Source organism: Kitasatospora sp. NPDC057198 (genome assembly GCF_042670125.1).
GTDB lineage: Bacteria > Actinomycetota > Actinomycetes > Streptomycetales > Streptomycetaceae > Kitasatospora.
In genome coordinates this window covers 1-46,656 of the sequence record NZ_JBHUWH010000010.1, presented here as the reverse complement: position 1 = coordinate 46,656, position 46,656 = coordinate 1, and the positions used below count along the sequence as shown (strand labels likewise).

35 protein-coding genes and 2 pseudogenes are annotated in these 46,656 nt (G+C 73.7%); 31 read left to right on the top strand and 6 right to left on the bottom strand.

Annotated features, from left to right (window positions below):
* Positions 1–212: 212 nt before the first annotated feature.
* The gene (locus ACFUEL_RS02620) at positions 213–1,007 is read left to right on the top strand and encodes a ferritin-like domain-containing protein (protein WP_380234076.1); all 795 of its coding nucleotides are present in this window, start codon (positions 213–215) and stop codon (positions 1,005–1,007) included.
* Positions 1,008–1,052: 45 nt separating this feature from the next.
* Entirely contained in the window at positions 1,053–1,712 is a 660-nt protein-coding gene (locus ACFUEL_RS02615; RefSeq protein ID WP_380234075.1) for a trimeric intracellular cation channel family protein, read from the top strand.
* Here the strand turns inward: ACFUEL_RS02615 and ACFUEL_RS02610 are convergent.
* Positions 1,648–2,469 (bottom strand): IclR family transcriptional regulator, encoded by an 822-nt coding sequence (locus ACFUEL_RS02610; RefSeq protein ID WP_380234074.1) that lies wholly within the window; start codon positions 2,467–2,469, stop codon positions 1,648–1,650. The two genes, ACFUEL_RS02615 and ACFUEL_RS02610, sit on opposite strands and share 65 nt — an antisense overlap.
* Before the next feature lie 104 nt (positions 2,470–2,573).
* Here ACFUEL_RS02610 and ACFUEL_RS02605 point away from each other — a divergent pair, with 104 nt between their 5' ends.
* The 4 genes from ACFUEL_RS02605 (at position 2,574) to mnmA (ending at position 6,990) form a co-directional block, all read left to right on the top strand.
* The gene (locus ACFUEL_RS02605; protein WP_380234073.1) at positions 2,574–3,755 is read left to right on the top strand and encodes a cysteine desulfurase family protein; all 1,182 of its coding nucleotides are present in this window, start codon (positions 2,574–2,576) and stop codon (positions 3,753–3,755) included.
* 54 nt (positions 3,756–3,809) lie between these two features.
* On the top strand, positions 3,810–4,301 hold the full coding sequence (locus ACFUEL_RS02600; RefSeq protein ID WP_380234072.1) for a MarR family winged helix-turn-helix transcriptional regulator: 492 nt from the start codon (positions 3,810–3,812) through the stop codon (positions 4,299–4,301).
* Positions 4,302–4,408: 107 nt separating this feature from the next.
* Positions 4,409–5,815, top strand: a complete 1,407-nt coding sequence (locus tag ACFUEL_RS02595; RefSeq protein ID WP_380234071.1) for an MFS transporter — start codon at positions 4,409–4,411, stop codon at positions 5,813–5,815.
* 41 nt (positions 5,816–5,856) lie between these two features.
* Positions 5,857–6,990 carry a tRNA 2-thiouridine(34) synthase MnmA gene (mnmA, locus tag ACFUEL_RS02590; RefSeq protein WP_380234070.1) on the top strand — a complete coding sequence of 378 codons (1,134 nt, stop codon included), beginning with the start codon at positions 5,857–5,859 and terminating at the stop codon, positions 6,988–6,990.
* Here mnmA and ACFUEL_RS02585 read toward each other — a convergent pair.
* Positions 6,987–8,618, bottom strand: coding sequence for a hypothetical protein (locus ACFUEL_RS02585; protein ID WP_380234069.1), 1,632 nt, complete (start codon positions 8,616–8,618; stop codon positions 6,987–6,989). The two genes, mnmA and ACFUEL_RS02585, sit on opposite strands and share 4 nt — an antisense overlap.
* 127 nt (positions 8,619–8,745) lie before the next feature.
* On the opposite strand from ACFUEL_RS02585, the gene ACFUEL_RS02580 reads away from it, so the two are divergent.
* From ACFUEL_RS02580 to ACFUEL_RS02525, 12 genes and pseudogenes are all read left to right on the top strand, one after another.
* Positions 8,746–9,093, top strand: coding sequence for a hypothetical protein (locus tag ACFUEL_RS02580; protein WP_380234068.1), 348 nt, complete (start codon positions 8,746–8,748; stop codon positions 9,091–9,093).
* Between the two features lie 46 nt (positions 9,094–9,139).
* Positions 9,140–9,676, top strand: a complete 537-nt coding sequence (locus ACFUEL_RS02575) for a TIGR00730 family Rossman fold protein (RefSeq protein ID WP_380234067.1) — start codon at positions 9,140–9,142, stop codon at positions 9,674–9,676.
* An 11-nt stretch (positions 9,677–9,687) separates the two neighbouring features.
* Positions 9,688–10,377: an SDR family oxidoreductase gene (locus tag ACFUEL_RS02570; protein ID WP_033254061.1), complete on the top strand. Its 690-nt coding sequence runs from the start codon at positions 9,688–9,690 to the stop codon at positions 10,375–10,377.
* A 70-nt stretch (positions 10,378–10,447) separates the two neighbouring features.
* Positions 10,448–11,449, top strand: a complete 1,002-nt coding sequence (locus tag ACFUEL_RS02565; RefSeq protein ID WP_380234079.1) for a methionine synthase — start codon at positions 10,448–10,450, stop codon at positions 11,447–11,449.
* 30 nt (positions 11,450–11,479) lie between these two features.
* A complete protein-coding gene (gene ligA, locus ACFUEL_RS02560; protein ID WP_380234078.1) occupies positions 11,480–13,789 on the top strand; it encodes an NAD-dependent DNA ligase LigA in 2,310 nt (769 codons plus the stop codon).
* A gap of 364 nt (positions 13,790–14,153) precedes the next feature.
* A pseudogene (locus tag ACFUEL_RS02555) lies at positions 14,154–15,680 on the top strand (putative bifunctional diguanylate cyclase/phosphodiesterase); the annotation flags it as partial.
* Between the two features lie 172 nt (positions 15,681–15,852).
* Complete coding sequence (gene gatC / locus ACFUEL_RS02550; protein ID WP_030460841.1) at positions 15,853–16,149, top strand: Asp-tRNA(Asn)/Glu-tRNA(Gln) amidotransferase subunit GatC; 297 nt, start codon at positions 15,853–15,855, stop codon at positions 16,147–16,149.
* Positions 16,150–16,154: 5 nt separating this feature from the next.
* Positions 16,155–17,648, top strand: coding sequence for an Asp-tRNA(Asn)/Glu-tRNA(Gln) amidotransferase subunit GatA (gatA, locus tag ACFUEL_RS02545; protein ID WP_380234066.1), 1,494 nt, complete (start codon positions 16,155–16,157; stop codon positions 17,646–17,648).
* Complete coding sequence (locus tag ACFUEL_RS02540; RefSeq protein WP_033214849.1) at positions 17,645–17,884, top strand: hypothetical protein; 240 nt, start codon at positions 17,645–17,647, stop codon at positions 17,882–17,884. The genes gatA and ACFUEL_RS02540 overlap by 4 nt, the downstream gene beginning before the upstream one ends.
* A 26-nt stretch (positions 17,885–17,910) precedes the next feature.
* Positions 17,911–19,410: an Asp-tRNA(Asn)/Glu-tRNA(Gln) amidotransferase subunit GatB gene (gene gatB / locus ACFUEL_RS02535; RefSeq protein ID WP_380234065.1), complete on the top strand. Its 1,500-nt coding sequence runs from the start codon at positions 17,911–17,913 to the stop codon at positions 19,408–19,410.
* Between the two features lie 191 nt (positions 19,411–19,601).
* Positions 19,602–19,805 (top strand): hypothetical protein, encoded by a 204-nt coding sequence (locus ACFUEL_RS02530; protein WP_380234064.1) that lies wholly within the window; start codon positions 19,602–19,604, stop codon positions 19,803–19,805.
* A 74-nt stretch (positions 19,806–19,879) separates the two neighbouring features.
* Positions 19,880–22,894 carry an AAA family ATPase gene (locus ACFUEL_RS02525; RefSeq protein ID WP_380234063.1) on the top strand — a complete coding sequence of 1,005 codons (3,015 nt, stop codon included), beginning with the start codon at positions 19,880–19,882 and terminating at the stop codon, positions 22,892–22,894.
* 203 nt (positions 22,895–23,097) lie between these two features.
* Here ACFUEL_RS02525 and ACFUEL_RS02520 read toward each other — a convergent pair whose 3' ends face one another.
* Positions 23,098–24,570 carry a DHA2 family efflux MFS transporter permease subunit gene (locus tag ACFUEL_RS02520; protein ID WP_380234062.1) on the bottom strand — a complete coding sequence of 491 codons (1,473 nt, stop codon included), beginning with the start codon at positions 24,568–24,570 and terminating at the stop codon, positions 23,098–23,100.
* Positions 24,571–24,723: 153 nt separating this feature from the next.
* On the opposite strand from ACFUEL_RS02520, the gene ACFUEL_RS02515 reads away from it, so the two are divergent.
* A complete protein-coding gene (locus tag ACFUEL_RS02515; protein ID WP_380234061.1) occupies positions 24,724–25,368 on the top strand; it encodes a TetR/AcrR family transcriptional regulator C-terminal domain-containing protein in 645 nt (214 codons plus the stop codon).
* Positions 25,369–25,760: 392 nt separating this feature from the next.
* Here the strand turns inward: ACFUEL_RS02515 and ACFUEL_RS02510 are convergent, their stop codons facing one another.
* Both ACFUEL_RS02510 and ACFUEL_RS02505 read right to left on the bottom strand, forming a co-directional pair.
* Complete coding sequence (locus ACFUEL_RS02510; RefSeq protein WP_380234060.1) at positions 25,761–26,453, bottom strand: TetR/AcrR family transcriptional regulator C-terminal domain-containing protein; 693 nt, start codon at positions 26,451–26,453, stop codon at positions 25,761–25,763.
* Positions 26,454–26,591: 138 nt separating this feature from the next.
* Entirely contained in the window at positions 26,592–28,307 is a 1,716-nt protein-coding gene (locus ACFUEL_RS02505; RefSeq protein ID WP_380234059.1) for an MDR family MFS transporter, read from the bottom strand.
* Between the two features lie 259 nt (positions 28,308–28,566).
* Between ACFUEL_RS02505 and ACFUEL_RS02500 the strand changes: the two genes are divergently transcribed.
* The 12 genes from ACFUEL_RS02500 to cimA all read left to right on the top strand — a co-directional run bounded on the left by ACFUEL_RS02500 (position 28,567) and on the right by cimA (position 46,471).
* A complete protein-coding gene (locus ACFUEL_RS02500) occupies positions 28,567–31,569 on the top strand; it encodes a putative bifunctional diguanylate cyclase/phosphodiesterase (protein ID WP_380234058.1) in 3,003 nt (1,000 codons plus the stop codon).
* Between the two features lie 273 nt (positions 31,570–31,842).
* Entirely contained in the window at positions 31,843–33,693 is a 1,851-nt protein-coding gene (locus ACFUEL_RS02495) for an acetolactate synthase large subunit (RefSeq protein WP_380234057.1), read from the top strand.
* Between the two features lie 31 nt (positions 33,694–33,724).
* Positions 33,725–34,249 carry an acetolactate synthase small subunit gene (gene ilvN / locus ACFUEL_RS02490; RefSeq protein WP_033259134.1) on the top strand — a complete coding sequence of 175 codons (525 nt, stop codon included), beginning with the start codon at positions 33,725–33,727 and terminating at the stop codon, positions 34,247–34,249.
* Between the two features lie 152 nt (positions 34,250–34,401).
* On the top strand, positions 34,402–35,400 hold the full coding sequence (gene ilvC / locus ACFUEL_RS02485) for a ketol-acid reductoisomerase (RefSeq protein WP_014138197.1): 999 nt from the start codon (positions 34,402–34,404) through the stop codon (positions 35,398–35,400).
* A gap of 221 nt (positions 35,401–35,621) precedes the next feature.
* On the top strand, positions 35,622–37,208 hold the full coding sequence (serA, locus tag ACFUEL_RS02480; RefSeq protein WP_380234077.1) for a phosphoglycerate dehydrogenase: 1,587 nt from the start codon (positions 35,622–35,624) through the stop codon (positions 37,206–37,208).
* Between the two features lie 280 nt (positions 37,209–37,488).
* Positions 37,489–37,659 (top strand): hypothetical protein, encoded by a 171-nt coding sequence (locus ACFUEL_RS02475; protein ID WP_380234056.1) that lies wholly within the window; start codon positions 37,489–37,491, stop codon positions 37,657–37,659.
* A 95-nt stretch (positions 37,660–37,754) separates the two neighbouring features.
* A complete protein-coding gene (locus ACFUEL_RS02470; protein ID WP_380234055.1) occupies positions 37,755–40,877 on the top strand; it encodes a S8 family serine peptidase in 3,123 nt (1,040 codons plus the stop codon).
* A 28-nt stretch (positions 40,878–40,905) separates the two neighbouring features.
* Positions 40,906–41,487, top strand: a complete 582-nt coding sequence (locus ACFUEL_RS02465; RefSeq protein WP_380234054.1) for a Uma2 family endonuclease — start codon at positions 40,906–40,908, stop codon at positions 41,485–41,487.
* Positions 41,488–41,548: 61 nt separating this feature from the next.
* Complete coding sequence (locus tag ACFUEL_RS02460) at positions 41,549–42,586, top strand: 3-isopropylmalate dehydrogenase (protein WP_380234053.1); 1,038 nt, start codon at positions 41,549–41,551, stop codon at positions 42,584–42,586.
* A gap of 172 nt (positions 42,587–42,758) precedes the next feature.
* Positions 42,759–43,871 carry a branched-chain amino acid aminotransferase gene (locus ACFUEL_RS02455; protein ID WP_380234052.1) on the top strand — a complete coding sequence of 371 codons (1,113 nt, stop codon included), beginning with the start codon at positions 42,759–42,761 and terminating at the stop codon, positions 43,869–43,871.
* Between the two features lie 99 nt (positions 43,872–43,970).
* Positions 43,971–44,534 carry a Uma2 family endonuclease gene (locus tag ACFUEL_RS02450; protein WP_380234051.1) on the top strand — a complete coding sequence of 188 codons (564 nt, stop codon included), beginning with the start codon at positions 43,971–43,973 and terminating at the stop codon, positions 44,532–44,534.
* A gap of 332 nt (positions 44,535–44,866) precedes the next feature.
* Positions 44,867–46,471: a citramalate synthase gene (gene cimA / locus ACFUEL_RS02445; RefSeq protein WP_380234050.1), complete on the top strand. Its 1,605-nt coding sequence runs from the start codon at positions 44,867–44,869 to the stop codon at positions 46,469–46,471.
* Positions 46,472–46,561: 90 nt separating this feature from the next.
* Here cimA and ACFUEL_RS02440 read toward each other — a convergent pair.
* Positions 46,562–46,656, bottom strand: a pseudogene (locus tag ACFUEL_RS02440) (ATP-binding protein); the annotation flags it as partial.

The following is a 46,656-nucleotide window of genomic DNA, read 5'->3' as shown; positions in this document are numbered from 1 at the left end:
GTCTCACGGTCAGCTGGGGCGGCGACCCGTCGCGGGCCGTCGAGGTGGTCGGCCTGGACTGGCGGCGCCGCCTGGTCGGCTAGGGCGGGCCCTTCCGCAGGCCAGGCTGTCCTTCGTACGGCGCAGCCCCGCGTCCGAGCTGTTGCCGGAGGCGGGGGCGGTGCCTTGACTGGAGCGGAATGTCCCGGCTCCCGCGCGAGGGGTAGGTCACCATGCTGTCGGCCCGCAGTCTGTTCCAGGAGATCCACGACGACGACCAGGCGTTCCGGCTGTTCTGCTCGATCGCCGCGAAGGGCGAGGACCAGGGCGGCTGGGAGAACGGCCGGATCGCCCGACTGGTGCCCGACCCGGTGCTGGCGCCGAAGGTGGCCCGGCACGGGGCGGACGAGGACAAGCACGGCCGGATCTTCAAGGCGCTGCTGCACAAGCGCGGCCTGGCCGAGCGGGACGTCCCGGACGACACCGACTACACGATGATCCTGGAGCGGCAGGGCATCGGCCTGGCGCACGCCCGGCTGCGCCGCGACGAGCCGCTGACCGAGCGGGACGTGATCACGTACCTGGCGCACAGCCGGGTCACCGAGCAGCGGGCGTCCGAGCAGATGCTGATGCTGAAGAAGGTCTTCGGCGACCACCCGGAGCTGGGGCGGGCGGTGCGGATGATCTCCAACGACGAGGACAACCACCTGGCGTTCTGCCACGAGGAGCTGCTGCGGCTGGCGTACCACGGGCACGGCCGGGCGATCCTGGACACCCTGCAGGCCACCGCCCGGGCGGAGATCCGCACCTACCGGGACGTCAGCCTGGCCGTGATGGCGCACCTGGGGGAGCTGCTGCGCTGGCCGAGGGCGAAGTCGGCGGCGCTGGCGGCGGGCATCCACGCGGTGTACGCGTACGAGCGGGCGGGCGGCTGGCGGCGGATGACCACGCTGAGGATGCCGGCCCGGCTGAACGCGCTGGGCGGGCCCGCGCCGCACGAGCCCGCGCCGCACGAGCAGTTCGCCTGACCGCCCGGCGGCGGGGCGCGGGGGGCCGGTGTGCACACTGACCAGGTGACCTCCGAGATCTTCCCGCACAACGTCCAGCAGGTCCTCGACCTGGTCGGCATCTTCGTGTTCGCGCTGTCCGGCGGGCTGATGGCCGTCCGCAAGAACATGGACATCTTCGGCATCTGCGTGCTGGCCGAGGCCACCGCGCTGGGCGGCGGCGTGCTGCGGGACCTGGTGATCGGGGCGCTGCCGGTGGCCGCGTTCACCAGCTTCGGGTACTTCCCGACCCCGCTGGTGGCCGGGGTGGTGGTGTTCTTCCTGCACCCCGAGGTGGAGCGGATCACCCGGGCGGTGATGGTGCTGGACGCGGCGGGCCTGGGCCTGTTCTGCGTCACCGGCACCATCAAGGCGCACACCTACGGGCTGGGGGCCGTCCCCTCGGTGGCCTGCGGCATGCTGACCGCGGCGGGCGGCGGCGTGATCCGCGACCTGCTGGCGATGGAGCCGCCCTCGCTGCTGCGCTGGGACCGCGAGATATACGCCGTCCCGGCGCTGGTCGGCTCGGCCGTGGTGGCGGTCCTGATCGGCACCGGGCAGCTGACCCCGCTGAACGCCTCGCTGGCCGCGGTGGTCGCCTTCACCATGCGGATGCTGGCGCTCAGGTACGGCTGGCGCGCACCTCGTGCTTGGCACCGCAACGGTTCTCGCACCAGCGAGGAGTAGGGGAGCCGCCGTACGCCAGCGAGATCGCCTCGACCGTGCAGAGCAGTTCCGGCAGCAGCTTGCTCAGCTCGGTCACCGAGGCGATCCGGACCGGGGCGGAGATCGAGCAGGCGGCGATGGCGGTGCCCTCGGTGCCGGCGATCGGGGCGGCGATGCAGTTCACCGACTCCTGGTACTCGGCCTGGTCCACCGCCCAGCCGCGGCGGCGCACCTCGGCCAGCTCGGCCCGCAGCGCCTCCGGGCCGCGGATCGACTGCGGGGTGCGGGCCGGGAAGTCGGCCCCCTCGAGGAAGGCGGCCAGCTTGTCGGCGGGCAGGTCCGCGAGCAGCACCTTGCCCGCCGCGGTCGCCACCGCGGGGGCGCGCTTGCCGATCCGGCTGGCCTCGCCGAGCCAGCTGCGGCCGTGGTCCGGGTACTTCGCCTCGACCTTGTCGAGGTACAGCACCTCGTCCTCCTCCAGCACGGACAGGTGCACGGTGTGCCCGTAGCGCTCGTTGAGCACCGCCAGGTACGGGGCGGCGACCTGCCGGATGTCGATGCCCTCCAGCGCCTGGTGGGCGAGCGCGAACAGCCGGCCGCCGAGCCGGTAGCGCTGGTCGGACTGCCGGTGGACGAAGCCGTGCTCCTGCAGCGTGCGCAGCAGCCGCAGCGCGGTGGACTTGTGCACGCCGATCCTCGCGGCGGCCTGCTCCAGCGACGCCGGGCCCTCGCCGAGCGACGCCAGGATGGTCAGCGCGCGGTCGACCGTCTGGGACACGGCCCCTCCCCTCTCACAGCAGCGTGGCCGGAAGGCTAACGGCGCGTTGCAGAGGGTGCAATGGCCAAATCGTGACTCTTCGGCCGCCTACACTGGTTCCCGCTATGGCTTACCTCGACCACGCCGCCACCACTCCGATGCTGCCCGAGGCGATCGCCGCGATGACGGCGCGGTTCGGGGCCGTCGGCAACGCCTCCTCGCTGCACGCCGCCGGGCGGCGGGCCCGCCGGGTCGTCGAGGAGTCCCGGGAGTCGCTCGGCGAGTCGCTGGGCGCCCGCCCCAGCGAGATCGTGCTCACCGGCGGCGGCACCGAGTCCGACAACCTGGCGGTCAAGGGCCTGTACTGGGCCCGGCACGACGCCGACCCGGCCCGCCGCCGGGTGCTGAGCAGCCCGATCGAGCACCACGCGGTGCTGGACGCGGTGCACTGGCTGGCCGAGCACGAGGGCGCCGAGGTCGAGTACCTGCCGGTGGACGGGCTGGGCCGGGTGCACCCCGAGGCGCTGCGCGAGGCGATCGAGCGGGCCCCGGAGACGGTCGCGCTGGTCACCGTGATGTGGGCCAACAACGAGGTCGGCACGATTCAGCCGATCCGCGAACTCGCCGCCGTGGCCGCCGAGTTCGACGTGCCGATGCACTCCGACGCGGTGCAGGCGCTGGGCCAGGTGCCGGTCTCCTTCGCCGACTCCGGGCTGACCGCGCTGACCGTCACCGGCCACAAGGTCGGCGGCCCGTACGGGGTCGGCGCGCTGCTGCTCGCCCGCTCGGCCAAGCCCGTCCCGCTGCTGCACGGCGGCGGCCAGGAGCGCGACGTGCGCTCCGGCACGCTGGACGTGCCGGGAGCGGCCGGGTTCGCGGTGGCCGCCGCGCTGGCCGTCGAGCGGCAGGGCGGCTACGCGGGCGCGGTCGGCGCGCTGCGCGACGAGCTGCTGGCCGTGGTCCGCGCGGCCGCGCCGGACGCGGTGCTCAACGGGGACCCGGGCGCGGACGGGCGGCTGCCCGCCAACGCGCACTTCTCCTTCCCCGGCTGCGAGGGCGACGCGCTGCTGATGCTGCTGGACGCGGCGGGCGTGGAGTGCTCCACCGGCTCGGCCTGCTCGGCCGGCGTCCCGCAGCCCAGCCACGTGCTGCTGGCGATGGGCGTCGACCCGGAGCTGGCCCGCGCCTCGCTGCGCTTCTCGCTTGGCCACACCTCCACCGCCGCCGACGTGGCGGCGCTGGCCGCCGCGCTGCCCGGCGCGGTGGAGCGGGCCCGGCGGGCCGGGCTGGTGCGCGCCGCCCGCTGAGGCCGGGTTTCCCTCCCGGGCGGAACCTTCTGCTACCGGACGTATTCTGGGGGCATGAACGCACCCCTGCCCGAGCGCACCGTCCGCGACCTCACCGGGATGCTGGTCCAGGCCGCGCACGCGATGAACACCCGGCTGTCGCTGGCCCTGGCCGGGATCGACAGCTCCCCGCGCAAGCACTGCGTGCTGCTGCACGCCATGGAGGCCGAGCGCACCCAGTCGCAGCTGGCCGCGATCGCCGGCCTGGACAAGACCACCATGGTGGTCACCGCCGACGAGCTGGAGCGGGACGGCCTGGCCGAGCGCCACCCGTCCGCGACCGACCGGCGGGTGAAGGTGATCCGGGTGACGCCCGCGGGCGAGGAGCTGGTGCGGCGCGGCGAGGTGATCGTCGATCGGGTGCACGGCGAGGCGCTGGGCGAGCTGTCGGCGGGGGAGCGGCAGGTGTTCGTGGACGCGCTGGAGCGGCTGCAGCGGGCGGCGGAGTTCCCGGTGGCCGACGAGGGCGGCGTGGTGCGCAGGCCGCGGCGGGCCCGGCAGGGATAGCCCGCGACCGGGAGGCCGTCCGCTTTTAAATCGTCTACTACAAAACCATCTGCTACGGTCTCTCTTGTCGGGGGCGCACGTCCGCGCGCCCCGGGAGGGAGAGAACCGTGTCCGAGAACCCGTCCCGCACCCGCTGGCCGGCCCTCGCGGTGGTGTGCGCCGGAATGCTGATGGTGATCCTGGACGGCTCCATCACCACCGTCGCGCTGCCCGCCATCCAGGCCGACCTGCACACCGGCACGGCCGGACTGGCCTGGGTGGTGGACGCCTACGTGGTCGCCTTCGGCGGACTGCTGCTGCTCGCCGGACGCCTCGGCGACCTGCTCGGCCGCCGCCGGGTCTACCTCGCCGGAATCGCCGCCTTCACCGCCGCCTCCGTGCTCTGCGGCCTCGCGGTGAACTCCGGGACGCTGATCGCCGCCCGCTTCCTCCAGGGCGCCGGCGGGGCGATGGCCTCCGCCGTCGGCCTCGGCATGGTCGTCGCGCTGTTCCCCGACCCCGCCGAGCGGGCCAGGGCGTTCGGCGCCGTCGGCTTCACCGGCGCCGCGGGCGCCTCGCTCGGCCAGGTGCTCGGCGGCGTCCTCACCCAGGGCCTCGGCTGGCACTGGATCTTCTTCATCAACCTGCCGATCGGCGCCGCCGCCCTGCTCGCCGGACGCCGCCTGCTCGCCGACGACCGCGGCCCCGGCCTGAAGGCGGGCGCCGATGCCCCCGGCGCCGCCCTGGTCACCGCCGGACTGATGCTCGGCGTCTACACCATCGTCGAGGGCGGCCCGGCCGGCTGGACCTCCGCCCGCACCCTGGTCACCGGCGCCGCCGCCCTCGTCCTGCTCGCCGCCTTCCAACTCCGGCAGACCCGCACCGCCACCCCGCTGCTGCCGCCGCGGATCCTCGCCCGGCGCACCACCGCGCTCGCCAACCTGATCCAACTCCTCATGCTGGCCGCGCTGTTCGGCTTCCAGATCCTGCTCGCCCTGTACCTCCAGCAAGTCCAGCACTACAGCGCCCTGGCCACCGGCCTGGCCATGCTGCCCGCCGCCCTCGCCATCGCCGCCGTCTCCCTGCTGCTCGCCGCCCGCGCCATCGCCCGGTTCGGCGAACGCCGCACCCTGCTGCTCGGCCTGGCCCTGCTCACCGCCGGCATCGCCCTGCTCACCCGGCTCCCCGCCGGGCCCCTCGACTACGCCGCCGACGTGCTGCCCACCACGCTCAGCGCCGCCGGGTTCGGCCTCGCCGCCACCGCCCTCACCGCGCTCGGCATGGCCGACGCCCGCCCCGAGGACGCCGGACTGCTCTCCGGCCTGCTCAACACCACCCAGCAGGTCGGCGCCGCACTCGGCGTCGCCGTCCTCACCGCACTGGCCGCCGGACGCGGCACCGGCGGCTTCCACCTCGCCTTCGGCACCGGAGCCGCCCTGCTGGCCGCCGCCTTCCTGCTGGCCCTCGCCCTGCCCCGCCCCGACCGCCCGGCCGCGCCCGCCGACGCCGAACCGCCCGCCCTGGTGCACGGCTGACCGCCGGGGCGCCGGCCGCCCCCGTTACGCTTGGAGGCACCATGACTGACTTCCCCGGCGCCCCGACCACCCCGTCCACCGGCCGCCTGCGCGTGCTCGCCGCGATGTCCGGCGGCGTCGACTCCGCCGTCGCCGCCGCCCGGGCCGTCGAGGCCGGCCACGAGGTGACCGGCGTCCACCTGGCGCTCGCCAGCAACCCGCAGTCCTTCCGCACCGGCGCCCGCGGCTGCTGCACCCTGGAGGACTCCCGGGACGCCCGCCGCGCCGCCGACGTGATCGGCATCCCGTTCTACGTCTGGGACTTGGCCGAACGCTTCCGCGAGGACGTGATCGACGACTTCGTCGCCGAGTACGCCGCCGGGCGCACCCCCAACCCGTGCCTGCGCTGCAACGAGAAGATCAAGTTCGCCGCGCTGCTCGACAAGGCCGTCGCCCTCGGCTTCGACGCGGTCTGCACCGGCCACTACGCCCGGATCGTCGACCACGCCGACGGCACCCGCGAACTGCACCGCGCCGTCGACGCCGCCAAGGACCAGTCGTACGTCCTCGGCGTGCTCGACGCCGAACAGCTCGCCCACTCGCTGTTCCCGCTCGGCGACACCACCAAGGACGTCATCCGCGAGGAGGCCGAACGGCGCGGCCTGGCCGTCGCCAAGAAGCCCGACAGCCACGACATCTGCTTCATCACCGACGGCGACACCCAGGGCTTCCTGGCCGAGCGCCTCGGCACCGCCCCCGGCGACATCCTCGACACCGACGGCACCAAGCTCGGCGAGCACGACGGCGCGTACGGCTTCACCATCGGCCAGCGCAAGGGCCTGCGGCTCGGCCGCCCCGCCGCCGACGGCAAGCCCCGCTACGTGCTCGACATCTCCCCGGTCAACAACACCGTCACCGTCGGCCCGGTCGAGGGCCTCGACGTGCACGCCCTGACCGCCATCCGCCCCCGCTGGTGCGGCACCCCCGCCGCCGGCGAGGGCCGCTACACCGCCCAGCTGCGGGCGCACGGCGAGGAGGTCCCGGTCACCGCGGTGCTGGGCGAGGACGAACTGCACGTCCGGCTCGACAGCCCGGCCCGCGGCATCGCCCCCGGGCAGGCCGTGGTGCTGTACGACGGCACCCGGGTGGTCGGCTCGGCGACCATCGCGAGCACCGAGCGGGCCGTCGGGGTCTAGTGCCCCAGTTCGCAGTCGAGTTCGTCCAGGTGTGACAGCGGCGGCACCGTGACCGCCTCGCCGCGCAGGGCCCGGTGCAGGGTGTCGCGCAGCCGCTCGTCGTCCAGGACCGTCCGGTAGTCGCCGAGCCAGGACAGCCGGCGGTCCAGGGACAGCACGTGCTCCACGGCGGCCCGGACGCCGGGGGAGAGCGGGCCGCGCCGGGACAGCTCGGCGACGGCCCGGGTGCCGCGCAGGTACGGGGCCGGGCTCTCGTGGACCAGGCGGACCGGTGGCACCCGGAGCAGTCCGAGCGCCGCCGCCTCCGGGTCGGAGGGCGGCTCCGTGCCGTCCGCCGGGCCGTCCCAGGCCGCCAGCAGCCGGACGCCCGGGTGGCGGTCCGGCCGGGCGTGCGACGCGCCCTCCCGGGCCCACTGCGCGACCTGCGGGCGCAGTGCCGCCGCGTGCCCGTGCAGCGGGAGCAGCGCGTCGTACGGTTCGGGGCGGCGCGGGTCGCCGCGCACGAAGCCCCGGCCGTTCTCCCGCTCCACCGCCGTCAACTGCCGTACCAGGCCGGGCAGGACGCGCGGGTCGCCGATCCGGGCCAGCGCCCAGCGGGCCTGGTCGGCGGTGGTGCCGTCGAGGAACTCGTCACCGTCGGTGTCGTCCAGCCGGGCGTGCAGGGCGTCGGCGTACGGGGCGGCCGCGCGGCCCAGCACCGCGAGGAAGGCCGCGGCCCGGTGCCGGACCCGGGGATCGGGGTGGTCGAGCAGTCCACCGGCGGTGGCGGGCCAGAGCGGGCCGGTGGACGGCAGGTCCAGCAGCGGGCGCCAGCCGGCCTCCAGGGCGGCCGCGCACAGCTCGGGCCGGTCGGCGTCCCGCGCGGCTCGGGCCAGTCGGACGGAGAGGTGCGCGGTGAGGCGCGGCGGCAGCGCCCGGGCGGTCGAGGCGACCTCGCGCGCCGGCTCGGCCCGGTAGTCGCCGTCGGGCCGGGTCCACAGCCGGTCGACCGCCGCGGGCGCCGCCGGGTCGAGGACGGCCGCCACCCACCGGTCGGCCCAGCGTTCCGGTTCGGCGGCGTCCAGCGCGGCCAGCCCCCACAGCGCGGCCAGCCGGTGGGCGGCGGCGTCGGGGCCGTCGGCGCCGTGCAGGGCGTCGGTGAGCAGGGCGCGGGCCGCGTCGTCGGCCGGGTCGGCGACCTCGCCCAGGCGTTGCAACTGCCGGACCCGGAGCCAGGGTTCGGTCTCCAGCGGGATCCGCGCCAGCAGCGGTGCGGCCCGCTCCACCAGGTGCCCGGCCGTGTTGCGCACCTCCGGGGCCGGGTCGGCCAGCAGCGGCTCCAGGGCCGTGCGGTGCTTCCGCCAGGCGGCGGCCCAGCCGTGCGCGCGGCGCTCGGCGGCCTCCTGCCGGCCGGCGTTGACCAGCAGCAGCAGGAAGCCCAGCAACTGCTCCCGGTTCGGCAGGCCCGGATCGCGGACCAGGGCGGCCAGGAAGGGCAGCGCGGCGGGCGCGGCCGGGTCCATGCCCTTGTCCCAGCGGTACAGCGCCGGAACGACCGGCTCGCCCCGGGCGGCCCGCCGCAACTGCTCCAGCACCGGTTCGCGGGCCCGCACCGTCAACCGCCGCCATGCTTCGTCCACCGTCGTCACGCGCGGCATGGTGGCAGGCCGAGAGCCCGGTGGGCCAAGGGTTTTCCGGGGGCGCCGGAGGACTGCCGGGAGGGCGGGGCTCCGCTTAGAATCGGCGTCCCGGGGCGGCGACGGACAGGGGGCCTCGATGAAGGACAGGTACGTTCGCAAGCTGGACGACGGGTCGTACGTCATCAGCGACAGCCCGGGGCCGATGCCGGGCGGGGGGTACGGCAGGAACGAGGGCGGGTCCGACGACGTCTTCGAGTCGGTGTGGTCGATCGCCATCGCCTCGACCATCCTGATGTGGCTGCTGCGGGTGGGGGTCTTCCCGGGCATGCCCGCGGTGGTGTGCTGGGGCCTGTCGGTGCTGCCGGCGGCGGCGATCGCCGTCCGGCTGGCGCTGACGTTCACCAACCTGTGGGGCCGGTTCCTGTCCTGGGCGAGCGCCGCCGTGCTGCTGGCCGCATTCGTCTACTGGGGACTGCTGCTCTGATCGGTTTGACCTGGGCACACGGGCCGGTGGTAGGACTGGGGGCACTATGAACATCACGGTCTTCTGCTCCGCCAACTCCCTCGACGCCAAGTACACCGCCCCGGCGGCCGAGTTCGCCCGGCTGCTCGGCGAGGCCGGGCACACGCTGGTGTGGGGCGGCTCGCACGCCGGGCTGATGGGCGAGCTCGCCGACGGGGTCAGGGCCGCCGGCGGGCGGCTGGTGGGGATCTCGGTGGAGTTCCTGCGGCACAAGGCGTACGAGGGTGCGGACGAGCTGGTGACCATGCCGGACCTGCCGACCCGGAAGGCCGAGCTGCTGGCGCACGGGGACGCGCTGGTGGTGCTGGTCGGCGGGGTGGGCACGCTGGACGAGATCACCGAGGTGCTGGAGCTGAAGAAGCACGGCCTGCACGACAAGCCGGTGGTCGTCCTGGACAGCGAGGGCTTCTACACCGGCCTGCGCCTCCAGCTGGAGCGGATGGACGCCGAGGGCTTCCTGCCCCGCCCGCTCGCCGAGCTGGTGGCCTTCGCGCAGACCCCGGCCGAGGCGCTCGCCCACCTGTCCGCACACCAGCCCCAGTAAGGAAGACCACCGTGGGTGTCCACCTGATCACCGGCGCCGGCTCCGGCATCGGCGCCGTCGTCGCCGACAAGCTCACCGCCCGCGGCGAGGAGCTCTGGCTGCTCGTCCGCGACGCGCGCCGCGCCGCCCAGCTGCGCGAGCGCTACCCCGACGCGAGGACCCTGGTCGGCGACCTGGACGACCCGGCCAAGCTGTCCTGGGCCTTCGGGCACCAGGCGCTGCCGGTCGAACTCGACTCGCTGCTGCACGTTGCCGGGGTGGTCGAGCTCGGCACGGTCGCCGAGACCCCGGTCAAGGCGTGGCAGCACCAGCTCAACGTCAACGCCGTCGCGCCCGCCGAGCTGACCCGGCTGCTGCTGCCCTCGCTGCGGCTGGCCCGCGGCCACGTGGTGTTCGTCAACTCCGGCGCCGGGCTGCGCGCCGACCCGACCTGGGGCTCGTACGCGGCCAGCAAGTTCGCGGTGCGCGCGCTGGCCGACGCGCTGCGGCAGGAGGAGCACGCCAACGGCGTCCGGGTGACCAGCGTCTACCCGGGGCGGACGGCCACCCCGATGCAGCAGAAGGTCCACCAGCAGGAGGGCGCGGAGTACGACCCGGAGCGCTGGATCGCGCCGGAGTCGGTGGCCACCGCCGTCCTCACCGCGCTCGACCTGCCCAGGGACGCCGAGATCACCGAGATCACCGTCCGCCCCGGCAGGTAGCACGACCGGCGGGGGCGCGGGCCGTTTCCCGCGCCCCGCCCCGGGCTCGTAGGCTCTCCCCGTGACTGACGTGGACGTTTTCGCGGAACTGTCCGGTGCGGCGACCGGAGTCGGGTCGATGCCCGGCGGGGACGTGCGGGAGATGGCCCGCGGCGTGGTGGCCGAGCTGGAGCAGCTCCCGCACCTGCCCGAACTGCCCGCGCGCGGGCCGGGCGCCGACATGATCGGGCGCGGCGCCGGGCTGCTGACCGAACTGTTCGTGCAGACCGAGCCCAGCGGGTGGCGCTTCACCGACCACCCCGGGCGCGACACCAAGCGGGCGGTGTCCTGGCTCGGCGAGGACCTCGACGCCCTGGAGGAGTACACCCAGGGCTACGCCGGCCCGCTCAAGGTGCAGGCCGTCGGCCCGTGGACGCTGGCCGGCTCGATCGAACTGCGGCACGGCGAGAAGGCGCTCAGCGACCCCGGCGCCTGCCGCGACATCGCCGGCTCGCTCACCGAGGGCCTGCGCCGCCACCTCGCCGACGTCCGCCGCCGCGTCCCCGGCGCCACCGTCGTCCTGCAACTGGACGAGCCGCTGCTGCCCGCCGTCCTGGCCGGATCGGTGAAGACCGCCAGCGGCTTCCAGCGGCTGCGCGCGGTCGACCGCCAACTTGCCGAGTACGCCCTGCGCGAGCTGATCGGCGGCCTCGACGCGCCCGTCCTGGTGCACAGTTGCGCGCCGAAGGTGCCGATCGGACTGCTGCGCCGGGCCGGGGCGGCCGGGATCAGCCTGGACTTCGGCCTGCTGACCGAGCGCGACGACGACGACCTGGGCGAGGCGGTCGAGGGCGGCACGCTGGTCCTCGCCGGTGTGGTGCCGTCCACCGACGTCGAAACGTCGGACCCGGCCGGTAGTGTCCAGGGTGTCAGGACGCTGTGGCGCCGGCTCGGTCTGGCCCCCGAACTGCTGGGCCGCCGGGTCGTGGTGACGCCCACGTGCGGGCTGGCGGGGGCCTCCCCGGCGTACGCGCGGCGGGCGCTGGCCACCGCGGTCCGCGCCGCCCGCAGCCTGGTGGACAACCCGGAGTAGCGAGACGAGGAGGACGGCGCGGTGGCGGCTGTGGAGGGCTGGGAGGAGATCCCGGCGGAGGTGCGGACGCGGCACGCCGAGCTGGCGACCGAGATCGAGGAGCACCGCGCCCGGTACTACGACCAGGACGCCCCGACCATCAGCGACGGCGAGTTCGACGCCCTGATGCGGGAGCTGGAGGCGCTGGAGGCCGCGCACCCGGCACTGGTGACGCCCGACTCGCCGACCCAGAAGGTCGGCGGCGGGACGAGCGAGCAGTTCGCCGCCGTGGTCCACCGGGAGCGGCTGCTCAGCCTGGACAACGCGATGGACGACGAGGAGCTGGCCGCCTGGGCCGAGCGGGTCGCCACCGAGCTGTCCGGCATCGACTACCACTACCTGTGCGAGCTGAAGGTGGACGGCCTGGCCGTCAACCTGACGTACCGGCGCGGCGAGCTGGTGCTGGCCGCCACCCGCGGCACCGGTGTGGTCGGCGACGACATCACCGCCAACGTCCGCACCATCGAGGGCATCCCGCACCGGCTGCACGGCGAGGACCTGCCGGAGCTGGTCGAGGTCCGCGGCGAGGTCTACCTCTCCAACGACGCCTTCGACGCGCTGAACGCCGCCATCGCGGAGGAGAACGAGCGCCGCCGCCTGGAGAACGTCGAGCGCGCCGCGGCGGGCAAGCGGCTGCTGGCGATGGCCAAGCTGTACATGAACCCGCGCAACGCCGCCGCCGGCTCGCTGCGCCAGAAGGACCCGCTGATCACCAAGGCCCGCGGGCTGCGGATGGTCGTGCACGGCATCGGCGCCCGGGAGGGCTTCGACATCGACTGCCAGTCGCACGCGTACCGGCTGCTGCACGGCTGGGGCCTGCCCACCGCCAAGCACAACCAGGTGGTCGGCACGCTGGACGAGGTGCGGGCGTTCATCAAGCGCTTCGGCGAGCAGCGGCACTCGGTCGAGCACGAGATCGACGGCGTGGTGGTCAAGGTCGACGAGATCCCCCTCCAGGGCCGGCTCGGCTCCACCTCCAAGTCGCCGCGCTGGGCGATCGCCTGGAAGTACCCGCCGGAGGAGGTCACCGGCAAGCTCGCCGACATCAAGATCGGCATCGGCCGCACCGGCCGGGCCACCCCGTACGCGGTGCTGGCCGAGCCGGTGAAGGTGGCCGGCTCGATGGTGCAGTACGCGACGCTGCACAACCAGCAGGTGGTGAAGGCCAAGGACGTGCTGCTCGGCGACACCGTCGTGCTGCGCAAGGCGGGGGACGTCATCCCGGAGATCCTCGGCCCGGTCTACGACCTGCGGGACGGCGGCGAGCGGGAGTTCGTGATGCCCGCGCAGTGCCCGGAGTGCGGCAGCGGGCTGCGCCCGATGTCCGAGGGCGACATCGACCTGCGCTGCCCCAACGCCCGGTACTGCCCGGCGCAGATCCGCGAGCGGATCGCCTTCCTCGGCGGCCGCAGCAGCCTGGACGTCGAGGGCCTCGGCTACGTCGCCGCCACCGCGCTCACCCAGCCGCTGCCGCCGGTCGAGCCGCCGGTGCGCAACGAGGGCGACATCTTCGACCTGACCGAGGAGCGGTTGCTCCCGATCAAGGTGCTGCTGCGCGACCCGAAGACCGGCATGCCCAAGCTGGACGACGAGACCGGCGAGGAGAAGGAGGTGTTCTTCTTCGCCAACAACGCGGGCACGGCCAAGAAGACCACCTCCGCGCTGCTCGACAACCTGCGGGCCGCCCGGACCAGCCAGCTGTGGCGCTTCCTGAACGGCCTGTCGATCCGGCACGTCGGCCCGGTCGCCGCCCAGGCGCTGGCCCGCGAGTTCCGCGACCTCGACCGGGTCTTCGCCGCCGACGAGGCCGAACTCGCCGCCGTCGAGGGCATCGGTCCGACCATCGCCCGCGCCGTCAAGGAGTGGTACGCCGAGGACTGGCACCGGGAGATCGTCGAGAAGTGGCGGGCGGCCGGGGTCTCGTTCACCGAGGTCGAGGGCGACGAGGACGCCGAGCGCCCGCTGGAGGGCCTGACCGTGGTGGTCACCGGCACCCTCGCCGGGCACACCCGGGACGGCGCCAAGGAGGCGCTGACCTCGCGCGGCGCCAAGGTCACCGGTTCGGTGTCGAAGAAGACGCACTTCGTGGTGGTCGGCGACAACCCCGGATCCAAGCACGACAAGGCGCTGCAACTGGGCGTCCCGGTGCTCGACGACGAGGGTTTCGCCGTCCTGCTGGAGCAGGGCGCGGACGCCGCGCGGGCGCACCTCGGGCTGGAACCGACAGACGCCCCCGGTACGAACGAAGCGGAAGCGGCGGGGGAAAATGTCGGAGAAGAGGCGGTGAAGAAGGTTTCCTGACGCGTCGTTACCGTCCTGATGCCGCGTCAGTCGGGTGTTCGAGAAGGAAATCGGGCATTGTGTCACTGAACAACGCGCGGATATGACGTTGCGCTCAGAGCTGGCCCGAAAGTGTGCCCAGGTGGGCCACCCCGGCTTACCCTGGGCGCTACGAACTGTCAGCAGGAGTGTGTGGCGACGGTCTTCCGCCGGAGCCCCGGGGACACGCCCTCGTCTGACGTCCACCGGCACCTCTGCGGAGAGGGGTGCCTCACCGTGAGGCGGCCCCGCCGGGGGGCGGGCCCGACGGAGGACTGGGCTTATGGATCGTACGACCGGCGGCGCGCCCACACGCCCGCCGCAGGGGGTGGCAGGGGCGGTCCTGCTGCTCGGCGTGCTGCTGGCCGGGGCCGCGCCGCTCATCCCGCTGGCCGTTCTGGTGTACCGCCACGAACCCGAACTGCTTCCGCTGTTCTCGGTTCCCCTGGCCGTGCTGGTCGCCGCCTGGCGGATCGCCCGGGACCGGGCGCGCGACCAGCTCACCGACCCGCTCACCGACCTGCCCAACCGGCAGGCCCTGCTGATCGCCACCCAGGAGGCGCTGGCCAAGCACCGGGACGAACCCGGCTACGGGGTCGGCCTGATCCTGCTCGACCTGGACCGCTTCCGCTCCCTCAACGACGCCCTCGGCCACACCGCCGGGGACCGGCTGCTGGTGCACATCGCCCGCCGCCTGCACCGCGCCCTGCGCACCGGCACCGGCCACCCCAGGGACGGCGAGGACGGCACCGCGCTGCCCCCGCCGGTCCGGCGCGGCGAGCGCCCGGTGGTGGCCCGGATGGGCGGCGACGAGTTCGCCGTGCTGCTGCCGGGGGTGGGCAGCACCGAGGTGCTGGAGCGCACCGCGAAGGCGCTGATCGCCGAGCTCGCCGCGCCGATCCGGCTGGACGGCTTACTCCTCGTCCTGGAGGCCAGCGCCGGGGTGTGCGCCTACCCCGCCAACGCCCAGGATGCAGAATCGCTTCTGCGCCGCGCCGACGTGGCGATGGGCCACGCCCAGCACGGCCGCAGCGGCGTCGAGCGCTACGACGAGGCCCGCGACCTCGACACCCCGTACCGGATCGGCCTGCTCGGCGACCTGCGGCGGGCCATCGAGATGAACGAGGTCCAGCTGCACTACCAGCCCAAGGTCGCCTTCGACGGCAGCGTCGTCGGCCTGGAGGCGCTGGTCCGCTGGGACCGGCCCGGACAGGGGCGGGTGGCGCCGGACGAGTTCATCGCGCTCGCCGAGTCCTCCGGGCTGATGCCCCGGCTCACCGACTACGTGCTGGAGAGCGCCGTCGGACAGATCGCCCGCTGGCGCCACCAGGGCCTGATGGTGCCCGTCGCCGTCAACGTCTCGCCCCGCGACGTCCTCAACCCCGGCTTCGCCGCCCGGGTCGCCGGACACCTCACCCGGCACCAGGTGCCCGCCGCCGCCCTCCAGTTGGAGATCACCGAACGGCTGCTGCTCGACGACAGCCGGCGGGCCGCCGACACCCTCGCCGAACTGCGCCGCTACGGCGTGCGGATGTCCCTGGACGACTTCGGCACCGGCCACTCCTCGCTGGTGCGGCTGCGCAGCCTGCCGGTCGGCGAACTCAAGATCGACCGCTCCTTCGTCTCCCGGATGGTCGCCGACGACCACGACGCCGCCGTGGTCCGCTGCTCCGTCGAACTCGCCCACTCGCTGGGCCTGACCGTGGTCGCCGAGGGCGTCGAGGACGACGAGACCTGGGAGCGGCTGCACGACATGGGCGTCGACGCCGTCCAGGGCTGGCTGGTCTCCGCGGCGCTGCCCGCCGACCAGGCCACCGCCTGGCTGCTGGTGCGGCGCAACGAGGCGCCGCCGGTGGAGTCGCTGCCGCGCTGAGTGTCCTCGCTCGACGGGGGACCACCCGGGAACGTTCCGGGGCGGTCCCCTTTAGCGCGCCCGGACGGCCGTTCCCCGTCTGCCCATAGGATGGCCCCTTAGGACCGAAAGGACCGGCGCGCCCCGCGGGGCGCCGCCCGGCCCACCAGAACTCACCCTTGAGGATCGCTGCATGCCTGGCATCACGCGCGAGGAGGTCGCCCACCTCGCCCGGCTGTCGCGTCTGGAGTTGCAGGCGGAGGAGTTGGACCACTTCGCCGAGCAGCTCGACGTGATCATCGGCGCGGTCGCCCGCGTTTCCGAGGTCGCGGGGCAGGACGTCCCGCCGACCTCCCACCCGCTCCCGCTCACCAACGTGATGCGCGCGGACGAGGTGCGACAGTCGCTGACCCCGGAGCAGGCGCTCTCCGGCGCCCCGGCGAGTGAGGACCAGCGTTTCCGCGTGCCGCAGATCCTCGGGGAGGACTGACCGAGATGACCGAGCTCATCAAGTACACGGCGGCCGAGACGGCCGGCGCCATCGCCAGGGGCGAGGTCTCGGCGGTCGAGGTCGCCCAGGCCCACCTGGACCGGATCGACGCCGTCGACAAGAAGGTCAACGCCTTCCTGCACGTCGACCACGAGGGCGCGCTCGCCGCCGCCCGCGCCGTCGACGCCAAGCGCGCCTCCGGCGCCGGGTTGGGCCCGCTCGCCGGCGTGCCGCTCGCGCTCAAGGACGTCTTCACCACCGAGGGCATGCCGACCACCTGCGGGTCGAAGATCCTGGAGGGCTGGGTCCCGCCGTACGACGCGACCCTGACGAAGCGCCTGAAGGACGCCGACGTCGTCATCCTCGGCAAGACCAACATGGACGAGTTCGCGATGGGCTCCTCCACCGAGAACTCCGCCTACGGCCCGACCGGCAACCCGTGGGACCTCACCCGCATCCCCGGCGGCTCCGGCGGCGGCTCGGCGGCCGCGCTGGCCGCCTTCGAGGCCCCGCTGGCGATCGGCACCGACACCGGCGGCTCGATCCGCCAGCCCGGCGCCGTCACCGGCACCGTCGGCGTCAAGCCCACCTACGGCTCGGTGTCCCGCTACGGCCTGGTCGCCTTCTCCTCCTCGCTCGACCAGGGCGGCCCGTGCGCCCGCACCGTGCTCGACACGGCGCTGCTGCACGAGGCCATCGCCGGGCACGACCCGCTGGACTCCACCTCGATCGACGCCCCCGTCCCCGACGTGGTCGCCGCCGCGCGGATGCGCGACGTGCGCGGCATGCGGATCGGCGTGGTCAAGGAGTTCGCCGGCGAGGGCTACCAGGCCGGCGTCATGCAGCGCTTCGAGGAGTCCGTCGAGCTGCTGCGCGAGCTGGGCGCCGAGGTCGTCGAGGTCTCCTGCCCGTCCTTCACGCTGGCGCTGCCCGCCTACTACCTGATCGCCCCGTCCGAGGCGTCCTCGAACCTCGCCCGGTTCGACGCCATGCGCTACGGCCTGCGGGTCGGCGACGACGGCACCCGCTCCGCCGAGCAGGTCACCGCGCTCACCCGCGAGGCCGGCTTCGGCCCCGAGGTCAAGCGCCGCATCATCCTCGGCACCTACGCGCTGTCGTCCGGCTACTACGACGCCTACTACGGCTCGGCGCAGAAGGTCCGCACCCTGATCTCGCGGGACTTCGACGCCGCCTTCGCGGGCGTGGACGTGCTGGTCTCCCCGACCACCCCGACCACGGCATTCCCGATCGGCGAGCGGGCAGACGACCCGATGGCGATGTACCTCGCCGACCTGTGCACCATTCCCTCGAACCTGGCGGGCAACGCGGCCATGTCGCTGCCCTGCGGGCTCGCCCCGGAGGACAATCTCCCGGTCGGCCTGCAGATCATCGCCCCCGCGATGGCGGACGACCGCCTCTACCGCGTGGGCGGCGCCGTCGAGGCCGCGCTCAACGACAAGTGGGGCCACGCCCTGCTGGAGGAGGCACCGGCACTATGAGCAAGATCGAGAAGGCCAAGGGCTGGAAGCACTCGAAGCCCGGTCTGTGGCTGTCCATCGGCACCAGCGCCTTCGGCGCGATCTCCATCGTCAAGGAGGCCCGCACCGCGCGCGCCGACAACGACACCCTCAAGCTGGTCAACGCCCTGGTCGGCGCCGCCGCCCTGGTCACCGGCACCGCGCTCCTCGTCCGCGAGCTCAAGCGTCTCGGCGACGACGACGTCCTGCTCGGCTGAACACCCATGATGGAAGAAGGGACGCTGTGAGCGTCATGAGCCTGGTCTCCTACGAGGAGGCTCTCGCCTCGTACGACCCGGTGATGGGCCTTGAGGTCCACGTCGAGCTGGGTACCAAGACCAAGATGTTCTGCGGCTGCTCCACCGAGCTGGGCGCGGAGCCGAACTCGCAGACCTGCCCGACCTGCCTGGGCCTGCCCGGGTCGCTGCCGGTGGTCAACGCGGTCGGCGTGGAGTCGGCGGTGCGGATCGGCCTCGCGCTGAACTGCGAGATCGCCGAGTGGTGCCGGTTCGCCCGGAAGAACTACTTCTACCCGGACATGCCGAAGAACTTCCAGACCAGCCAGTACGACGAGCCGATCGCCTTCAACGGCTACCTCGACGTGCAGCTGGAGGACGGCGAGGTCTTCCGGGTGGAGATCGAGCGCGCCCACATGGAGGAGGACACCGGCAAGTCCACCCACGTCGGCGGCGCCACCGGCCGCATCCACGGCGCGGAGTACTCGCTGCTGGACTACAACCGGGCCGGCATCCCGCTGATCGAGATCGTCACCAAGCCGATCGAGGGCGCCGGCCACCGCGCCCCCGAGGTCGCCAAGGCGTACGTCGCCGAACTGCGCGAGCTGATCCGGGCGCTGGGCGTCTCCGAGGCCCGGATGGACAAGGGCCAGATGCGCTGCGACGTCAACCTGTCGCTGCGTCCCAACGGCACCTCGACGTTCGGCACCCGCAGCGAGACCAAGAACGTCAACTCGCTGCGCAGCGTCGAGCGGGCCGCCCGGTTCGAGATCCAGCGGCACGCCACCGTCCTCACCGACGGCGGCACCATCGTCCAGGAGACCCGGCACTTCCACGAGGAGGACGGCTCCACCACGGCCGGCCGGATCAAGGACAACGCCGAGGACTACCGGTACTTCCCCGAGCCCGACCTGGTGCCGGTCGCCCCGGCCCGGGAGTGGGTCGAGGAGCTGCGGGCCTCGCTGCCCGAGCTGCCCCGGGTCCGCCGGGCCCGGCTGCAGGCCGAGTGGGGCCTGACCGACAAGGACATGCAGTCGGTGCTCAACGCCGGTGCGGTGGAGCCGATCTCGGAGACCATCGCGGCCGGCGCCCCCGCCGACCAGGCCCGCAAGTGGTGGATGGGCGAGCTGGCGCGCCGCGCCAACGAGACCGGCACCGAACTCTCCGAGCAGCCGATCACCCCGGCCCAGGTGGCCCGGGTGTGCGCGCTGGTCGCCGATGGCAAGCTCAACGACAAGCTGGCCCGCCAGGTCATCGAGGGCGTCCTCGCCGGCGAGGGCGAGCCGGACGACGTGGTCGCCGGGCGCGGCCTCGCCGTGGTCTCGGACGACTCCGCGCTCGGCGCGGCCGTCGACCAGGCCATCGCCGACAACCCGGACGTCGCCGCGAAGATCCGCGACGGCAAGGTCCAGGCGGTGGGCGCGCTGGTCGGCGCGGTCATGAAGGCCACCCGCGGGCAGGCCGACGCGGCGAAGGTCAAGGACCTCATCTTGGGGAAGCTCGCCTGAGGTCCCTAAGGCGGTACGGAGGCGTCTAAGGAGGCTGCTTAGGCCCGCCGGGAGCGGTGCCCGTCCCCTGTCGGGGGCGGGCACCGCCGTTTTCGCGGGCGGCGGCCCGCCGGGATCGGGCAGGCTCCCGATGTGGCGCACCCCCCTGGGGGCGGAGGCTGGACACCAGCACGCAACGAGGGGAAGACACCGTGTACGAGTACGAGTTGTTCAAGGTACGGGAACGCGAACTGCACAGCCGGGCCGCCGCCGAGCGGCTGGTCCGGGAGGCGGCCGGCGGGCACCCCGGGCTGGTCGGACGGCTGGCGCGGCTGGTCCGCCGAGAGGCCGCGCCGCGCACCAAGTCGCTTGCGGGGAAGGGCCGTTCGGGGGCCGCGGCGGGCTGCGCCGGGTGACCGGCGGGGCCGGGCCGTCCGCCGGTCGGGATAACCGTTCGGCGAGCTCCTGGGCCTGTGGCATGCTCACGGACATGGAGCAGACAGTCAGCCCGGTGTTCGTCGGACGCGGCCGGGAGACCGGCCTGCTCGCCGCCGGACTGGAGCGGGCGGGGGCGGGGGAGCCGCAGGCCGTACTGGTCGGCGGCGAGGCCGGGGTCGGCAAGACCCGGCTGGTCGAGGAGTTCCTGGTGCGGGCCGAGGCCGCCGGGGCGGTGACCGCGCTCGGCGCCTGCCTGGAGGTCGGCGCCGAGGGCCTCCCGTACGGGCCGCTGTCGGCCGCGCTGCGCCGCCTGCACCGGCGGCTCGGGCCCGAACTGGACGACGCCGCCGCCGGGTTGGAGGGCAACCTGGCCCGGCTGCTGCCGGACTTCGGGGAGGCCGACGGGGAGGGCAACGACGAGTACGGCCGGGCCCGGCTGTTCGAGCACACCGCCCGGCTGTTCGAGCGGCTGGCCGAGGGCCGGACGCTGGTCCTCGTCGTCGAGGACCTGCACTGGTCCGACCGCTCCACCCGGGAACTGCTCGCCTACCTGGTCCGCACCCTGCACCGCTCCCGGGTGCTGATCGTCGCCACCTACCGCACCGACGACCTGCACCGCCGCCACCCGCTGCGCCCCTTCCTGGCCGAACTGGAACGGCTGCGCACCGTCCAGCGGCTCGAACTCGAACGGCTCGACCGGCCCGAGGTGGCCGCCCAACTGGCCGGCATCCTCGGCCCCGAGACCCCCGGACGGGACGTGGTGGACCGCATCCACCGCCGCTCCGAGGGCAACCCGTTCTTCGTCGAGGAACTCGCCACCGCCTACCGCAGCGGCTGCCTGGCCTGCGTCACCGAATCCCTGCGCGACATCCTGCTGGTCCGGGTCGAGGCGCTCCCCGAGGAGACCCAGCGGATCGTCCGGATCGCCGCCGAGGGCGGCTCCCGGATCGAGCACGCCCTGCTCGCCGCCGTCGTCGCCGAGAGCGGCGCCGGCGGCGAGGACGCGCTGATCTCCGCGCTGCGCACCGCCGTCGGCGCCAACATCCTGCGCCCCGACACCGACGGCGAGGGCTACCGGTTCCGGCACGCCCTCGTCCGCGAGGCCGTCTCCGACGACCTGCTGCCCGGCGAACGGCAGGGCATCAACCGGCGGTTCGCCACCGTCCTGGAGGCCGACCCCGAACTCGTCCGGGCCGAACAGCGCACCGCCCGGCTCGCCGACTACTGGTACCGCGCCCACCAGCCCGCCCGCGCCCTGCCCGCCGCCCTCGACGCCGCCCGGGTCGCCCGCCGCCGCAACGCCTTCGCCGAACAGCTCAAGATGCTCGAACGCGCCCTCGAACTCTGGGACGCCGTCTCCGAGCAGACCCTCGCCACCACCCTGCGCCCCTACGACTGGGCCGACACCTACCCGCCCTGCGCCTGCGAGGACGACGGCCACGACGGCTGCGAACGCCTCCAGCTCGTCGACGTGCTCGCCGAAGCCGTCGTCGCCGCCCGCCGGGCCGGCGACCGCGACCGCGGCCAGAGCCTCGCCCGCCGCGCCCTCGGCCTGGTCGACGAGACCCGCAACCCGCTGCGCGCCGCCTGGTTCCGGCTCCAGCGCGCCAAGATGCTCGACCAGCTCAAGCGCAGCGGCGGCCTCGAGGAGATCCAGTACGCGCACCGGCTGGTGCAGGACCTCGGCCCGTCCGCCGTCCAGGCCGAGGCGCTCGCCCTCGAAGCCGCGCACGGCCTGCTGCGAAACCCCGGCCCCGCCGCCGTCGCCACCGCCGAACGCGCCGTCGCCGTCGCCCGCCAGGCCGACGCCCCCTCCGTCGAGGTGCACGCCCGGGTCACCCTCGCCGGCCTCCTCGGCGACTTCGACGACGGCGAACGCGCCCTCGCCCTGCTCGCCGAAGCCGTCGAACAGGCCCTCCCGCTCGGCAACGACGACGTCCACACCCGCGGCCTCAACAACCTCGCCAGCCTGCTGCTCTCCTACGGCCGCGCCGAAGAAGCCGTCACCGCCGCCCGCACCGGCCTCGACGCCGCCCGCCGCAGCGGACTGCTGCTCAACACCGGCCCCATCCTCACCGGCAACCTCGCCGAGGCCCTGCTCGCCGCCGGCCGCACCGAGGAGGCCGCCGCCGTCCTCGCCGACTGGGACGACAAGCCCGAGGCCGACACCCACGGCGAGTTCATGGACCGCCTGCGCGGCGAACTCGCCCTGCTGCGCGGCGACACCGCCGAGGCCGAGACCCACTGGGCCGCCGCCCACGCCAGCGGCGGCGGCGGCGCCCAACCCCAGCACGTGCTGCCCACCGCAGCCCTCGGCATCCGGCTCGCCGTCCGCCTCGGCCGCCCCGACCAGGCCCGCGCCCGGCTCGCCGAAGCACTCGACGGCACCGTCCTCACCGGCCAGGACGGCCACCTCCTCCCGCTGCTCACCCACGCTGCCGAAGCCGAGGCCGACCAGCACCCCCGCACCCCCGACGGCGAAGCCGCCCTCGCCCGGATCGGCCGCCTCGCCGAACGACTCGCCCCCCGCTGCGCCCTCCAACGCGGCTGGGCCGCCCTGCTGGCCGGCGAACTCGCCCGCGCCGCCGGCCGCCCCACCACCGAGCACCGCCGCACCGCCGTCGCCGAACTGCGCGCCGCCGCCCTGCCCGGACCGCTCTCGTACGCCCTGCTGCGCGCCGCGGAGGACGCCGCCGCGACCGGAGCACGCGACGAAGCCGCCGCCCACCTCCACGAAGCCGCCGAACTCGCCCGCCGCCGCGGCGACCTGACCACCCGCCGGGACGCCGAACTGCTCGCCGGACGACTCGGCCTCGGCCACCGGGCCGCCCCCGCGAACGGTTCCGGCGACGGCCTCGGCCTCACCCCGCGCGAACGGGACGTACTGCGCCAGCTCGCCCTCGGCCGCAGCAACCGCCAGATCGCCGAACAGCTCTTCATCTCGCCCAAGACCGCCAGCGTGCACGTCTCCAACATCCTCGCCAAGCTCGCCGTCAGCGGCCGGGGGGAGGCTGCTGCGTTGGCCCATCGGTTGCGGTTGTTCCCGGAGGGGGAGGCGGTCGGGTAGGGGAGTTGACGGTGCTGGGGGGCGCTGCGCGCGGCTTGGGGTGGGGGCTGCGGTGGGGGTGGCCGGGGCGAGGCTGCTGCGCTGGCCCATCGGCTGCGGTTGTTTCCGGAGGGGGAGGCGGTCGGGTAGGGAGGCTGAGGGTGTGCCGGGGTTGCGCTGCGCGCGGCTTGGGGTGGCCGGGGCGGCCGGGGCCGCCGTGGGGGTCATGCGGGGGTGGTGGTGCGGTGCTTGCGGTGGGCCAGGGTGAGGAGGGCGGTCGGGATTGCGGCGATCGCGGTCACGGCGACCACCCACCAGTGGGTGTAGCCGAAGGCGTCGGCGAGGTGGGCGGGGGTCGGGGCGCCGAGCCCGGCGGCGTGGTGCTGGAAGACCACGGTGAGGATCGCAGTGCCGAACGAACCGCCCACCCGCTGGAGCATGTTGAGCAGCGGGGTGGCGTGCTGGATCTGCTGCCGCTCGATCACCGAGTACGCGGTGGACATCGCGGGCATGGTGGCCAGCCCGATGCCGAAGCCGCGCACCACCAGGACGACGGAGAGGTACCGGAGGTCGTCACCGCTGCCGAGCAGGGCCAGCGGGACGGTGCCCAGCAGGGCGACCGCGAGGCCGCCCAGGATCACCGGGCCGCCGCCGATCCGGTCGGTCAGCCGGCCGGAGAGCGGTAGCGCCAGCACCGTTCCCAGACCCTGCGGGGCCATCAGCAGGCCGGCCGTGACGATGCCCTCGTGCCGGACCCGCAGGTAGTAGAGCGGCAGCACGATGAGCGCGCCGAAGAGCGCGGCGCCCAGGCAGAAGGTGCTGACGCAGGCGGAGGTGAACGCGGTGTTCCGGAACAGCCGCAGGTCGAGCAGTGGGCGGGGGCTGCGCAGCGCGTGCCGGGTGAAGAGGGCGAGCAGCAGGACGCCGGCGAGGGTCGGCAGCAGGCCGGCCGGGTCGGTGAAGCTGCCCAGGTGGGCGGTCTCGGCCACGCCGTAGGTGACCAGCGGCAGGCCGGCCGCGACCAGCAGGGTGCCCAGCACGTCGAGCCGACCGGCGTCCTGCGCGCCGGAGCGCGGCAGCAGCTTGAGGCCGGCGAGCAGTCCGACCAGGCCGAACGGGACGTTGACCAGGAAGAGCCACTGCCAGCCGAGGTGCTCCAGCAGCAGCGCGCCCAGCGAGGGGCCGAGCACGGGGGCCAGCACCACCGGGATGCCGACGATGCTCATCACCCGGCCCATCCGCTTCGGACCGGCCACGGCGGCCAGCATCATCTGCCCGGTCGGCACCAGCAGTCCGCCGGCCAGGCCCTGGAGCAGCCGCAGCCCGATGAGCAGGTGGATCGAGCCCGCCGCTGCGCACGCCACCGAGCTGAGGGAGAAGACCACCAGAGCGCCGAGCCAGAGCCGGTTGGCACCGAACCGCTTGGCCGCCCAGCCGCTGAGCGGGATCGCGGCGGCCAGCGCGATCAGGTAGCCGGTGGCCACCCACTGAACGGTGTTCATCGCTGCGCCCAGCTTGACGCTCAGCGTGCCGAGGGCCGTGTTGACGATCGTCGTGGTCAGGGTCGACATGAAGGCGCCGACCACGATCACCCCTGCGACCAGCCAAATGTCCAGGGTGACCCGGCTGTCGTCGGCGGCTGCGGCGGCCCTGCCGGACGACCCGGCGGCGACCGCGCCTGCGGAGATGCTTCCCATTCCTGTCTCCTTAACGGCGTTCAATTTAACGGTGTTCAGTGTTGCTCGGCCCTCTCCTCTGCGTCAAGCAGGCAAAGGAGATTCGGAGTGCCCGATATCCGTTGAACGGCGTTAGACTGGGGTCCCCCTGGTTCCCGGAAGGAAGGCCCGCCGATGGCCCTGCGACAGGACACCGTGGTGCGCACGGCACTGCGCCTACTGGAAGAGGTCGGCCTGGACGGGCTCAGCCTGCGGCGCCTGGCCAAGGTGCTCGGCGTCCAGCCCGCCGCGCTGTACTGGCACATCAAGGACAAGCAGGAACTGCTCGACCTGATGGCCGAGGAGATGCTGGCGGGCGAGTTCGCCGCCCTGCGGCCCCCGGCCCCGGAGGAGCCGTGGCAGGACTGGCTGCGCGACCTGGCCTGGCGGCTGCGCCGGTCGCTGCGCACCCACCGCGACGGCGCCCGGATCTTCGCCGGCGCCCGCCCGGTGCGCGGCACCCTCCAGGTGATGGACCAGCTCGTCGTCGTGCTGCTGCGGGCCGGCTTCGGTCCGCAGGACGCGCTGCGCAACGGCGGTGTGGTGGTCAGCTACACCCTCGGCTTCGTGCTCGACGAACAGGCTGCCGCCGCGGCGTTCGCCGCCGACGGCACGGCACCCGAGAACGTCGGCGCGGCCCTCGCCTCCGGCGACTACCCGGTGCTGGGCGAGGTGCTCGCCACCGTCGGCCGCCCCAACCCGGACGCCGACTTCCGGCACGGCACCGAACTGATGGTGGCCGGCATGTCCGCCCTGGCCACCGCCGCGACCGGACGCTGAAGCGCCCGCGACGCGCACGGGGCGCGCCCGCCCGGCGGTGCCGGCGGCCGGAGCGTTCGTCCTGCCCCTCGCCGCGATCGGGTCGGGGGGACGCGCGTCGACGGCTTCTCGTGCCGGGGCCCGGCGGGTCGGTCTCCGGCGCCGCCCGCCGGGCCTCGGGTCACCGTCGGAATCCCGCTGCGCCGCGCCCTCCGCGCCCCCGGCGCCCACGGACGGATCGGCGGCCTCGCAGGGGTGTTGGCGGATCGTGCGGCCCCGTCGACGGATCACCGGGGCGTGCTTGCCCGGCCCGTTCCGCCCCGCTGCGGGCGGTGCGCACGTGGGGCTCACGGTCCTGCCGCGCCCGGACGAGGTGTCGGGTCGCAGGGCGCCCGGGTCGGTCGGATGGGGCGTCAGGCCGTCGCCGCTGCCTTCCGGAGGTAGACCGTCAGGCCCTCGACCAGGATCTCCAGACCCGCGGCGAAGGTCTGCTGCGGGGTGTCCGACGACCACTGGGACAGCCAGGCCGCCAGGAGCGGGAACTGCCCGGCGTCGAACGGTGCCGCTGCGGGCCCCTCCGCCCCCTCCGCCCCCTCCGACCCCTTCGCCCCCTCCAGCCCCTCCGGCCGCTCCGCCCCGTCCGGGCCGCTCCGCGGGCTGCTCTGCTCCTGGAGGACGAAGCCCGTGACGTAGCTCATCACGGCGTCCCCGGCGGCGGCCGTCGCCGCCAGCGGGGCGCCCGACTGCCCCAGCACCCCCATCAGCCGTTCCGCGAAGCCGAGCCGGTTAGGGCCCAGCGCGGCGGCCCCGGCCAGCAGTCGGGCGCCGTCCCGGTGGGCCAGCATGGCCTCCCGCATCGACCGGGCCAGTGCCGCGGTCCGCTCGGTCCAGTGCGCGTCCGCCGGGCCGACCTGCTCCGGCACCTCGCCGAGGATCCGTTCGGCCAGCGCGTCCAGCAGGTCCTGCTTGCTGGCCACGTGCCAGTACAGCGCACCCGGGCGGACCCCCAGTTCGGTGGCCAGCCGCCGGGTGCTCAGGGCGTCCAGCCCGGTGTCGTCCAGCAGCCTCATCGCGGCGTCGACCACGTCGGTCCGTTGCAGCGGCATCGGGTGTCACCTCGTTCTCTCCGCCGCGCCGCAGTGCGGGCGCGGCCAGGGGTCCCATCGTAGGGAAGCCGTACTCCACGGGGCTTCGAGCCCGTTGCCGCAGCGGGCGGACGCAATCGCCCGACTCCGCACCCCCGTTCACCGCGGCGGGCTCGGCACCCCGCCGTCCGCCGATTCGCGCGGCCCGGCCACCGCCGCGCCCCCGCTCCGCGCCGTCCCCGGTTCCGCGTTCCCGCTCCGCGCGGTCTCCGCGGCCGGCCCCCCGGCCAGCGTCTCGTCGCCCAACTCGCTGGCCAGCGCCTCGAAGTCGTCGATCTCGCGCAACTGCATCTCCTTGAGCAGGAAGGAGAGCAGGAAGGCCAGCAGCATCACCACGGCGGCGACCAGGAACACCACATCCAGCGAGTCGGTGAAGGCGTCCACCGCGGCGTCCCGGGCCGACCCGGCCAGGTGTGCCAGGCCCTCCGGCTCGAGGCCGGCGGGAAGTTCGGGGTGCAGCGCCACCCGGGCGTCGAACCGGTTGGCCAGGATCGCGCCGAACACCGCCGCGCCGCAGGACTGGCCGAGGGTGCGCAGGAAGACCGCCGAGGTGGTGGCCGAGCCCAGTTCGGCGTTGGGCACCGAGTTCTGCACCGCCTGCACCAGCACCTGCATCAGCAGGCCCAGGCCGGTGCCCAGCAGCAGCAGGCCGCCCGCCAGCAGCCAGTACGAGCTGCCGCCGGAGAGCATGGCGAGCAGGCCCAGGCCGGCCGCGGACACCGCCGCGCCGATGATCGGGAAGATCTTGTAGCGCCCGTCGCGGGCCGAGATCACGATGCCGGAGCCGATCGAGGAGACCAGGATGCCCAGGATCATCGGCATCATCCGCAGGCCGGTCCCGGTCGGGTCGAGGCCGTCCACCAGTTGCAGGTACAGCGCCACGTAGGTGATCGCGCCCATCATCGCGAAGCCCACCACGAACAGCATCGGACCGGAGACCGCGACCGTCCGCACCCGGAACAGGCCGAGCGGGACCAGCGGTTCGGCGGCCTTGGCCTGCCGCCACACGAACAGCGCCAGCAGCACCGCGCCGCCCGCGCCCAGCGCCCACAGCAGCGGGTCCGACCAGGGGTACTCGGTGCCGCCCCAGGTGGTCATCAGCAGCAGCAGGGCGGTGCCGGCGGAGGCGAGCAGCGCGCCGAGGTAGTCGACCCGGTGCGAGCGCTGCTCGTGCGGCAGCTTCAGCAGGGTGACGACCATGGTGATGCCGACGGCGCCGATCGGCAGGTTGACGTAGAAGATCCAGCGCCACGAGGTGTGCAGGCCGAGCACCGTGTGGTCGCCGGTCAGGAAGCCGCCGATCAGCGGGCCGGCGATGGTGGCGAGCAGGATCACGATGCCCGCGATGCCCTGGAACTTCGCCCGGTCCTTGGGCGCCACCGAACGGGCCATCAGGATCAGCGACACGCTGTACAGGCCGCCCGCGCCGATGCCCTGCAGGGCCCGGAAGGCGATCAGCTGCCCCATGCTCTGCGCGGCGCCGCACAGCCCGGAGGCGATCAGGAAGGCGAAGGCGGAGGCCAGGAAGACCCGCTTGGCGCCGTAGATGTCGGCGATCCGGCCGTACAGCGGCTGGGTCGCGGTGGAGCCCAGCATGTAGGCCCCGATCACCCAGGACATCAGGCCGACGCCGTTCACCGGGTCCAGGTCGTGGGCGATCGGGAACACCGAGACCGCGGTGACGGTCTGGTCGAGGGCGCTCAGGAAGGAGGTGAGGACCACGCCGACCAGGGCCCAGACCATGCGCCGGCCCGGCCGGGCGGCGGTGGTCGGCGGGCCCGAGGGCCCGGGTGCGGTGTTCCGTGCGACGGCCATGGCGATGACTCCCCCGAAAATTGAACGGTGACCAATTGGTCAGTGTTCAATTTAGCCGCGGGCCCCGCGCCGCACAAGGCCCGCCGGGCGGCGCCGCACTCCGGCCTGAGCCGAACGGGCGATCCCGCCGGCAACCCGCTTCGCGCCACCTGCGGTTCATTACTCTAAGTTGAGAGAGCGTGCCAGTGCGTGACGGCATTGGTGTAGGGTCCGAAGCGGGAAGACCGGTACGGCCGCTGGCCGGAGGGGGAGATGTCGATTGAACTCCACCGAGTCGGTGCCGCCTGCCCGAGCCCCGTTCCGCCGGGCCGCCGCCGTCCTGCTCGCGGTGCTCTGCGCCGGGTACGCCGCGGGCGCCGCCGTCGGCTGGGGGTCCAGTGAACTCGCGCTGGTGATGGGGGACTTCGGTCTCGCCGGGGCGGCCCTCGCGGCCGCCCTGTCCTGTCTGGCGCACGGCATCGCGGTGGGCGGCCACACCCGCCCGGCCTGGCTGCTGTTCGGCCTCTCCTCGGCCATGGTCGCCTTCGGCAACGGCGCCTGGGGCTGGTACGAGGTGGTGCTCCGGCAGCCGCTGCCCCCGGACTCCTTCGCCGACTACGCCTTCCTGCTGTTCGCCCCGCTGGCCATCACCGGCCTGCTGGTGCTGGCCCAGCGCCCGCACACCCCGGCGGGCTGGCTCTGCCTGCTGCTGGACGGCTGGCTGGTGGCCGGCTCGCTCTTCACGCTCAGCTGGAGCCTGGCGCTGGGCCGGGTCGCGGCCGGCGACGGCGACGACCCGCTGAAGCTGGCCCTCGCCCTCGGCTACCCGGTGCTGGACATCCTGCTGGTCAGCCTGGTGGTCGGGCTGCGCTTCCGCGGCCGGGACGGCAACCGGACGGCCGTGCACACCGCGATGATCGGCCTGGCGCTGACCGTGGTCTGCGACGCGCTGTTCACCACCCCGCAGTTCCACAGCGACTACCACTCCGGCGAACTGCTGGACGCGGGCTGGTTCGCCGGCTCGCTGCTGCTCGCCTGGGCCCCCTGGCAGCCCTCCCGCCGCCCGTCCCGCGAGCACCCCTCCGCGCAGGGCTCGCCTCGCCGCCGGGTGGCCTCCACCTTCAGCGCGCTCACCCCGTACGCGGCCGCCGCGGTCTGCACCGCCGGCATCCTCTACAACGCGCTCGGCGGCCGCCCGCTGGACCGGGTGATGCTGGCCGCCGCCAGCACGGTGGGCCTGGCGCTGATCGTCCGGCAGGGCGTGATGCTGCTGGACAACCTCTCGCTGGCCCAGGAACTCGCCACCAAGGAGGCGCACTTCCGCTCCCTGGTGCAGGGCTCCAGCGACGTCATCATGATCGCCGGGCCGTCCGGGGCGCTGTCCTACGTCAGCCCCGCCGCCCTGCGGGTCTACAACCGGGACCCGGAGGACCTGGTCGGCGGCAACCTGCTCAACCTGGTCCACCCCGAGGACGTCGACCGGGTGCTGGCCGAGGTCCGCCGGATCCTGGCCCGCACCCGGGGCGCCCGGTTCAGCAACGGCGAGCCCTCCGCCCGGGTCGAGTGCCGGATCCGCTCCGGCGAGGGGGAGTGGCTGCACGTGGAATCCACCGTCAACCCCTACCGCGACGGCCTGATCCTCAACAGCCGGGACATCACCGAACGCGTCCGCCTGCAGGCCCAGTTGCAGCACAACGCGTTCCACGACCCGCTCACCGACCTGCCCAACCGCGCCCTCTTCGCCCACCGCGTCCGGGCCGCGCTCTCCGCGCAGGGCCCGGCCGGCACCGCCGTCGCCGTGCTCTTCCTCGACCTGGACGGCTTCAAGGCCGTCAACGACACCGCCGGGCACCAGGTCGGCGACGAACTGCTGGTGCAGGCCGCCCGCCGGCTGCAGGCCGCCGTCCGCAGCGAGGACACCGTGGCCCGGTTCGGCGGCGACGAGTTCGCCGTCCTGGTGCGCGGCCGGCTCGGCCACCCGCAGGTCCGCGACCTGGCCGAGCGGATCCGCGGCGCGCTCTCCGAGCCGTACTGGATCGGCGGCGCCGAACTCGGCGTCGCCGCCTCCATCGGCATCGCCTTCGGCCCCGACACCCCGCCGCCGGTGCCCGAACCCGCCCCCGCCGGGCCCGGACCGGCCGAACCCGCCCCCGCCGGGCCCGCTCCCGCCGGATCCGGCCCCGACCGGGACGCCGCCGGGGCCGCCGCCGACGAACTGCTGCGCGACGCCGACCTGGCGATGTACCAGGCGAAGTCCCGCGGCAAGGGCCGGGTGGTGCTCTACACCCCGGCGATACGGGCCGAGATCGACCGCCGCGGCGAGCTCGAGGAGCGGCTGCGGGCCGCCGTCCGGGAGGGCGCCTTCACCCTGCTCCACCAGCCCGTGGTCGAACTCGCCGGCGGCCGGCTCACCGGCGTCGAGGCGCAGGCCCGCTGGCGCTCGGCCGGCGGACTGCTGCTCACCCCCGCCGAGTTCCTGCGCACCGCCGACTCCGGCGACGCCGCCACCCGCTTCACCCGCTGGCTGCTCACCGAGGCCGTCGGCGCCGCCGCCCGCCGCCGCGCCGACGGCCCCGCCGCCCCGCCTGTCCCGGTCACCGTCCGGCTCGCCGCCGAACGGATCTGCGCCCCCGGCATGTACGAGACGCTGGCCGGCGCGCTGCGCGACACCGGGCTGCCGCCCGAACTGCTGGTCGTCGAGGTCGCCCGGACCTGCCCGGACGCGCTGGCCGACGAACTCGGCCGCCGGCTCGCCGCGCTGCGCCGCCTCGGCGTCTCCACCGCGCTCGCCGGGTTCGGGGCCGGCGCCGGCTCGCTCGGCGCCCTCGCCCGGCTGCCGTTCGACGCCCTCAAGCTCGACCGCAGCCTCGTCCAGGACATCGCCGACTCCGCCCTCACCCGCGCCCTGGCCGGCCACGCACTGCGCCTGGGCCGCGACCTCGGGCTGGTCACCGGCGCCGACGGCGTCGACCACCCCCGGCAGCTCGCCGTCCTCCAGGAGCTCGGCTGCCGGCGCGGCCAGGGCCTGGCCTTCGACCGGCCGCTGGACGAACTGCGGCTGCGCCGCGCCCTGCTGCGCCGCGGCTACCCGGTGCCGCGCCAGCCGCAGGGCGGTCCGGGCCGCCGGCCGCAGCGCACCCCGGACCCGCGAACGGGTGGTCTGGCCGAGGCCGCCACCGTCCGTCCGGGCCCGCCGCACACCGGTCTCGACCTGCCGCAACGGCACGTCGTGGGCGGTCCGGGCGCCGGCCCGCATGGTGAGACGCCGGTCCCACCAGCTTGACACCCGCCACTGCGTGGGAGGAAGGTCGATGCCATGACCACCCGAATTCTCGTACTTGGCGGGCGCGTCGGCTGAACCCAGCCCGACGCGCCTCCCCCTCGCATGCCCTTGGCACGAGGGGTTTTTTGTTGCACGAATGCTGGTGGGCCATCGCACCACAACTGGCCTCGACCACCTGAAATCCGGACGATTGAGGCAGAGCCGGAGACCGGCCGGGACCGTTCGCCGCCCGGACCGCAACCCCCCGAGCAGAACCCGAGAAGAGACAGGCAGATGACTGAGCACGCCGCAACCCCCCGCCGCGGGGACCACCCGGCCGCCCACGCTCCGGGTCCCCAGACCACCGAGACCATGACCGGCGCGCAGTCGCTCATCCGCTCGCTCGAAGCCGTGGGCGCCGACACGGTGTTCGGCATCCCCGGTGGTGCGATCCTCCCCGCGTACGACCCGCTGATGGACTCCACCAAGGTCCGCCACATCCTGGTCCGCCACGAGCAGGGCGCCGGCCACGCCGCGACCGGCTACGCGCAGGCCACCGGCCGGGTCGGCGTCTGCATGGCCACCTCCGGCCCCGGCGCCACCAACCTGGTCACCCCGATCGCCGACGCCTACATGGACTCGGTGCCGATCGTCGCGATCACCGGCCAGGTCGCCTCCAAGGCGATCGGCACGGACGCCTTCCAGGAGGCGGACATCTGCGGCATCACCATGCCGATCACCAAGCACAACTACCTGGTGACCGACCCGGCCGAGATCCCCCGGGTCATCGCCGAGGCGTTCCACATCGCCGCCACCGGCCGCCCCGGCCCGGTCCTGGTCGACATCGCCAAGGACGCGCTGCAGGCGCAGACCGTCTTCCGCTGGCCGGTCGAGGCCGCGCTGCCCGGCTACCGCCCGGTCACCAAGCCGCACGCCAAGCAGATCCGCGAGGCCGCCAAGCTGCTGGTGAACGCCAAGCGCCCGGTGCTGTACGTCGGCGGCGGCGTGCTCAAGGCCAACGCGGGCGCCGAACTGCGCATCCTGGCCGAGCTGACCGGCGCCCCGGTCATCACCACCCTGATGGCGATCGGCGTCTTCCCCGACAGCCACCCGCAGCACCTGGGCATGCCCGGCATGCACGGCTCCGTCCCCGCCGTCACCGCGCTGCAGAAGAGCGACCTGCTGTTCGCCCTCGGCGCCCGCTTCGACGACCGGGTCACCGGCAAGCTCGACTCCTTCGCCCCGAACGCCAAGGTCGTGCACGCCGACATCGACCCCGCCGAGATCGGCAAGAACCGCGCCGCCGACGTGCCGATCGTCGGCGACGCCCGCGAGGTGCTGGCCGACCTGATCGTCGCCGTCCAGGCCGAGTTCGACGCCGGGCACCGCGGCGACTACACCGACTGGTGGGCCCGGCTGAACGAGTGGAAGAAGACCTACCCGCTGGGCTACGAGCCCGCCCCCGACGGGCAGCTCTCGCCCCAGCAGGTGATCGAGCGGATCGGCCAACTGGTCGGCCCGGACGCGATCTACGCCGCGGGCGTCGGCCAGCACCAGATGTGGGCCAGCCAGTTCATCCAGTTCGAGAAGCCGGCCACCTGGCTGAACTCGGGCGGCGCCGGGACGATGGGCTACGCCGTCCCCGCCGCGATGGGCGCCAAGGCCGGCAGGCCGGACGTCCCGGTCTGGGCGATCGACGGCGACGGCTGCTTCCAGATGACCAACCAGGAACTCACCACCTGCACCCTGAACAACCTGCCGATCAAGGTCGCGGTCATCAACAACGGCTCGCTCGGCATGGTCCGCCAGTGGCAGACCCTGTTCTACAACCAGCGCTACTCCAACACCGTGCTGCACTCGGGTCCGGGCCACGACGGCGTCGAGCCGCCCGCGCAGGGCACCCGGATCCCGGACTTCGTGCTGCTCTCCGAGGCGATGGGCGCGGTCGGCCTGCGCTGCGAGCGCCCCGAGGACCTGGACGACGTGATCAAGCAGGCGATGGAGATCAACGACCGCCCGGTGGTCATCGACTTCATCGTCCACCAGGACGCGATGGTCTGGCCGATGGTCGCCGCCGGCACCAGCAACGACGAGATCCAGTTCGCCCGGGGCCTGCGCCCCGACTTCGGCGACGACCTGGACTGACGGACTCCCGGACCCGAAAGCGATGACCACCATGTCCAAGCACACCCTGTCCGTCCTGGTCGAGAACAAGCCCGGCGTGCTCGCCCGGATCGCCTCGCTGTTCTCCCGCCGCGGCTTCAACATCGACTCGCTCGCGGTCGGCCCGACCGAGCACCCCGACATCTCCCGGATGACCATCGTGGTCAACGTCGAGGAGCTGCCGCTGGAGCAGGTCACCAAGCAGCTCAACAAGCTGGTCAACGTGATCAAGATCGTCGAGCTGGACCAGTCCCAGGCCGTCCAGCGCGAGCTGGTCCTGGTCAAGGTCCGGGCCGACGCGGAGAGCCGCTCCCAGGTCACCGAGATCGTCCAGCTGTTCCGCGCCAAGACCGTCGACGTGTCGCCCGACGCGGTGACCATCGAGGCCACCGGCTCCTCGGACAAGCTGGAGGCCATGCTGCGGATGCTGGAGCCGTACGGCATCAAGGAGTTGGTGCAGTCCGGCCTGGTCGCGATCGGCCGCGGCGCCCGCTCCATCACCGACCGCTCGCTGCGCGCGCTGGACCGCTCCGCCTGACGCGGCTGTCCTCCCGTCGCCCACCACCACCCTCGGACGGCGCGCTCCGCGCGGCACCACCGTCTTACCAACTGAGCACTGCCATCGAAGTCCGCCGGGTGCGCCTACGGTAGGAACCCCGGCATCACCATCACGCAAGGAGATGTGCCCCCGTGGCCGAGCTGTTCTACGAAGACGACGCCGACCTGTCCATCATCCAGGGCCGCAAGGTCGCGGTCATCGGCTACGGCAGCCAGGGCCACGCCCACGCGCTGTCGCTGCGCGACTCGGGCGTGGACGTCCGGGTCGGCCTGCTGGAGGGCTCCAAGTCCCGCGCCGCGGCCGCCGAGGCCGGCCTGCGCGTGGTCACCCCGTCCGAGGCCGCGGCCGAGGCCGACGTCATCATGATCCTGGTTCCGGACCCGATCCAGGCCGACGTCTACAAGGACGCCATCGAGCCGAACCTGAAGGCGGGCGACGCCCTGTTCTTCGGCCACGGCCTGAACATCCGCTTCGGCTTCATCCAGCCGCCGGCCGACGTCGACGTCTGCATGGTCGCCCCGAAGGGCCCCGGCCACCTGGTGCGCCGCCAGTACCAGGAGGGCCGCGGCGTCCCGTGCATCGTGGCCGTCGAGCAGGACGCCACCGGCAAGGCGTTCGACCTGGCGCTGTCGTACGCCAAGGGCATCGGCGGCACCAAGGCCGGCGTCATCAAGACCACCTTCACCGAGGAGACCGAGACCGACCTGTTCGGCGAGCAGGCCGTCCTGTGCGGCGGCACCGCCGCCCTGGTGAAGGCCGGCTTCGAGACCCTGGTCGAGGCGGGCTACCAGCCCGAGATCGCCTACTTCGAGTGCCTGCACGAGCTGAAGCTCATCGTCGACCTGATGTACGAGGGCGGCCTGGAGAAGATGCGCTGGTCGGTCTCCGAGACCGCCGAGTGGGGCGACTACGTGACCGGCCCCCGCATCATCACCGCCGACACCAAGGCCGAGATGAAGAAGGTCCTCGCCGAGATCCAGGACGGCACCTTCGCCAACACCTGGATCGCCGAGTACAAGGCCGGTCTGCCGAAGTACAACGAGTACAAGAACGCGGACAGCGAGCACCTGCTGGAGACCACCGGCAAGAAGCTGCGCAAGCTGATGAGCTGGGTCGACCAGGAGGCCTGAGCCTCCCCGTCGCGGTTGTACAACAAGGCTGTTCCCGTCCGGGTGATTTCGCCGGACGGGAGCAGTCCCCGCACCACCCCGCCGATAGACTCCGAACCACGCGTCAGGCCCACAGCGTCGTGCGTCTAGCTACGCGACATGCCACCTTCCCCCGCCCTGTGCGCGCCACCTCCGTGCGGCGGGGTGAACCGGACAGTTAAGGACACACTGTCGTGAGCACTGTGACACCCAAGAACGCTGTCGTACTGATCGCCGAAGAGCTGTCGCCCGCCACCGTCGACGCGCTGGGCCCCGACTTCGAGATCCGGCACTGCAACGGCGCCGACCGCGCCGAACTGCTCACCGCGATCGCCGACGTGGACGCCGTCCTGATCCGCTCCGCCACCAAGGTGGACGCCGAGGCGCTGGCCGCCGCCAAGAAGCTCAAGGTCGTCGCCCGGGCCGGCGTCGGCCTGGACAACGTGGACGTGGCCGCCTCCACCAAGGCCGGCGTGATGGTCGTCAACGCGCCGACCTCGAACATCGTCACCGCCGCCGAGCTGGCCTGCGGCCTGCTGATCTCGGTCGCCCGCAACATCGCGCCCGCCAACGCCGCGCTCAAGGGCGGCGAGTGGAAGCGCAACAAGTACACCGGCGTCGAGCTCAGCGAGAAGGTCCTCGGCGTGGTCGGCCTCGGCCGGATCGGCGTGCTGGTCGCGCAGCGGATGTCCGCGTTCGGCATGAAGATCGTCGCCTACGACCCCTACATCCAGGCCGCCCGCGCGGCCCAGATGGGCGTCAAGCTGCTCTCCCTGGAGGAGTTGCTGGAGGTCTCGGACTTCATCACCGTCCACCTCCCGAAGACCCCGGAGACCATCGGCCTGATCGGCGACGAGGCGCTGCACAAGGTCAAGCCGACCGTGCGGATCGTCAACGCCGCCCGCGGCGGCATCGTCGACGAGGAGGCGCTCGTCCGGGCGCTCCAGGAGGGCCGGGTGGCCGGCGCCGGCCTGGACGTGTACGCGAAGGAGCCGTGCACCGACTCCCCGCTGTTCGCCTTCGACAACGTGGTCGCCACCCCGCACCTGGGCGCCTCCACCGACGAGGCGCAGGAGAAGGCCGGCATCGCGGTCGCCAAGTCGGTGCGCCTGGCGCTGGCCGGCGAGCTGGTGCCGGACGCGGTCAACGTCCAGGGCGGCGTGATCGCCGAGGACGTGCGGCCGGGCCTGCCGCTGGCCGAGAAGCTCGGCCGGATCTTCACCGCGCTGGCCGGCGAGGTCGCCGTCCGCCTGGACGTCGAGGTCCGCGGCGAGATCACCCAGCACGACGTGAAGGTGCTCGAACTGTCCGCCCTGAAGGGCGTGTTCGAGGACGTGGTGGCCGAGACGGTGTCCTACGTCAACGCCCCGCTGTTCGCCCAGGAGCGCGGCGTCGAGGTGCGGCTGACCACCTCCAGCGAGTCGCCCGAGCACCGCAACGTGATCACCGTCCGCGGCACGCTGGCCGGCGGCGGCGAGGTGTCGATCTCCGGCACGCTCTCCGGCCCGAAGCAGACCCAGAAGATCGTCGGCGTGGACGGCTTCGACGTGGACGTGGCGCTCACCGACCACATGGCGTTCTTCCACTACGAGGACCGCCCCGGCGTGGTCGGCACCCTCGGCCGGATCCTCGGCGACGCGGGCATCAACATCGCGGGCATGCAGGTCGCCCGGGACGGCGACAACGCGCTGGCCTCGATCACCGTGGACAGCGAGGTCTCCCAGGAGGTCCTGGCCGAGATCGCCGCCGCCATCGGCGCCAAGTTCGCCCGCTCGGTCAACCTGGGCTGACGCCCCGCAGCACCTCCGAACGGCCCTTCCGACCTTGAGGCGGAAGGGCCGTTCGCATGCCCCGGAGCGATCCCCGTCTCAGATACTAGGAAATCCAAGTAAATCTGCTGACCTCGCGGCCTCCGCGTCGTACCGTGGAGTAGTCCTACGGTGAGCCACCCCCGCAACTACGGGGAGCGTGGCCCGTGGGCCCGTACGCGGTGCGGCAGGCGATCCCTGCTCGGCGTACCCCCTCAAGCCCTTCCGCGCGCCGCTGCGCCCCCGCACCAAGGAGCCCGGTATGCCGTTCGTCGCAGACCGCACCACCGCCCCCGCCGCCACCACGACCTCCGCCGCCGCCCGCGCCGCAGCCCCGCGCCGCCGTCGCGCCCTCCCGGCCGACCCCCGCACCGCCGCCGCCCTGCAGCGCGCCCTCGACCGCCGCGACAACGGCGCCCCGATCGGCGACTGAACACCGACGCCCCTGCTGGGCCGGACGGGTGACGGCGTGTCACCCCAGGGGTGAACCTCCGCCCCCGGCCCTCCGGCGGCTCCTACCTTGGGGCCGTGCGCACCCCCCTCGGCCTCCTCGCCGCCCTCGTCCTGCTCGCCCCGGCCGCCGCCCCCGCGCTGGCCGACGACCGGCCCGCCGGCGGCCCGAGCACCACCGTGTTCCTGGAGCTCGGCACCGAGCCCGCCGCCACCGCCTGGCAGCGCGCCCGGGACACCGCCCGCCGGGAACTGCGCACCCCCGACCAGACCCGGCGCGCCGCCGCGAGCGCGGGCAGCGGCCAACGGGCCGCCGCCGACCGCTCGTTGGACGCGCTCACCGCCGCCCTGCGGCGCGCCGTCCCCGACGCCCGCCCGCTCTACCGCACCCGCACCCTGGTCAGCGGCCTGGCGCTGCGGCTGCCCGCCGCCGAACTGCCGCGGCTGGCCGGCCTGCCCGGGGTGCGCTCCGTCCGCCCGGTCGCGCTCAAGCGGCGCGCCAACGGGTACTCGGTGCCGCTCACCGGCGCCCCGCAGGTCTGGGACGGCCCCGAGGGCCACACCGGCGAGGGCGTCCGGATCGGCGTCGTCGACTCCGGCATCGACTACACCCACGCCGACTTCGGCGGCCCCGGCACCCCCGGGGCGTACCACGCGGTGGACGGCGCGAAGCCCGCGCCCGCCGGGCTGTTCCCCAACGCCAAGGTGGTCGGCGGCAAGGACCTGGTCGGCGACGACTACGACCCCGACCCGGCCGCCGCCCACCCCCAGCCCGACCCGCACCCCGACGACAACCCGCTGGACTGCGCCGCCAACGGCCACGGCACCCACGTGGCCGGCACCGCCGCCGGGTACGGCGTCACCGCCGACGGCAAGCCCTACCGCGGCCCCTACCGCCCCGGCCTGGACCCGGCCGGCTTCGCGGTCGCCCCCGGCGCGGCCCCCGGCGCCCAGCTCTACGCGATCAAGGTGTTCGGCTGCGAGGGCTCCACCGACCAGCTCGCCGCCGCCCTCGACCTGGCCGCCGACCCGAACGGCGACGGCGACCTCTCCGACCGTCTCGACGTGGTCAACCTCTCGCTCGGCAGCCCCTACGGCCGCCCCGGCGACGCCGACGCGCTGGCCGCCGACCGGCTCGCCGCGCTCGGCACCGTGGTGGTCGCCGCCTCCGGCAACGAGGGCGACGTGTACGGCGTCGGCGGCAGCCCCGGCACCGCCGCCCGCGTGCTCACCGCCGCCGCCTCGGTCGACGAGCACGGCGACGCCGACGGCATCACCGTCCTCGCCCCCGCGGACCTGGCCGGGAACGTCCCCGCGCACTGGAGCAGCAAGTACACCCACTGGGCCGACACCGAGGTCAGCGGCGAACTCGCCGTCCCCGCCGACCAGTCGGACGGCTGCCAGCCCTTCACGCCCGCCGACGCCGACCGGCTGCGCGGCAAGGTCGCCGTGCTGCGCTGGACCACCAAGGACCCGGACCGGGCCTGCGGCTCCGCCCCGCGCGCCGACCACGCCGCCGACGCCGGAGCCGTCGGCACGCTCTACGCCGCCGACGGCGACAACCTCGGCGAGATCGCCGGGGACGACCGGATCCCCGCCGCGATCCTGGCCCGCGCCGACGGCGAGCGGCTGCTGGCGGCGCTCGGCGGCGGCCCGGTCACCGTCCGGCTGGCCGCCCCCGGCAACCCGCTGCACGGCGCCGTCCCGCAGGACCAGCCGCAGCGCATCGACACCCTCGCCTCCTTCACCTCCCGCGGCATCGGCGTCGACGGCGTCGTCAAGCCCGACCTGGCCGCCCCCGGCGAGACCATCTGGTCCGCCAAGGCCGGCACCGGCACCGGCGGCATGCGCGAGGACGGCACCTCGATGGCCACCCCGCACCTGTCCGGCCTGGCCGCCCTGGTCCGCTCCGCGCACCCCGACTACGACGCCGCCGAGGTCAAGGCCGCGCTGATGGACACCGCCACCGACACCTACGCGCACGACGGCCGCACCGGCCCGGTGTACGGCCCCGAGCGCACCGGCAGCGGCCGGGTCCGCGCCGACGCCGCCGTCCGCACCCCCGTGCTGGCGTACGGCACCCAGGTGGACGGCGCGGTCGGCGTCTCCTTCGGCGTGGTCGAGGCCGCCGGCGCGACCACCGCCACCCGCGAGGTCACCGTCCGCAACCTCGGCGACCGGCCGCTGACCTACACCACCGGCTACGCGCCCGCCACCGCGCTGCCCGGCGCCGGCTTCGAGGTCTCGCCCGCCCGGGTCGACCTGCCGCCGCACGGCAGCGCCACCGTCACCGTCACCCTCCGGCTCGGCGCCGACCTCGGCCGCGCCCCCGACCCCACCCTCGACCTGCGGCAGGCCGGACACGCCCGCAGCTACCGCGGCGAACTCTCCGGCCGGCTCACCCTCACCCCCGAGGACACCGCCCTCCCGCCGCTGCGCGTCCCGCTGTTCGCCGCCCCGCGCGCCGCCTCCGCCACCACCGCGCTCGGCACCGCCGCCACCTTCGCCGTCTCCGGCGGCCCCCGCCCCGGCCTGCTCACCGCCCTCCAGCCGGGCGGCGAAGGGCCGCGCTGGCCCGACTGCCCCGCCGACGACGCCGAGACCTGCGTCGACGACCCCGCCGAACGCGCCGCCGACCTCCACCACGCGGCCGCCGCCGTCGACGGCCACGGCACGCTCTACCTGGCCGCCGTGCTGTGGGCCCCCGCCGCCACCCCGGCCGGCGCCCTCGGCGTGCGCGCCTCGATCGACGCCGACGGCGACGGCACCCCCGACGCCACCGTGGTCGCCGACCGCCTCAAGGGCAGCGACGTGCTGGTCGCCCGCACCCTGGACGCCCGCACCGGCGCCGAACTCGACGTCCAGCCGCTCAACGGCCGCTGGGGCGACACCGACACCGCGCTGCTCGACTCCGACACCCTGCTGCTGCCCGTCCGCCTCGCGGCCCTGCCGCCGCTCACCCGCCCCCGCTACACGGTGTGGACCGGCGCCTCCGAGGACCCGGCCGACGCGCTCGACACCCTCGGCCCCTTCCCGTTCGACCCGGCCCGACCCACCCCCGTCCTCGTCCCCGTTCACCCCGGCCAGGTCCTGCACACCCCGCTCTCGAAAGCCCTGCTGATCCACCACCTCAACCCGGTCGGCAACCGAATCCAGCTGCTCACCCCGAAGGGTGGCCCCGGGCGGGAAGGGGCCCGGTAGCCTGGTCGGACAGGCCAGAGTCCCCACCATGGGAGCACTGATGAGCGTCGACCAGGACCCGTACCCGGACTGGCTCCGCCCGCCCGTGGGCGGCTACACCGCCGACGACCTGGACCGGTTGCCGGACCTCCCGCCGCACACGGAGTTGATCGACGGGAGCCTGATCTTCGTGAGTCCGCAGACGCTGTTCCACATGCGTACGCTCCGTCTCCTCGAAAGGGCGCTGGCGGACGCGGCTCCGGCCGGGTGGGAGGTGTGGAGGGAGATGAATGTCAAGCTCAACCGGCGCAATCGTCCCGAGCCCGACCTGATGGTGGTGAACCAGCAGGGCGTCACCGGCCCGAAGCAGACGTACTGCGAACCGGACGACGTCATGCTGGCGGTCGAGGTGGTCTCGGAGGAGTCGGAGGAACGAGACCGGGAGACCAAACCGAGGAAGTACGCCGCCGCGGGCATCCGGCACTTTTGGCGGGTGGAGAGCGACAACGGCCGCCCCGTGGTCTACGTCTACGAGTTGGACCCGGCGACCAAGGGCTATGGGGTGGCGGGAATCCATCACGGCGTCCTCAAGCTCGATGTGCCGTTCCCGGTCGAGGTCGAGCTGCTCTGACACCGCGTCCGGATCGTGGACGGTCCGTGCCCAGGCCGTGGGACGGTTGTACTGTCCGAGTATGTCTCGCACCATTCGTCTCGCAGTGATCCCGGGTGACGGCATCGGCCAGGAGGTCGTGGCCGAGGGCCTCAAGGTGCTCCGCGCCGCCCTGCCCTCCGACACCAAGCTGGAGACCACCGAGTACGACCTCGGTGCACGGCTGTACCACCGCACCGGGGAGACCCTCCCGGACGCGGTGCTGGAGGAGCTCAAGGGCCAGGACGCGATCCTGCTCGGCGCCATCGGCGACCCGAGCGTGCCCTCCGGCGTGCTGGAGCGCGGGCTGCTGCTCAAGCTGCGCTTCGCCTTCGACCACCACATCAACCTGCGTCCGGGCAAGCTCTTCCCGAACGTGAAGTCGCCGCTCGCCGGTGACCCGCAGATCGACTTCGTGGTGGTCCGCGAGGGCACCGAGGGCCCGTACGTCGGCAACGGCGGCACGCTGCGCACCGGCACCCCGCAGGAGGTCGCCACCGAGGTCTCGCTGAACACCGCGTTCGGCATCGAGCGGGTCGTCCGGGACGCCTACCGCCGCGCCCAGGCCCGCCCGCGCAAGAAGCTCACCCTCGTCCACAAGAACAACGTGCTGGTGCACGCCGGCCACCTGTGGACCCGGATCTTCGAGCAGGTCGGCCGGGAGTTCCCCGAGGTCACCACCGACTACCTGCACGTCGACGCGGCGACGATCTTCTTCGTCACCCAGCCCGAGCGCTTCGACGTGATCGTCACCGACAACCTGTTCGGCGACATCCTGACCGACCTCGCCGCGGCCGTCACCGGCGGCATCGGCCTGGCCGCGTCCGGCAACATCAACCCGAGCGGCGACTTCCCGTCGATGTTCGAGCCGGTGCACGGCTCCGCCCCGGACATCGCCGGCCAGGGCAAGGCCGACCCGACCGCCACCGTGCTGTCCGTCGCGATGCTGCTGGAGCACCTCGGCTTCCCCGCCGAGGCCGCCGCGGTCGAGGCCGCGGTCGCCGCGGACCTCACCGAGCGTTCCGGCGCCCGCTCCACCTCCGAGGTCGGCGACGCGCTCGCCGCCCGAGTATCCGGCTGACCGGCCGGACGACAACCTCCGGCCGGTGGGCCGGTTCACAGCGGACAACAGCCTCCCGGCTGTTCGGCACGGCCCTCTGGATGCGAGTATCGACAGTGGGCCGTGCCGTCATGCGTTTCCCCCGCCCGACGGTGAAGGCCCAGCCCAACCCCACGGTGAAGGACAGACAGCCATGAGCACGCCCACCCAGGCGCCCATCACGTTCGACCTCAAGCCCTCCGCGCACCCGCTGTCCGACCAGGAGCGCGAGGCCCGACTGGCCAACCCCGGTTTCGGCCGCGTCTTCACCGACCACATGGTGACCATCCGCTGGACCGAGGGCCTGGGCTGGCACGACGCCCAGCTGACGCCGTACGCGCCGCTGGAGATCGACCCGGCCAACATGACGCTGCACTACGGCCAGTCGATCTTCGAGGGCCTCAAGGCGTACCGGCAGGCCGACGGCTCGATCGCGACCTTCCGCCCCGAGGCCAACGCGGCCCGCTTCCAGGCGTCCGCCCGCCGGCTGGCGATGCCCGAGCTGCCGGTCGAGACCTTCGTCGAGGCGGTCGAGCTGCTCGTCCAGCAGGACCGCGCCTGGGTGCCCAGCCAGCCCGAGCAGAGCCTCTACCTGCGGCCCTTCATGTTCGCCACCGAGGTCGGCCTGGGCGTGCGCCCCGCCAACTCCTACGTCTTCATGATCATCGCCTCGCCGGCCGGCGCCTACTTCTCCGGCGGCGTCAAGCCGGTCTCGGTCTGGCTCTCCGAGGACTACGTCCGCGCCGCGCCCGGCGGCACCGGCGCCGCCAAGTGCGCCGGCAACTACGCCGCCTCGCTGGTCGCCCAGGCCGAGGCCGCCGCCAAGGGCTGCGACCAGGTGGTCTGGCTCGACGCCGCCGAGCACAAGTGGGTCGAGGAGATGGGCGGCATGAACCTCTACTTCGTCCTCGGCGAGGGCGAGAACGCCACCGTCGTCACCCCCGAGCTCTCCGGCGCCCTGCTCCCCGGCATCACCCGCTCCTCCCTGCTCACCCTCGCCGCCGACCTCGGCCACGCGACCGAGGAGCGCCGGATCTCCACCGACGAGTGGAAGCAGGGCAACGCGGACGGCACCATCACCGAGGTCTTCGCCTGCGGCACCGCCGCGGTCATCACCCCCGTCGGCCACGTCAAGTCCGCCACCGCCGACTGGACCGTCGGCACCGGCGAGCCCGGCCCCGTCACCATGAAGCTCCGCGAGGCCCTGCTCGCCATCCAGGGCGGCCAGGCCCCCGACACCCACGGCTGGATGCACACCATCGCCTGAGGCACTGCCACCGGTCCGGGCATTCCACGGCGGAATGCCCGGGGCCGGTAGCCTCGGAAACGCTCGCTCGTTGAACGACTCGGATAGGAGGGAGGGACCATGACCGCCGAGATGTACGACGCCGATGTCTACCGCAGCCCGGAGGATGTCCTCCTGGACGCCTTCCTCACCCTGAACACCCCGGAGGGGTTCAAGGCCGAGCTTGTGGAGGGGGAGATCATCGTGACGCCACCGCCAGACGGTGACCACGAGGGGGCCATCGGTCGGATCGTCCGCCAGGTGTTCCGGCTGTGCGACGCGGATATCACGTTCGCCGGCAACAAGGGGCTGATCGTCCCCGGCGGCAGGTTCATCCCCGACGGGACGTTCGCCGACGAGGGAGCGTTCGACGGTCAGCCCTCATGGATGAAGCCGGACCGGCTCCTGATGGTCCTGGAGGTCACCTCCAGCAATCCCGCCAAGGACCGCTGGGACAAGCGGAAGGGCTACGCCGCAGCAGGGATTCCGCTGTACCTCCTGGTGGACCGGAAGGCCGGACAGGTCGTGCTGCACAGCCACCCGGAAGGCGGCGAGTACACCGCGACCACCTCCGTCCCGTTCGGCGACCCGCTGCCGCTGCCGAAGCCGTTCGGGTTCGAGCTGGCGACGGACGGGCTCTCCTGACCCGTCCCGGATCGCGAGACGTCCCTCCCGTCCGGCGGGGGGTGTGCAAGACTGCGAGGGTGTCCTCGCTTTCGCTGATTATTAGCAGCAGGCGCGCCGGTCCGCAGTGACCGCTTCCACGGCAACACCCTGACCGCGGAGCGACCACCAGCGTCCAGACCCGCGCGCAGACCTCTCGCACCCGCGAGGGGTCTTTTGTTTTGCCCCCGGACCGGCACCGGGCCCCCACAAGGGGACGGAGACACCGGGGACGCGCGCGGGATGCTGGACAGTGGAGCCGGATTCCGATCCCGGCAGCAGCAGTACCTCCACCGAACGGAGAACCCAGGGCCATGACCGAGGCCAACGGCCGTCCCAGCGACGCCTTCCACGTCTTCGACACCACGCTCCGCGACGGCGCCCAGCGCGAGGGCATCAACCTCACGGTGGCCGACAAGCTGGCGATCGCCCGCCACCTGGACGAGTTCGGGGTCGGCTTCATCGAGGGCGGCTGGCCCGGCGCCAACCCCCGGGACACCGAGTTCTTCGCCCGCGCCCAGGCCGAGCTGGAGTTCGCCAACGCCCAGCTGGTGGCCTTCGGCGCCACCCGCCGGGCCGGCGGGAAGGCCGCCGAGGACCCGCAGCTGGCCGCGCTGGTCGCCTCCGGCGCGCCGGTGGTGACGCTGGTGGCGAAGGCGCACGACCGGCACGTGGAGCTGGCGCTGCGCACCACGCTGGAGGAGAACCTGGAGATGGTCCGGGACAGCGTGGAGTACCTGCGCGCCCAGGGCCGCCGGGTGTTCATCGACTGCGAGCACTTCTTCGACGGCTACAAGGCCAACCCGGAGTACGCCCTGGCCGTGGTGCGCACCGCGCACGAGGCGGGCGCGGACGTGGTGGTGCTGTGCGACACCAACGGCGGCATGCTGCCGTCCGGGGTGCGCGAGACCGTCGCCACCGTGCTCGCCGAGACCGGCGCCCGGATCGGCATGCACGCCCAGGACGACACCGGCTGCGCGGTCGCCAACACGCTCGCCGCCGTGGACGCCGGCGCCACCCACGTGCAGTGCACCGCCAACGGCTACGGCGAGCGGGTCGGCAACGCCAACCTGTTCCCGGTCGCGGCGGCGCTGGAGCTCAAGTACGACCGCCGGGTGCTCCCGGCCGGGGCGCTGGCCGAGATGACCCGGATCTCGCACGCCATCGCCGAGGTGGTGAACCTGACGCCGTCCACCCACCAGCCGTACGTGGGCTTCTCGGCGTTCGCGCACAAGGCCGGCCTGCACGCCTCCGCGATCAAGGTCGACCCGGACCTGTACCAGCACATCGACCCGGAGCTGGTCGGCAACACCATGCGGATGCTGGTGTCCGACATGGCCGGCCGGGCCTCGATCGAGCTGAAGGGCAAGGAGCTGGGCTACGACCTGTCCAGCGACCGCGACCTGGCGGGCCGGGTGGTGGCCCGGGTGAAGGAGCAGGAGAACCTCGGCTACACCTACGAGGCGGCGGACGCCTCGTTCGAGCTGCTGCTGCGCGACGAGGTGAACGGCGGCGAGAAGCTGCGGTTCTTCGAGCTGGAGTCCTGGCGGACCATCAGCGAGCAGGGCCCGAAGGGCTTCGCGGGCAACGAGGCGACCGTGAAGCTGTGGGCGAGGGGCGAGCGCAAGGTCGCCACCGGCGAGGGCAACGGCCCGGTGGACGCGCTGGACAAGGCGCTGCGGACGGCGCTGGAGCCGATCTACCCGGCGCTGGCGAAGCTGGAGCTGGTGGACTACAAGGTCCGGATCCTGGAGGGCCAGCACGGCACCGGCTCGAAGACCCGGGTGCTGATCGAGTCCACCGACGGCACCGCGACCTGGTCGACGGTCGGCGTCGCGGACAACGTGATCGCCGCGTCCTGGGTGGCGCTGGAGGACGCGTACACCTACGGGCTGCTGAGGGCCGATCAGCGGCCGTAGCGGCGGTCGGTGCGCGGAAGTGCCCAGGGGGCGTGCGGAAGGCTCCGCACGCCCCCTTCTGGCGTGTCCATTACCCCTTCGGGGGCTCCGTCACCGCAGTCGGGCGAGCAGGGCGTGTTCGACGAGGGTGATGAGGGCGCTCTTGGCGCTGTCGCGGCGCCGGGCGTCGAGGGTGATGATGGGGA

Coding starts and splice junctions, on each gene's coding strand:
- ACFUEL_RS02620 (WP_380234076.1), top strand. CDS start 213: ATGCTGTCGGCCCGCAGTCTGTTCCAGGAGATCCACGACGACGACCAG.
- ACFUEL_RS02510 (WP_380234060.1), bottom strand. CDS start 26,453: ATGCCGCTGCAACGGACCGACGTGGTCGACGCCGCGATGAGGCTGCTG.
- ACFUEL_RS02605 (WP_380234073.1), top strand. CDS start 2,574: ATGGCTTACCTCGACCACGCCGCCACCACTCCGATGCTGCCCGAGGCG.
- ACFUEL_RS02515 (WP_380234061.1), top strand. CDS start 24,724: ATGGCCCTGCGACAGGACACCGTGGTGCGCACGGCACTGCGCCTACTG.
- mnmA (WP_380234070.1), top strand. CDS start 5,857: ATGACTGACTTCCCCGGCGCCCCGACCACCCCGTCCACCGGCCGCCTG.
- ACFUEL_RS02465 (WP_380234054.1), top strand. CDS start 40,906: ATGGGAGCACTGATGAGCGTCGACCAGGACCCGTACCCGGACTGGCTC.
- ACFUEL_RS02520 (WP_380234062.1), bottom strand. CDS start 24,570: ATGGGAAGCATCTCCGCAGGCGCGGTCGCCGCCGGGTCGTCCGGCAGG.
- ACFUEL_RS02575 (WP_380234067.1), top strand. CDS start 9,140: ATGAACATCACGGTCTTCTGCTCCGCCAACTCCCTCGACGCCAAGTAC.
- cimA (WP_380234050.1), top strand. CDS start 44,867: ATGACCGAGGCCAACGGCCGTCCCAGCGACGCCTTCCACGTCTTCGAC.
- ACFUEL_RS02495 (WP_380234057.1), top strand. CDS start 31,843: ATGACTGAGCACGCCGCAACCCCCCGCCGCGGGGACCACCCGGCCGCC.
- ACFUEL_RS02475 (WP_380234056.1), top strand. CDS start 37,489: ATGCCGTTCGTCGCAGACCGCACCACCGCCCCCGCCGCCACCACGACC.
- ACFUEL_RS02455 (WP_380234052.1), top strand. CDS start 42,759: ATGAGCACGCCCACCCAGGCGCCCATCACGTTCGACCTCAAGCCCTCC.
- gatC (WP_030460841.1), top strand. CDS start 15,853: ATGCCTGGCATCACGCGCGAGGAGGTCGCCCACCTCGCCCGGCTGTCG.
- ACFUEL_RS02540 (WP_033214849.1), top strand. CDS start 17,645: ATGAGCAAGATCGAGAAGGCCAAGGGCTGGAAGCACTCGAAGCCCGGT.
- ACFUEL_RS02450 (WP_380234051.1), top strand. CDS start 43,971: ATGACCGCCGAGATGTACGACGCCGATGTCTACCGCAGCCCGGAGGAT.
- gatA (WP_380234066.1), top strand. CDS start 16,155: ATGACCGAGCTCATCAAGTACACGGCGGCCGAGACGGCCGGCGCCATC.
- ilvN (WP_033259134.1), top strand. CDS start 33,725: ATGTCCAAGCACACCCTGTCCGTCCTGGTCGAGAACAAGCCCGGCGTG.
- ACFUEL_RS02505 (WP_380234059.1), bottom strand. CDS start 28,307: ATGGCCGTCGCACGGAACACCGCACCCGGGCCCTCGGGCCCGCCGACC.
- ACFUEL_RS02580 (WP_380234068.1), top strand. CDS start 8,746: ATGAAGGACAGGTACGTTCGCAAGCTGGACGACGGGTCGTACGTCATC.
- ACFUEL_RS02600 (WP_380234072.1), top strand. CDS start 3,810: ATGAACGCACCCCTGCCCGAGCGCACCGTCCGCGACCTCACCGGGATG.
- ACFUEL_RS02460 (WP_380234053.1), top strand. CDS start 41,549: ATGTCTCGCACCATTCGTCTCGCAGTGATCCCGGGTGACGGCATCGGC.
- ACFUEL_RS02525 (WP_380234063.1), top strand. CDS start 19,880: ATGGAGCAGACAGTCAGCCCGGTGTTCGTCGGACGCGGCCGGGAGACC.